This is a genomic window from Rhodobium orientis (assembly GCF_003258835.1).
Lineage (GTDB): Bacteria > Pseudomonadota > Alphaproteobacteria > Rhizobiales > Rhodobiaceae > Rhodobium > Rhodobium orientis.
This window is the reverse complement of record NZ_NPEV01000016.1, coordinates 1-57,671: the sequence shown is the minus strand read 5'-3', so window position 1 is coordinate 57,671 and position 57,671 is coordinate 1. Positions and strand designations below refer to the sequence as shown.

The window sequence follows — 57,671 nt, the reverse complement described above, 5'->3', positions numbered from 1 at the left end:
TCCTCATCGCCATCACCATCGAGATGTCGCGTCGGGCGCTGGGCTGGGCGCTGCCGATCATTTCCTTCTGTGCCATCGGCTATGCCCTGTTCGGCCCCAGCATTCCGATCGACATCCTCAAGCATCCGGGCGTCGACTGGCGCCAGTTCGTCAACAACATCTATTTCCCGTCCGAGGGCATATTCGGACTGCCGGTCTGGGTCGTCTCGACGATCGTCATCCAGTTCGTCATCTTCGGCGTGATCGCCCAGCGCACGGGCCTCGGCGAGTTCTTCATCGACACCGCGCACGCCATCGCCGGCCGGCAGATCGGCGGCCCGGCCAAGGTCAGCGTGATCTCGTCGGCGCTGTTCGGCTCGATTTCCGGTTCGGCCATCGCCAACACGGTCTCGACCGGCTCGCTGACCATCCCGAACATGAAACGCCTCGGCTATCCGGGCATGTTCGCCGCGGCCGTCGAGGCCGCCGCCAGCGCCGGCGGGCAGATCACGCCGCCGCTGATGGGGGCGGCCGCCTTCATCATGGCCGAGTTCCTCGAGGTCCCCTACACGACCATCGTCATTGCGGCGATTGTACCCTCGCTGATGCACTACACGGGCGTCTATGCACAGGTGCATTTCACGGCGCTCCGGCTTGGCCTTGCGCCCGATGCGACGAGCCGGCTCTCGGACGTCGTTGGGGTCTGGCGCCGCGGCTGGCGGCATGTGTTCCCGCTGGCGGCCCTCTTGATCATCCTGTTCTCCGGCTACACGCCCTACATGTCGGCCTTCGTCGGTATCTCCGTTGCGGCGCTGTTCGGGTTCACCTCCTGGCGGCGGCCCGTGACGCTCCTGCTCAATGCCGGGTTCATTGCCTTCGTCGTCGCAAAGGGTCTCGACGGCTCTTTCGGGCTGCCGGTGACCCTGTTCCTCGTCGCGGCATCGATCATCGCCGCCTGGCGCAGCGACGATCCGCAGCCGATCGGCCAACTGGCGGATGCGCTCGCGGTCGGTGCGAAATATTCGGTCGTCGTCGGCGTTGCAGCGGCGGTGGTGGGGATCACCGTCGGCGTCATCAACACCACCGGCGTCGGCTTCCGCGTCGGCTTCATGGTGACCAACGGCGCGGCGCAAATGGCGGATTCCCTGCACGTGCTGCTGCCGCTGGCGGTCCCCGACATACAGATGTTCCTGTCGCTCGTCCTGATCGCCATCGTCTGCATCATGATGGGGGCGGGGCTGCCGACGACCGCCCTCTACATCCTGCTGGCGACCGTTGCTCAGCCGACGCTTTCCCAGCTCGGCGTGCCGCCGATCGCCTCGCACATGTTCGTCTTCTACTACGGCATCATCGCCGAGCTGACTCCGCCCGTCTGCACCACGGCGTTCGCGGCTGCCGCCATCGCGCAATCGCCACCGTTCCGGACCGGCGTCGAGGCCTTCAAGCTCGGCATCGGCAAGATCGTCGTGCCGATGGTCTTTTGCTACGCCCCGTCGCTGCTGCTGGTCACCGACGGCTTCACCTGGCGGAGCCTCATCCAGGACGGCAGCACATGTGCGATCGGCGTCATCGTCATGTCGGCGGGCCTGTCGCGCTACCTGTTCGGGACGCTGAAGACCTGGCAGGCCGCGATCGTCTTCCTGACCGGCCTTACGATCACCGCTCCCGGAACCACTTCCGACGTCGTTGGCCTGGCGCTGTTCATCCCGATCGCCGGCTATTTCTACATCCAGAAAAACAGAAGGGTAAATTCGACGTGCGTGTCGTGAACATGAAAGTCTATTGCATCACCAAGGGTGAGCTTCATCCGGTCCTCGTCGAACTCGTGACCGACGAGGGGATCAGCGGCTGGGGCGAGGCTGCGGTCGCTTACGGCATCGGCGCCAAGGGCGCTGCCGGCATGCTGGCCGACTTCGCGCCCAAGGTCATCGGCGCCGATCCGTCGTTTCCGCGCAACGTCTACCACGAGATCTACGATCACTCGTTCTGGACCAAGGGCGGCGGGGCGATCGTCTTTGCCGCCCTCAGCGCCATCGACCAGGCGCTCTGGGACATCAAGGCGAAGGCGCTCGGCGTTCCCGTCTGGGAGCTGTTCGGCGGTGCCTTTCACGACAACATTCCGGTCTACGCCAATGGCTGGAACTACCGCCATGACGACGTGCTGGAATGGGCGCGCGCGGCCGAACGTCCCTTGAAAGAGGGATACAAGATCCTGAAGACCTATCCGCTGGCCAACCGTCAGCCGAGCGGGACGCTGCGCCATGTCACGCGGCGCGCGCTCTCCGCGGAGGCGTTCGACGTCGCCATCCAGCGCGTCCGCACGCTGAAGAAGGTCGTCGGCGACGACGCGGAGATCCTGCTGGACCTCAGCGGCGGCATGAACAACGACCAGTTGATCCGGTTCATGTCGGTGTGCGAGGAGATCGGCGTTTCCTGGGTCGAGGAACCGCTCGATCCGTACAATTTCGGCGGCCTGAAGGACCTGAAGGGGCGCTGGAGCGTGCCGATCGCGGCGGGCGAGCGCATCTACACCCGCAGCGGGTTCCGGAACCTTTTGGAGACCGGTGGCGTCGACATCGTCATGCCGGATGTCGGCAATTGCGGCGGCATCTTCGAACTGGTGCAGATCGCGGCGATGGCCGAGGCCTACAATGCCCGCGTCTCGCCGCACAACTGCGCCTCGTCCCTGTGCACGGCGGTCTCCATGCAGGCCTGGCTGGCGACGGCGGCGCCGATGCCTCTGGAGACCTATCCCTACTTCCCGGAGGTCAACGAGTACGTCCAGGTGCTGAAAAACCCGCCGGAGGAGCGAATCCGCAACGGCGTGCTCGAGGTCCCGCGCGAGCCCGGCCTCGGCGTGGAAGTCGATACGGATCGCATCAAGCCCTTCCTGGCGTACGATCTCGCCGCCTGATGCGAACCGGCTCGGGGCCGTTCGCGGTTCCCGAGCCCTCGATGCCGGCAGGAGCACCGCCTGCCGCATGACGGGGAGGCCGTGCGCGGCCTCCCGTTTTCTCTGCTGCTACCGAATGCGTCGGCGCGACGCCGCCTGCCCGACGGGGTGGGCCGCCGAAACGGTCGGCCGCGACATATTGGCAGGTCGCGCCGGACTGTCCCTCACACCCTCGGCAACCGGAAGAACATGTCGCTCGGCCAGGCGCCGGCGACTGCGTCCGTCAATGCGCGCCGTATTTCCGCGCAGAACGGGCCGCCGGGCCGATTCCGGTCGGTGCGGGCGCCGCTGCGCGCCCGGTTTCCTGTACGCGCCGCCCCTTCCTGAGGCGAAAAAGTTTTGCTGTTGACGCGATAAATGCACGCCTCTACTGTCGACGTAATCGTTTACGTCACTAATGACGAACATATTCACGGACCCTCCGCTCAGCATGCGGAAACCCACGGGAGGGGGTATCATGGACCGTTCAGTACGCTGGGGTGTGCTCGGATTTGCGGGCATCGCAAAGATGGCCCTGATACCGGCCATTCAATCTGCAAAAAACGCATCGCTCGTCGCGGTGGCCTCGCGCCGCCCTACCGAGGTGAAGCCGGAAAGCATGGGTCTTCCGGGCATCCGCGTGCTCGACTACGACGCGCTGATCAACGATCCCGATATTGATGCGGTCTACATTCCGCTGCCGAACAGCCTGCATGCCGAATGGGCGGGCAAGGCGCTCGACGCCGGCAAGGCGGTGCTCTGCGAAAAGCCGCTGGCGATGAATGCCGACGAGGCCATCCAGCTCCTGGAACAGTCCAAGAAGGTGGGGCGGCCGATGATGGAAGGGTTCATGTACCGCTTCCATCCCCAGCATGCCCGGGTCAAGCAACTCATTGCCGAGGACGCCATCGGCGATATCCAGGAAGTCCGCGCGCATCTCTGCGTCGACATGATGAGCCCGCCGGATGCCTCCAACGTCCGCTTCATTCCGGAGCTCGGCGGCGGCGCCCTTCTCGACATGGGCTGCTACGTCGTCAGCGTCTGCCGGATGGTGTTCGGCGAGGAGCCGTTGACGGCGACCGTGCGCTGGCATGTGGATCCGCGCTTCGGTGTCGACACCAACCTGGCCGCGATCCTGGAGTTCGCGGAGGGCCGCAAGGGCATCGTCAGTTGCTCGTTCTCCGGCAATTCCCAGGGCTCCTACACGGTGGTCGGCAACAAGGGCTCGATCGAGGTGCCGCGCGGCATCATTCCGGGTCTGGACACCCGGGTGTCGGAGACCCTCGTCATCCTGTGCGACGGCGACGGCGGGCGCCAGGAGGAGACCATTGCCGCGGTCGACCAGTATAGCCTGATGGTGCAGGCCTTCTCCGAGGCGATCCTCGAGGGCAAGCCGGCTCCGCTGCCGCTGGAGGACTCCGTCGCCAATATGCGCGTCCTCGACGCCATGGCCCGGTCGGCCCACTCCGGAACGAGTGCGGACGTCTCCTGAAGCCAGCATCCTGACATCCCTTGAATCACGTAAACAGGCGCGGCTTCGGTTGTCAGGTGATTGAAACGATTACGTAGCGCCTTTTCGGCCGCTACGAGAGGATAACGGACACCGGTCGACATGTCTGATCCGGCAACACGTTTCCCCCTCTTGTTCAGTCCGTTCCGCTTAGGGGCGGTCGAGATACGAAATCGTTTCGTGTTCCAGCCGCATTTCACAGCGCTTGGAACCCTGGAGGGCATGCCGTCGCCGGCCCTCACCGCGTATCACCGCGAGCGGGCCCGTGGGGGAGTAGGACTGATCGTCATGGAAAGCCAGGCGATCCACCCCACGGGCAAGATGTCGGACCGGTTCCTCAATGCCTGGGACCCCGCCGTCATCCCCGGCCTCAGCGACATCGCAGAGGCCGTGCACGCGCACGGTGCCAAGCTGTTCAGCCAGCTCACCCATGGCGGCCACACCTCCTTGATGCGCCCGCCCCATATCATGTGGGCGCCGACGCAGATGCCGGAGCCTTCGAGCCACTTCAACACCAAGGCGGTGGACGAGGACGATATCGCCGCGGTCATCGCCGGCTTCGCGGCGGCGGCGCGCAACGTCATGGCGGCCGGCCACGACGGTATCGAGATCAAGATCGCCCATGACGGCCTCCTTCGCTCCTTCGCCTCGCCCTATTTCAACCGCCGGACGGACCGCTGGGGCGGCAGCTTTGCGAACCGGATGCGGCTTTCGATCGAGGTCATGGAAGCGATCAAGGCCGCGACCGGCCCGTCGGTGCCCCTCGGTGTGCGCATCTGCCTCGATGAGTTCACGCCGTTCGGCTACGATCTGGACTACGGCCTGAAGATGGTTGCCGCGCTCGAGGCGACGGGGCTCGTCGACTATTTCAACGCCGACGCCGGCTCGTTTTCCAGCTACTGGATGGAAATCCCGCCGGCGGCGGTCGCCTCGGAGGAATTCGATCGGCTCAACGTCGCCCTGAAGCAGGCGACGGAGCTGCCGGTGGTCGCCTTCGGGCGGATCACGCCGCCCTCGCGCGGCGAAGCGATGATCCGCGACGGCCATGCCGACATGATCGGGCTGGCGCGGCAACTGGTGGCCGATCCGGAGACCGTGGAAAAGCTGAGGACCGGACGCGGCCATCTCATCCGCATCTGCATTGCCTGCAACGACGCCTGCATCCATCAGGTCGGCCAGGAAAAGGGCATTCGCTGCATCCAGAACCCGAGCGCCGGGCGCGAGGCAACGCTGAACGACCGCGACCTTGTGCCGGCCGAGCAAAAGCACCGCATTGCCGTCGTCGGCGGCGGCCTGACCGGCATGAAGGTGGCTGAGATCGCGGCGCGGCGCGGGCACCAGGTGATGCTTCTGGAACGCGACGGCACGCTCGGCGGCCTCATCCGCCTCGCCATGAAGCAGCCGGAGCACGAGGATATCGGCGAGGTGACGAGCCATCTGGAAGCCGTTCTCGGCGACCTCGGCGTCGATGTGCGGCGGCGCGTCGAGGCGACGCCGGAGGCGCTTGCCGAACTCGGCTGCGACACCATCGTGGTCGCCACCGGCTCGGCCTCCAACCTTCCCGGACGCAACGGCGTGCCGTTCGCCGCGGAAGTGGAGGGACGGCAGGTCCTGCCGGACACGCCGGGCCTTGATCTCGACCATGTCGTCTCCGTCGACAGGGTGCTCGCCGGCGACGTGATGCCCTCCGGCCATGTGGTGGTGATCGACGGCAACGGACACTGGGAGGCCGCCGGCACTGCCGAGTTCCTCGCCGACAACGGCTGCCGGGTCACCGTGGTGGCGTCCTATGAGGTCGTCGGGTCCGAACTGGAAGACGGGACGCGCACGCTGTTCTTCCGGCGGGCGGCCATCAAGGGGCTTTCCCTCGTCACCTCGACGGTCGTCACCGCCATCGAGCCCGGCCGGGTCCGCACCGCGCAGGTGTTTTCCTCCGAGGACGCGATCGGCTGGGGCCAGTATCTCCTCATTCCCGGCAACGAGGGCGCCATCGAAGAGGTCGACTGGGTGGTTCCGGTGATCGGCCGCAGGTCGCGCGACGATCTCTACGTCGCGCTGAAGAAACATCAGGAGTTCAAGTCCGTCCGCATAGAAAGAGTCGGCGACTGCGTCGCGCCACGGCTGATCCAGAGCAACATCCTGGAAGCCTACCAACTGGCCGAAACGCTCTAGGGCGCCGCATGGGAGGAAAAGAACAATGAAACTGTCGTTCAATACCTGGGTCTACTCCAGCTTTCCGGTCTGGGTGCCGTCCTATCCGCTCGACGAGACGATCCGGCGGCTCGCCAGGATCGGCTATGACGGCATCGAAATCGGCGCCGCCGCGCCGCACGCCTATCCGGATTACATCGACGCCGACCGGCGCCAGGAGATCAAGGCGGTGCTCGATGCCAACGGGATTGCCTGTTCCAGCATGCTGCCGGCGCCCGGCGGCGGGCCCGGCTTCAACGTTTCCTCGCCGCTTGAAGCGGAACGCGCGAACGCCATCGACCAGTATGTGAAGGTGGCACGGCTGTGCGCCGACCTTGGCGGCAAGACCCTTCTTTACGTCGCCGGCTGGCAGGTGTTCGGCACGACCACCGACCAGGCCTGGGAATGGAGCCGTGAGGCGCTGAGGACGATCGCGGCCAAGGCCGCGGACATGGGCGTGACGGTGGCCATCGAGCCGACCTCCATGGACAGCAATCTGGTGGAGTCCTGCGACGACGCGATCCGGATGATGCGCGAGGTCGGAGCGCCGAACGTCAAGCTGATGTTCGACACCATCCACGTGCTCTATCGCAGCGAGGTGCCGACCGACTACGCCTACAGGATGGGCGCAGACCTGCACCACATCCACCTGTCGGACACCAACCGGAACGCGCCGAGCGCATCCGGCAAGGTCGACTACGAGGCGCTGGTCGCTGCGCTGAAGGAAATCGACTTCAAGGGCTACGTCACAATGGAGATCGGCTTCAACAGGCGGGACGTCGATCCCGACTATGTGGCGCGCAGCGCCTACGAGTATCTGAAGCCCCTCGTGGGGTGACGATGAAAAAGGGGGCGAAGAAGGACCCGAACCCTTCGGGTCCACAATAAATCCCGTCGCAACAAAAACCAGGCGGGGAACAACATTCAAAGGAGGTGCCAAGATGAAAAAGTATCTAGCAGTTACAGCAGGCATTCTGTTTGCTTCGGCGATGGCGATGCAGAGCCCTGTCGCCAAGGAACTCTCCGTTCCGGAATATTCCACCGAAGACCTGAAGAGCACGGGTCCGAACGGCGAGCCGGCGGCGTCCGCGAACTCGCTGGAGCTGACCGCCGAGGACCGGCAGAAGCTGAAGGACGGCAAGTTCAAGGTCGCCTTCGCCTTCCACATGCTCTCCAACGAAATGACCACGACCGAACTGGCCGCGATCAAGGATACCTTCAATGAACTGGGGGTCGAGCTGGTCGGCGTCACCGACGCGCAGATGAAGGTCGAGACCCAGGTCAGCAACATCGAAAGCCTGATGGCCCTGCAGCCCGATCTGCTGCTGAGCACGCCGATCGATCCGATCTCCACCGCCGCGAGCTACCGCGCCGCCGCCGCGCAGGGCGCCAAGCTCGTCTTCGTTGAAAACATCGCCCACGGCATGGTCGCCGGCAAGGACTATGTGAGCTGCATCGCCGCCGACAACTACGGCAACGGCGCTGCCGCCGCCGACATCATGGCCGAGGCCATCGGCGGTGAAGGCGAGGTCGGTGTCGTCTTCTTCGACGCCAATTTCTGGGTGACCGACCAGCGGGCCGACGGCTTCAAGGACCGGATCGCCGAGAAATATCCGAACATCAAGGTGGTCGCCGAGGGCGGCTTCACCGACCAGAACAGGGTCACGGAAGTGGTCGACGGCATCCTGGTCAATCATCCGCAGATCGACGGGATCTTTGCGGTCTGGGACATCCCGGCCGAAGGCACCATCGCGGCGGCAAAGTCGGCCGGACGCGGCGATCTCATCGTCACCACGATCGACCTCGGCGCCAATGCGGCCCGGATCATCGCCGAAGACGGGATGATCAAGGGCCTCGGCGCCCAGCGTCCCTACGACCAGGGCGTCGCCATCGCCACGACGGCGGCCTATGCGCTGATCGACAAGAAGGCGCCGGAGTTCGTCGCCGTGCCGCCGCTGCCGGTGGTCCGGGCGAACCTGTTGAAGGCCTGGGAAGAGGCGTATCACGAGCCGGCGCCGGACAATATCGCCGAGCTGATGAAATAACCTCCGGCACAAGCGAACGGCATACCGGGTGCGCGGGCCTTCTTACCGCCCGCGCACCCGGACCGGACAGCCAACATATTTCAGGCGGTGGTATCGGTGACACATCAAACGCTAGAGCTTGAGGGCATGAGCAAGTCGTTCGGCGGCGTGAAGGCGCTGGACGATGTGGATTTCGACCTCGTCGAAGGCGAGGTGCATGCCCTGGTCGGCGGTAACGGCGCCGGAAAATCGACTCTCATGAAGATCCTGACCGGCGTCTACCAGGCCGATGCCGGGGTCATCAAGGTTGCCGACAAGGTGGGGGCGATCCGCAATCCGACCGATGCCATGAAGAACGGCATCCGGATGGTCTACCAGGAGCTCAGCCTCATTCCCTACCTGACGGTGGCGGAAAATATCTTCCTCAATTACGAGCCGATGCGCCGGGGAACGATCGACAAGGCGCAGATCGTCTCCAAGACGAAGGCGCTGCTGGACGAGTTGGGCATCGACCTGACGCCGGACCAGAAGATCGTCGACCTCAGCGTCGGATACTGCCAGCTCGTGGAGATCGCCAAGGCGCTGTCGGCGCAGGCCTCGATCCTGGTGTTCGACGAGCCGACGGCCTCGCTCACCTCGAGCGAAGTGGACAAGCTCTTCGAACTCATTCGCCTGCTCAAATCGCGGGGCGTGTCGATCGTCTACATCTCCCACCGCATGAAGGAGATATTCGACATCTCCGACCGGATCACCGTCCTGAAGGACGGCCGGAAAGTCATGACGGCGAAGACGGAAGACCTCGATATCGGCGCCGTCATCGACGCCATGATCGGCAAGGCGGCGGAACGCAATTTCGAATGGACGCCGCGCGACGTGCCGGTCGGCGACGAGGTCAGGCTGGAGGTCGAAAATCTTTCAGGCAAGATCCTCTCCGACGTCAGCTTCTCGCTGAATGCGGGCGAAGTGCTCGGCATTGCCGGCCTGATCGGCAGCGGGCGCACCGAACTCCTGGAAATTCTCTTCGGCCTCAGGAAGGCGTCGGGCGGGCGCCTCAGGATCAAGGGCAAGGACGTCCAGATCGCCAGCATCAAGGATGCGATCGGGGAGAACATTGCCCTCGTGCCCGAAGACCGGCGCCGCAAGGGCCTCGCCCTCATTCACAGCGTCAAGGACAACATCCTGATCGCCAGCCTCAACAAGGTGACCAAGAACGGGCTCCTTCAGAACAAGAAGGCGGTCGAGATCGTCGAGCAAAGTGTTTCTGAGCATTCCATCAAGACCGGATCCATCGATACGATCGTGGGAATGCTGTCCGGCGGCAATCAGCAGAAGGTCCTGTTGTCGAAATGGCTGAATACCCATCCCGACATCCTGCTCTTGAATGAGCCGACCGCCGGCGTCGACATCGCCTCGAAGGCGGAAATCATCAACTTCGTCAGAAAACTGTCGCTGGGCGGCACGAGCGCAATTCTCGTCTCCTCGGAGATCGCGGAACTCCTTGCCGTCTGCGACAGAATACTTGTGCTGAATGACGGCAGGGTGGTCCGAAGTCTGAAAAGAGACGCCATTCAGTCCGAGGAGGAAATCCAGCATGCCATACAAGGGTAATCACATGGAACGGCTGATCCGGGGCGCGTCCAAGATCAATATTCAGGAGAATATCGTCTATTTTGCCTTTGTCATCGTCGTCATATTCTTCATCTTCACGTTGGGTGACCGGTTCCTGTCGGTCGTCAACATCCTGAATATCGCCCGCCAGACGGCGATCATCTCGATCATGGCGGTGGCGATGACATTCGTTATTGCCAGCGGGCAGATCGACCTGTCGGTCGGCTCCATCGCGGCGCTCAGTTCGCTCGTGGTCGCGCTCTGCCTCAGGGAAACCGACAGTCTCGTTCTTTCGGTCCTCGTCGGCCTTTTTGTCGGCACCCTGATCGGCGCCACCAACGGCCTGCTCGCGACCAAGGTCGGCGTTCCGGCCTTCCTTGTCACACTCGGCATGATGGGCATCGCCAAGGGACTGGCGATGTGGATCACCAACACGATGGCCGTCCCGATCATGGACAAGGACTACAACGTCATCTTCGGTCTGGGGACGGTCGCCGGCATTCCGATCCTGTTGATCTGGACGGCGGTGGTGCTGATCGCCGGCGTGTTCGTCATGCACCAGACGCCGTTCGGCAAGAAGATCCTGGCGGTCGGCGGCAACGAGACCGGCGCGCGCTACAGCGGCATCAACGTGGAACGGGTGAAGATGCTGGCGATGTGCCTGACGGGCGCGGCCGCAGCCTTTGCCGGCATTCTCTATGCAGGCCGCATGCAGGCCGGGCGCTTCACCTTCGGCGAGGGCGACGAGTTGACGGTCATCGCCGCGGTCGTGCTCGGCGGCACCAATCTTTACGGCGGCACGGCGCGAGTCGTCGGCGCGGTCGTCGGCTCGCTGCTGATCGGGGTGATCAACAACGGGCTGATCATCCTGGGGCTGAGCGTCAGCCAGCAGATCATCGTCCGCGGCATGATCGTCATTCTGGCGGCCGCGCTCGGACTGAGCGCGCGCAAGCGCTGATTTCAATGGGGTTGCGCGGGCGCGTCGCGGCTCTGCGGCGCGCCTTCAGCGCAGCGAATTCTAAGGGAGCTGATGATGGCCGATGTTGGATATATGACGAATGCTTGGGGCCTGTGCGCGGGATATCACGTCGGCGTGCCGTCGATTAAGGACCTCTTCTACATCTCGACGGGGTCCGACGAGGACGCGATGCGCGACATTTCCGGCGCCGGGTTCAAATGCATCGAGATGTTCGACGGCAACCTGTCCAAATACCGCGACGATCCGGACAATTTCCGCGACATGCTGGCGAAATACGACCTCAAGCTGATCGGCGTCTATACGGCCGCGAACTTCATCTTCGACGAAATCATCGAAGAAGAGTTCTACAAGATGACCCTGGCGGTCGAGTTCGCCAAGATGTTCGGGGCGCCGTACATCAATGTCGGCGGCGGGGCGCTGAGGCATGACGGCATCCGGGACAGCGATTTCGACCGGCTGGCGCGCGGCCTCGACCGGTTCGACGCCCTGGCGCGGTCCAACGGGCTGGTAGCCAGCTTCCATCACCATCTGGATTCGCTGATCCAGACCGAGGAAGAGATCGCGCGGATCATGAAGCTGACCGGCATCAATCTGTGCATCGACACGGCGCATATAATTGCCGCGGGCGGCGATCCGGTGCGCGTCGCCAAGACCTATCTGGACCGCCTGACCTATGTCCACGTCAAGGACTACGACGACGACTTCCAGATCCTCGGCAAGGGCAACGTCGATTTCGACGGCTTCTTCGATGTGCTGGCGCCGCGCCTCGACCAGCTCCAGGTGACGGTCGAGGCGAACGACCTTCCCGGCGATCTGCTCGGATTGGCCAAGCATAATCTTACCTATGTCGAGCAGCAGTTCGCCCGGGTCGGCTGAGGGCGGTGACGCGACGGGCAGGCGGTACGGCGAATGCCTCGATCGCCTGCCTGTTGAGAAGTCGCCTTTTTGGCCCCGGCGATATGCCTTTTTGAGCTTCCCGGCCTATGTTGGGTGTTTCGACGGGCGTTCTGCCCCCTAATCCCCGTGCCGCGGACGGGCCGCCGGCACGGCAAGGTGGCCACGCGCCGTCGGCATGATAAGGAAAGACCGGCGGCGGGAGCGTCGGCCCGGATTTTCCGCAACACCGAGGATACGAAACGAACATGACGGCATGGCAACACCGCCACGGATCGGGATCGCAAGCCGCGCCCCGCATGGGCTCGGCAACGGTGCAGTTCGTTTCGGACCTCCTGCGCGCAGGTATTGAACAGCATCGTTTGCCGGTGCGTTACGGTTTCCGGCCGGAAGCTTTTTGAGAAGGTCCGCTTGTAGATGGCTACGATCCGCGATGTTGCGAAGGCCGCCGGCGTGTCGGTTGCGACGGTGTCGCACGTTATCAACGGATCGCGGTTCGTGGCCGACGACACGCGCAAGCGCGTCCTGAACGCCATCCGCGACCTCAACTACCGGCGCGACGGCATCGCCCGCAGCCTGCGCCGCAACAAGACCGGCACCATCGGGGTGATGATCTCCGACATCACCAACCCCTACTTCTCCGATCTGGTGCGCGGCATTGAGGATACGATCTACGCAAGGAACGACGGCCACTACTTCATCCTCTGCAACACCGACGAGGACCCGGAGAAGGAGCGTCTCTATCTCGACGTGCTGCAGGAAAAGCGGGTTGAGGGCATGATCGTGGCGCCGGCCGGCGGCAATGAGCAGGCGTTCCGCGACACCATCGATTTCGGCGTGCCGATCGTCTTTGTCGACCGGGTGCTGGAGGGGGTGGAGGTCGACTCGGTCCGGGTCAACAATCGGGAGGCGGCCCACGCCATCGTCTCGCATGTGATCTCCCACGGCCGGCGACGCGTCGCGCTCGCCCATGCCAAGCTCGATGCCGACAGCATCGTCGACCGCGTGGAGGGCTACAAGGATGCGCTCCGGGAAGCGGGGATGACGTTCGATCCGGCCCATGTGCGCACCAGCCGGTCCAGCGTCGAGGACGCGCACCGGGAGGGGCTGTCGCTGCTGACGGCCTCGCCGCGGCCCGATGCGGTCTTCTGCACCAACAACTTCATGACCCTCGGGATCATGCAGGCGATTGCGGATCTGGGACTGAACTGCCCGGACGACGTCGCCGTCGTGGGCTTCGACGACTTTCCCTGGACGACCGCCTTTCATCCGCACCTCACGGTCGTCTCACAGCCGAGCTACGAGATCGGCTGCGCGGCGGTGCGCCTGCTCTTCAACCGGATTGCCGGCGACCGCGCCAGCCCTCCGGTCCGCATGGTCATGGACGCAGACCTGATCATCCGCGAGAGCTGCGGCGCACCGGGAGAGACGGGCGGCCAAGCGGCCTCCGAGACCGCCTGTCTTTAAGAGAAACTGCCCGGTCACGCCGGTCAGCGCGCATAGGTGACCTTGCCCCCGCAGAGCGTCATGGCGACGGCGAGGCCGTCGACCTCGTCGGCCGGCGTCTTGTTGATATCGCCGGTCAGAACGACGATGTCGGCCAGCATTCCCGGGCACAGCATGCCCTTTTCGTTTTCGGCGAATTCCACCCAGGCGCCGTCGCGGGTAAACGCCGCCAGCGTATCGTCGAGGCTCTGGCGTTCGTCCGGCGCGCCGTCGAAGGCGGGCTTGCGGGTCAGTGCGGTCTTGATGCCCATCAGCGGGTCGAGCGGGGCCACCGGCCAGTCGCTGGCAAAACAGAGCCGGGCGCCGGCCTCACGCAGTTGCTGCCAGGCAAAGGCTAGGGCCATGCGCTTCCTGCCGATCAGCGAGGCGGACGGCTCGAACGGGAAATAGGCGCCCGGCGCGTGGGTCGGCTGCATGGAGGCGACGACGCCGAGCTCCTGGAACCGCGGCAGGTCGGCGGGATCGAGCGTTTCGATGTGCTCGATGCGGTGGCGGCTGTCGCGGGCGCCGTTTGCCTTGCGGGCGGCCGCATAGCCGTCGAGGGTGCGGCGCACTGCGGCATCGCCGATGGCGTGGACGGCGATCTGCAGGCCGAGCCGGTCGGCTTCGACGCAGAACGCCTGGAACTCTTCCTCCTCGAACAGCGGTGCGCCTCGAACGCCGGGCTTGTCGCCATAGTCGTCCAGCATAAAAGCCGTGGTCGCCTCGATGACGCCGTCCATGAACATCTTGACGAAGCCGCATTTGAGGTGGGCGCTGGCGTAGCGCTGCCGGTCGGCGACGGCCTTCTGGAAGTCGGACAGCGGATGGCCCGGCAGCATCCTGAGCGGCATATAGGCGCGGCACGGCATTTTGCCGTCGCCGTCGATCTCGCCGAGGATGTCGAGCTGATGCGGGTCGGCGTCCATGTTGTGGAACGAGGTGATGCCGAGCGAGGCGCAATAGGCAAGGCCGGCCTCGATGGTTTCCCGGTCGCGGGCGCGCTCTTCGGCCGTCGGGTCTTTCGGCAGGGCGCGGCCGCTGGCTAGCCCGTTGCCGTCGCGTCCGCCGTTGGCCGTCATCGCCAGGACCGGGCTGAAGGCCTCGAATTCGCGCAACTCGCCGCCGGCAAGGCCGTCGTTGCCCATCACCACTTCGCAGCCGGCCGGCGCCTCGGCGCCCTCAAGCAGGCCGGCGGCCTCAAGCGCGGCGGTGTTCGCCCACATGGTGTGGTGGTCGCCGGCATAGAGCGCGAGCGGGCGGTCGGGCAGGATCTGGTCGAGCAATTGGCGGGTCATCGCGACGCCGTCGCCGAGCGTGGCGTAATGGGCCTGTTCGGCAAGGATCAGGCCGTCGCCGGGCTCGGTGGCGGCGCGCTCGCGCACGGCCTTGGCGACCGCCTCGGGGTCCGGCAATCCGGCAAGCGACAGCCGGTCGAGCTGGGCGCCTCCTGGGAAGATATGCATGTGGCTTTCAATGAAGCCGGGCAGCACCGTCGCCCCGCCCGCATTGACGGTTCGGGTCCCTTCACCGCGGCAGGCGGCGACGTCTTCGCGGGCGCCGACGGCGAGGATCCTGTCGCCGGAAATGGCTAGGGATTGGGCACCGGGGCGGGCCGGGTCCATTGTCCGCACCGTTGCATTTTCAATAATAATATCCGCTTTCTGCACTGCGTTATCCCGCTCAAAAAAGATGCAAGCCTGCCTTGCATACAGGCTTGTGAAGCAGGATTCCATTGAATAGAGTTTTCGCCAATTGGCGTTCCCGGACCGGTTCGACGGGCTTCCGGCAGCGCCGCGTTGTGAGGGCGTATACAAAGTGACCGGCGATACGCGGGGGAACAACGTTGCGATCGATGTCCTCGGCGTAACGAAGGTATTTGGTGCAGCGGACAGCGGCTTTCGGGCCCTCGACAAGGTCTCGGCCAGCATCCGCCAGAACGAGTTTTTCACCCTTCTCGGCCCGTCGGGTTGCGGCAAGACGACCTTGCTGCGGTTGATCGCCGGGTTCGAGTTTCCGACCGAGGGGCGGATCCTGCTCGACGGTGAGGACATCGCCGCGCTGCCGCCGTTCCGCCGGCCGGTCAACACGGTGTTCCAGAGCTACGCCCTGTTTCCGCATCTGACGGTCGCCAAGAACATCAGCTTCGGGCTGGAGATGCTCGGCTGGCCGGCCACGAAGATCGCGTCGACGGTCGAGCGCATGCTGGCGCTGGTGAAGATGGAGCCGATGGCGGACCGGCTGACCGACCAGATATCCGGCGGCCAGCAGCAGCGCGTGGCGCTCGCCCGCGCCCTTGCGCCGAACCCCCGGGTGCTGCTGCTCGACGAGCCGCTGTCGGCGCTCGACTTCAAGCTGCGCAAGGAAATGCAGATCGAGCTGAAACGTCTGCAGGGCGAGACCGGCATCACCTTCGTGTTCGTCACCCACGACCAGGAAGAGGCGCTGACCATGTCCGACCGCATCGCCGTGATGTCGGCGGGGCGCATCCTGCAGGTCGGCAGCCCGCGCGAGATCTACGACCGTCCGACCGAGCGTTTCGTCGCCGATTTCATCGGCGAGACCAATTTCCTGGAAGGCGAGGCGAAGGTCGCGGGCGACCGGCTTCTCGAAGTCCGGCTCGACGCCGGCGCCACCGTCAAGGCCACGGCGCCCGATGCCGCCCTCCATGCGGGCCGCACGACCGTTGCCGTGCGGCCGGAACATGCCGACCTGGTGCCCGGCGACGGGCCGGCCGACCTGACCGGCGTCCTCAAGAACATCGTCTATTTCGGCACCGACACGCATTTCCACATGACGCTCGACAACGGCGTTCCGTTCATCGTCCGCCAGCAGAACACGCCGGGCGAGGGATCGGGCTTTTCAATCGGCGAACAGGTCGGCGTAAGGCTCCACGCCGATGCGGCCCAGGCCCTGAAGGACTGACCGATGCAGCCGCATGAGGTGGAACAGGCAGCGATCCGCCGGGGAACGATGCGGCGCTGGCTGCTGTCGGCACCGGCGCTCGTCATCATCTTCCTGGCCTCGTTCGGGCCGCTCTTCGTCATGCTCGCCTTTTCCGTCCTGGAAAAGGGTGACTATGGCGGCGTCAAGCCGTGGACCTTCTCCTTCGACGGCTGGGCCAACGTCTTCTTCCAGCACGATATCTTCACCGGCGAACTCGGCTTCGCCGACGCCCATCTGTCGATCTTCTGGCGCTCGGTCCGGCTGTCCATCATCACCACTGCGCTGACGCTCGTGCTCGGCTTTCCGACGGCCTATTTCATCGCCACGCGGCCGCGCAAGACCCGGGAGATCTGGGTCTTCCTGGTGACGATCCCGTTCTGGACCAACCTTCTCATCCGCACCTTCGCCATGCAGGAGGTGATCCGCAACGAAGGTGTCATCAACACCGTCGCGATGCGGCTCGGCATGATCTCCGAGCCGATCCAGATCATGTACACGGACTGGGCGGTGCTGTTCGGCATGACCTATGTCTATCTGCCGCTGATGGTGCTGCCGCTCTATGCCAGCATGGAAAAGCTCGACTTCCGGCTCGTGGAGGCGGCCTACGACCTCTATGCGAACCGGTTCAAGGTGCTGAGACGCATCATCCTGCCGCTGACCAAGCCCGGCATCATCGCCGGGTCGATCCTGGTCTTCATTCCCTCGCTCGGTGCCTATGTGACGCCCAGGGTGCTCGGCGGCGGCAAGAACATGATGCTCGGCAACCTGATCGGCCTGCAGTTCGGCAAGGGCAACAACTGGCCGCTCGGCGCGGCGATCTCGATCACGCTGATGGTCGTGGTGATGGTCGCGCTGCTGGTCTATGTGCGCGCCACCGCGCGGGCGGGAGGCGACGACCGTGGCAGGTAAGCGGCATTTCGACGTCCGGCGGCAGCCGGGGTTCGCCTTCGTGGCGATGTTCAGCTTCTTTGCGCTCTACCTGCCGATGGCGCTGCTCGTCGTCTATGCCTTCAATGCGGGCGACTCGCTGGCCCTGTGGGAGGGGTTCTCGTTCCGTTGGTTCGTGTCGGCCTGGCAGAACGATACCGTCCAGGACGCGACGCTGCGCTCGGTCATCATCGCCGTGTGCGCCGCGGTCCTCGCCACCAGCGCGGCCACCATGGCGGCGCTGGCGACGACGCGAACGCGGCCCTATCGCGGCCAGACCTTCACCTATGCGCTGATCAACCAGCCGCTGATGATCCCGGAGATCGTCACGGCTGTCGCCCTGCTGATCGTCTTTTCGCGGATCAAGGTGTGGACCGACTATTCGGGCCTCGGTTACCTGATCGCCGCCCACACCGCGTTCTGCGTGCCGTTTGCCTATCTGCCGATCCGGGCGCGGCTGGAGAGCATGGATCTGTCGCTGGAAGTGGCGGCGGCGGACCTTTACGCGACGCCCTGGAAGGCGTTCCGCTATATCACCCTGCCGCTCCTGCGCCCCGGCATCATCGCCGGCTTCATGCTCGCCTTCGTCATCTCGCTCGACGACGTCGTCATTACCGAATTCGTCAAGTCCGGCGGCCAGGACACCCTGCCGACCTATATGCTGGGTCAGCTCCGGCGCGTGGTGACGCCGGAAATCAACGCCATCGCCACCGTCTTCCTTGCTTTCTCGGTGGTCATCGTGACAGCCTTTTTCCTGATGACCCGAAAGAAGACCTGAGGCCATTCTCTGCCTCGATCCGGCAAAAAGAAGCCAGACAACAAGAACCGACACAACAAGAACACACATAACAAGAAGACAGGCAAAATGAGGAGAACCGCAATGAATTCCCTGAAAACGGCACTTGCCGCCGCCGGCGCGCTGCTCGTCGCGAGCGCAGCCCATGCGGAGGGCGAACTCAACATCTTCAACTGGGGCGACTACACCAACCCCGAACTGATCAAGAAATTCGAGGCTGCCTACGACGTCAAGGTGACCGTCACCGACTACGATTCCAATTCCACGGCGCTCGCCAAGGTGCGGGCCGGCGGACATGGCTTCGATATCGTCGTGCCCTCGGCCAACTACGTGCCGATCTGGATCAAGGAAGGCCTCTTGCTGGAAGCCCGGCCCGACCAGATGGAAAACTTCAAGAATGTTGACGAGCGCTGGGTCGGCGTCGCCTGGGATCCGGGCCGTCACTACACGGTGCCGTGGCAGTGGGGCCTGACCGGCATCGGCGTCAACACCTCGGTCTACAAGGGCGACATCAACACCTCGGCGATCTTCCTCGATCCGCCGGAGGAGCTGGCCGGCAAGATCAACGTGGCGCCGGAACGCAACGACGTCATGTATGCGGCAATCAAATATCTCGGCGGTGAGTGGTGCACCGACGACAAGGTGCTTCTGAAGAAGGTCTACGACAAGCTGGTCGCGGCCAAGACCAAGTGGCTGGCGATGGACTACAGCGTGACCGAGAAGCTGCCGTCCGGCGACTATTCGGCCGTCTATTACTGGAACGGCGCCATCATGCGCTCGCGGCTGAAGAACCCGGACATCGCCTTCGGCTATCCGAAGGAAGGCTTCCCCTTCTTCATGGACTCCGTCGCCATCCTGAAGGACGCCAAGAACCCGGAAAACGCCAAGCTGTTCATGAACTTCATCATGGACCCGGAGAACGCGGCGCTGATCTCGGACTTCGCCAAATATTCCAATGGCATCAAGGGCTCCGGGGAGTTCATGGACGAGGCGCTGAAGACCGCGCCGGAGCTGAACGTTCCGGCCGAGTTTGAGGCGGCCGGCGCCTTCATCGAGCCGTGCAGCCCCGAGGTCATGGAGCTCTACACCCGCATCTGGACCGATATCTCCAAGTAATGTGCGAACGGCGGGGCCGGTCGCGGCCCCGCTGAAGCCTATGGACGACCTTCCCGATCTGGACGCCATCGACCTCGCGGCGGCGATTGCCCGTCGCGAGGTCTCCTGCGTCGACGTCATGACCGCCTTTCTGGATCGCATCGCGGAGGTCAATCCGCCGCTGACCGCGATCGTCTCGCTGCGCGAGCGCGACGTGTTGCTGGCCGAGGCGCGGGACGCGGATGCACATTCCTCCGATCTGCCCCTTCGCGGCGTGCCGTTCGCGATCAAGGATCTGGTCGAGACCGCCGGCATCCGGACCACCCACGGATCGCCGCTGTTCGCCGACCACGTGCCCGCGGTCGACGACCTCCTCGCCGCCCGTATCCGGGCTGCCGGGGCGATCGTTATCGGCAAGACCAACACGCCGGAATTCGGCATCGGCTCGCAGAGCTACAATCCGGTGCACGGCACCACCCGTAATCCTTACGAGGTGACGAAAACGGCGGGAGGGTCGAGCGGCGGGGCGGCCGCCGCGCTTGCCGCCCGGCTGGTGCCGCTCGCCGACGGCTCCGACATGATGGGCTCGCTGCGCAATCCGGCCGCGTTCTGCAACGTCTTCGGGTTCCGCCCGAGCTACGGCCGCGTGCCGCCGACGCCGGAAGGGGACACCTTCCTCCACCAACTCGCCACCGATGGGCCGATGGCCCGCAGCGTGCGCGACCTGGCGCTGCTCTTGGATGTCATCGCGGGTCCGGACGAGCGGTTTCCCCATTCGATCCCGGTCGAGGAGCTGTTTTCCGAAAGGCTGGACGTGCCGGTGGCCGGAAAGCGTATCGGCTGGATCGGCGACTGGAACGGCTATTGTCCGACGGAGCCCGGCATCCTGCCGCTGTGCGAACGGGCGCTTGCGACCTTCGCGGAACTCGGCTGTGCTGTTGAACCGGTCGTCCCGGATTTTGATCCGGCGGCGCTGTGGCGCTCCTGGACGGTGCTTCGAAGCTGGGCGATCGCGTCCGGCCTGCGCGTCCATTTCGACGATCCGTCCAGCCGCGATCTCCTGAAGCCCGAGGCGCTTTGGGAGATCGAGGCCGGCCTTGCGCTGAGCGCAGCGGACGTACACGCGGCAAGCGTCATCCGGTCCGAATGGTTCGCCTCTCTTGCCGGTCTGTTCGAGCATTTCGACACCCTTGCCCTTCCGAGCGCCCACGTGTTCCCCTTCGATGCCGAAACCCATTGGCCGAAATCGGTCGCCGGCCATGAGATGGACACCTATCACCGCTGGATGGAGGTGGTCGTGCCGGTCTCGCTCGCCGGCGTTCCCGCGCTTGCCCTTCCTGCCGGCTTCGGCAAGACCGGCCTGCCGACGGGCTTCCAGCTCTTCGGTCGGCGCGGCAATGACCTCGGTATCTTGCAGCTCGGCCATGCCTATGATGCGGAAACGCGCTGGCCGAAACGGCGGCCGGAGAAATGACAGAACACGGAAAAACGCAATGACAATGGCAGAAGCGGTATTCAGATTTGAGCGCCGCGACATCGACCTCGGCAACTGGCGGACCGCCCCCTATTCGGCCTGGTCGTTCCAGAACGTCAGCGAAATGGTGCCCTCGGCGATCATCAAGGGCACAGGTAAGGCGGAGAGCCCACCCAATCATCTCGGTGACCTTGCCGCGCTTGTCTGGAAAGACGCGGAAGGCGCCCTCGTCTCGGTGCCGGATGTCCTTGAGAGCACATACACCGACGCGTTCGTTGTCATGCACAAGGGACGCATCGTCGGCGAATGGTACGGGCCGACCTGCGATCCGCAAAAGCCGCACCTCATTTTCTCGGTCTCCAAATCGGTCACCGGCCTGATGGCCGGCATCCTGGAGGCGCGCGGCGCGGTGTCGATGGACGATCCCATCATCCGCTACGTTCCGGAAATCGCCGGCTCCGCCTATGCCGATGCGAGCGTCCGGAATCTCTTCGACATGCAGATCAGCATGGATTTTTCGGAGGACTATCTCGACAAGACCGGCGGCTACGACCGCTATCGCCGGGCGACGGCCTGGAACCCGGAAAAGTCGGGTGAGGGACCGAGCGATCTGCTGACCTTCCTGGCGACCATCGGCAAGGGGCCGGCCGAGCACGGCACCCTCCACGCCTATCGCTCGCCGAACACCGACCTGGCCGGCTTCGTCCTGGAGCGGGCGGCGGGGCAGCGGTTCCACGAGATGGTCGAGACCCTTTTGTGGCAGCCGATGGGCACCCATGGCGATGCGGCGATCACCGTCGACCGGCTCGGCGTTGGTCGCGCCGCCGGCGGCATGTCGGTCACGGCCCGCGATCTTGCTCGCCTCGGAGACCTGGTCCGGGTCGGGGGCAGGGGGATCGTTCCCAAGAGCTGGATCGATGACATCCGGACTGCCGGCGACAAGGCGATCTGGGCAGCGGGCGACCAGGCCAAGCTCTTCGCGGGCGGGGCCTACCGGAGCTACTGGTATTGCCCTTCGGAGCACGAACTTGCCGCCATCGGCATTCACGGCCAGTGGATATGGATCGACTTTTCGCGCGACGTCGTTATCGCCAAGCAGTCCTGCCAGCCGCTGCCGGAGGATGCAGAGACGGACGATCTGCTGATCGCCACTTTCCGGGCTGTTGCGCAGGCGTTTTAGGCGTCGTCGCCGGACAGGGCCTCGGCCATTGCCTTGATGATGATGACGGTGGAGGCGGCGCCGGGGTCCATGTGGCCGAGCGAGCGGCCGCCGACCCGGGCGGCCCGGCCCTTGGCAGCGACCATGGAGCGGGTGGCTTCCGCGCCGTGCTCGGCCGCCGCGACCACTTGCTTCCAGAACGTTTTCCTGTCGGCGCCGTTGGCGAGCGCGAGCGCCGCCGCCTCGGAGGCCGGCAGCCAGGCGTCCAGCATCGTCTTGTCGCCGCGCTGGGCCTTGCCGCGCTCGCGAATGCCGGCCGGGATCGCGGTCAGCATGGCGGTTGCCGCCGACTGGTCGAGTTTTTCGACCCCGTCGAGGCTCTGCGCGGCACGGCGCAGGCCCGTCGCATAAAGCGGGCCGGTCGAGGCGCCGACGGCATTGAGGAAGGCGGTCGCCGCCGCGTTCATCACGGCAGAGGCGCTCGAAAGGTCGGAGCGCGCGCTCTGCAGCGCGGCGGTCACGGCGTGGAAGCCGAGGACCATGGTGATCCCGTGATCGGCGTCACCGATGGCACCGTCCAGTTCGGAAAGCTCGTCCACGGCGTCGTCGATCGCCGTGGAAATCTTGCCGAACATCGCAATCAGATGCTCAACGACACTGGTGGTCATCATTCTCTCCCATCGTGCCGGATTTCCGACCCGGCTTCGATAGCGTGCTGGTTACGTTACCCGCGATGCGATTGTTGCTCCGGTTGCCATGCCACGGGACGACGGCCGATGCTTGTTGGACATGGGTGCGCTCCCTCACAAGACCTTGAAGGCGGCCGTGTCGCACGGCCGGCTGAGCAGCCGCGACAGCTCGTTGTCGAGGTGCATGATCGTGATCGACGCCCCGACCATGTCGAGCGAGGTGCAATAGGGGCCGATCCAGTTGGCTTCGACGACGATCCCGCGCGCCGACAGTCTCTGCTCCACCCTTCGGTAGAGGATGTAGAGTTCCATCATCGGCGTCGCGCCGAAGGAATTGACGAGGACGGCAACCCGTTCGTTCGGCCTGGCGTCCATCTCCTTGAAGATGGCGTCGATGGCGGTGTCGACGATGGCATCGGCCGCCTTCAGGCTTTCCCGGGCAACGCCCGGCTCGCCGTGGATGCCGATGCCGACCTCCATGTCGTCGGGGCCGAGTTCGAATGTCGGCCGGCGGATCTGCGGAAGCGAACAGGGCTCCAGCCCGACGCCGATGGTGTAGGTGCGGGCGTTGGCCTTGCGCGTCACCGCCTCGCAGGCTTCCAGCGGCAGGCCGAGGTCGCAGGCCGCGCCCGCGACCTTGAAGATCAGGACGTTGCCGGCGACGCCGCGGCGGCCGTCCCGGTCCTCGATCGGCGAGGAGGCGATGTCGTCCGTGGTCAGCACGGTGCGCACCTTGATGCCGCGCTCCTCGACCTGTTCGGCGGCCATCTCGAAATTCATGACGTCGCCGCTGTAGTTGCCATAGGCGAACAGCACGCCGGCGTCACCGGAGGCCGCCTGGGCGCACGCCGCGATCGGATCGGGCGGCGGCGAGGAAAAGATGTTGCCGATGGCGACGGCATCGGCAAGGCCGCGACCGACATAGCCGAGGAAGCAGGGTTCGTGGCCGGAGCCGCCGCCGATGACCAGCCCGACCTTGCCGGGGCGCGGCCCGTGGCGCGCGACGAGGGCCCGGTTGGAGCCGGCGACCGGCTTCAGATAGCGGCGGTTGGCGTTGATGGCGCCTTCCAGCATCTCGTCGACCGCATCGTCGGGCCGGTTGAGGAATTTCTTGATCTGGGTGCGCACGATCACCGGCGTGCGCGCCGGGGTCTTTGCCTGCGGGCGGGCGGGGGCGACGCCCTCGGCATTGAGGATGCCGCGCCCGGTGGCGGCATCGGTGATCAGGATGTTGGCATAGCCGCCGCGCAGCATGGCCAACAGGGCCGGCACCTTGTCGAAGCCGCCGGCGACCGCGATGCGGGTCTTGATGCCGGTCAGCACGTCGAGCGGGATGCCGATGGTGCGGGCATGGAGCGGGCCGTCCACCGGGGCGCCGTTCTGGTCGATGAAGCGCCCGGCGAGGACGCCGGCAGCGCCGCGGGCGAGGTAATGCTGCAGCGAGACCTGCTCGAAGAAGCCGCTGGCGTGGATGGTGGAATTCGGCCTCAAGGAGGAGATGCCGAAGATGATGCGATTGACCTTGGCGAGCGCGGCGAGTTCGTCGGCGATCAGCGGCTCGCCCATCATGGCGCGGGCGAGCTCCGGCGAGCCGACGATGGCGGGGGCGCTGATCTTGATGGACTTGGCCGAGAGCGCCTCGGCAAAGGCCGTGGTGCACAGGTCCGGCGTGTAGGCAAAGGTCGCCTGGGTCGAGCCGGTCGCCTGGACCACCGTCATGTCCTGCAGCGGCGGGCTCTTCAGGTGCTCGGCCACGGCCATGATGGTGCGGCCCCAGACGACGCCGAGCGTATCGCCGGACTTGAGCAGGCTCTGCAGGGCGAGCGCGCCGGCGCGGCCGAGCCGGTCGATCAGGGGGTGGGTTTCCTCGCTCGGCACCACGAGGCAGCTTTCCAGGCCGAAATGCCGCCTGATCTCGTCGGCGACGGTCAGCGAGGCGAGGCGTGCCGGCTCCAGCGAGATGTTGACGATGCCGCGGTCGCGGGCTTCCGACAGATAGGCGTTCACGGTCGCCCGCGAGACGCCCATGGCCTCGGCGATCTGGCTCTGGGTCAGGCGATCCTGGTAGTAGAGCCAGCAGGCCCAGACGTAGGGATCGTCCCCGAACCGCAAGGGAGGGCTTTGTGGGGTGTCTCCCATCGGGCGTCCTACGCTCGCTTTGCGCAGCGGTGACGATACACGAGTCGACATATCACCGGTATCTCGCTTCAGGGTCCGTTGTGTTTCGACCACCCGGCAGATGATAGCAGCGCGGCTCAGCCTTTGACATCATAGTTCAACGACTTTTCGACATGTGTCGAGGTTTTTCTTGTAGAAGTTGTATATCGCGGGCGGTGCCGCAGCCTGCCAACACGGTTCTAGACCTCCACCACGCGCAGGTGCACGCCCGCCTGTCGCAAGGCCTCCGCGTCGTCCGGCGCGATGCCGCTGTCGGTGATGACCTGGTCGAATTCGGTGAGGCCGGCGAGCTTGATCAGCGCCGTCTTGCCGAATTTGGAGCTGTCGATCATCAGGACCGTCTTGTCGGCGGCGTTCATCAGCGCGCGCTTGGTTTTGACGATCTCCTCCTGCTGGTGATAGGCGGTGGCGCCGAGGACGGTCGATGTGGACATGAAAAGGATGTCGGCGCGCAGGGAGCCGATGGCCTGCTCGCAGAAATAGCCGAAAAACGCGTTGAAGCGGGCGTTGTAGTGGCCGCCGAGGCAGATCGTCTCGATGCCGTGGGCGTCCTTCAGCCGTTCGATTGCGGACAGGCCGCTCGAGATCACCGTCAACGGTTTGCGGGCGACGATGTGGGACGCCATGTGCAGCACGGTGGTGGAATCGTCGAGGATGACGGCCTGGCCCGGCTCCACGAGCTGGACGGCGGCGCGCGCCAGCGCGTCCTTTTCCGCGTCCGCAAGCAGCGAGCGGTAGAGGAAGGTGCTGTCTTCAAGGTTCGAGGAGTGGACCGTGACGCCGCCATGGACGCGGCGGACGATGCCTTGATCCTCAAGGATTTTCAGATCCCGGTGGACGGTCATCCGGCTGACGCCGAAATGGCTGGCGAGTTCGTCGACCTGGGCCGAGCCGGCCGGCAGCAGATAATCCAGCAGCGCCTTGCGCCGCTCGCCGGGGCCGGCGGGCAGCTTCACGCTTTCGGTCGCGTCGCTGTCATCCTGCATCGCGTCGGGTCCATCGGCCGAAAGGCACGGCACGGATTGCACGCTCAGACGCTAACACACGCGACGGTAAATGCGACATGCGCGCTTGCGCCCCATCGCGTGCGGCACTGGCGTCCCGGTCGGATCCGACGGGTCCAGCCCGGTAATGCGTAGAGTTTCCGCCGCTCTGCAGGCGCGATTGGGCCCTAGGACGCCTTTTCGTATTTGACGTCGATGCCGTCGATGGCCTCGACGTTCTTGGCGGACGGCCCGTTGGGGTCGAAGCTTTCGGCAAGTCCAAGATAGGTATCGGCGATCACCTTGGCGTGCTCGACGCCGATGACTCGGGCGCCCATGGTGATGATCTGGGCGTTGTTCGACAGGGCCGCGCGCTGGGCGGAATAGGTGTCGTGGGTCAGCGCGGCGCGGATGCCCGGCACCTTGTTGGCGCTGATGCACACGCCGATGCCGGTGCCGCAGATGAGGATCGCCCGGTCGTAGGTTCCGTCCATGACCGCCGATGCGACGCGGTCGGCCATATTGGCGTAGAACGGATCGGGGCCGTTCTCGGTGTGTGAGACCTCGAAAACCTCCAGGTTCGACTTATTCGCCTTGAGGTATTCGGCGAGAATGTGCGCCAGGCCTTCGCCCGCGCTGTCGCCTGCAACTGCCACCTTCACGGGATGTCCTTTCCTTGCAGATCGAGCCGGATGTTCGGGCGGCGCCGTCCTGCGTGCCGCGCGGCGATCTCCGGCCGCCGTGAGCCGTCAACAGAACATAGATGTAACATCAGGCGCGCGAAAACAACATCAGGATGTGAATTTCCTCACATTCATTGATATTTCGGCCTTCAAATAGCTGAAAGCGGGGGATTCGGCCGCGTTTGCCAGTTGGCGTAGGCGCTGCGGCGTTTTGACCGTGAAAACGCGCTGTTGACAAATGTCAGCAATGAGACGAACATTGTCAATGTCAGCGAACAACAAGAACGGGCTGACGAGACGAATCCGCAGGGCCGACAGGCCAGGGCGGATGGGAGGAAGTCGAATGGGACCCCTTTTCAAAGCCGAGCGGCCGACCGCGGCCCGCGGCGGCGGGATCGTCTCCCGCCCGTCGGCGATGGTTCCGTCCGATGGCGGGCGCCGGCGCGGGCCGCGTCGCCGCGCGGATGGCTCCCGGGGCGGTGCCGGCCGGCTTCATCTCCACAACAACCGACTGATCGACTGATCCGAGGAAATGGGAAGGCGCAATGCAGCGTTTCGTCAACGATCCGGATGAGGTTGTCGAGGATACCCTCAAGGGCTTCGTCAAGGCCCATGCCGATATCGTCCGCCTCTCTGAGGAAAATTCGCGCGTCATCGTCGCAAAGGATGCGCCGGTCGACGGCAAGGTCGGGGTGATCACCGGCGGCGGTTCCGGGCACGAGCCGGCCTTCCTGGGATATACCGGGCAGAACCTCCTGGACGCGGTCGCCGTCGGCGAACTGTTCTCCTCGCCGACCGCCAAGAGCTTCCTCGACGCCGCCAAGGCGTGCAATTCCGGCAAGGGTGTCGTCTGCCTCTACGGCAACTACGCCGGCGACAACATGAACGTCAAAATGGCGATCAAGCTGGCCGCCAAGGAAGGCATCGAGATCGCCACCGTCGTTGCCAATGACGACGTCTGCTCGGCCGCTCCCGACGAGCGCGAGAAGCGCCGCGGCGTTGCCGGCGAAATCTTCATGTGGAAGTGCGGTGGGGCCAAGGCCGCCGAAGGGGCGAGCCTGGAAGAGGTTCGCGAGACCGCGCAGAAGGCGATCGACAGTTGCCGCTCCGTCGGCGTCGGCCTGGCGCCGTGCACGCTGCCGGCGGTCGGACATCCGAATTTCTCCATCGAGCCCGACACCATGGAAGTCGGCATCGGCCACCACGGCGAGCCGGGCGTGCGCGTCGAGCCGCTGAAGACCGCGGCCGAGGTCGGCAAGGAGATGGCCAATATCGTGCTCGACGACCACGGCCTTGAGGAGGGCGCGGAAGTTGCCGTGCTGATCTCCGGCCTCGGCGCGACGCCGCTCGACGAGCTCTACATCCTCAATGACGCCATCTCAGAGGAAATCGCGGCGCGCGGCATCACCATCCACAAGACCTATGTCGGCAACTACTTCACCTCGCTCGACATGGTCGGCGCGACGCTGACGGTGATGGCGCTGGACGATGAAATGAAGCGCCTGCTGGACGTCGACGTCAGATGTCCGGCGCGGCTGCTGTGAGCGCGGAGGAGGCAGGCATGCAGACATTCGCGAACGCTTCCGCCGGCGACATCGTCCTCGATATGGCCGACGAGATCGTCAAGAACCGCGGCTATCTCAGCGACATCGACGGCAAGATCGGCGACGGCGACCATGGCGTGAACATGGCCAAGGGCTTCACCATGGCGGCCGAGCGCATTCGCGGCAACGACATGTCGCTCGCCGCGGCCCTGGACACGCTCGGCACCGTGCTGTTGACGGAAATCGGCGGCTCCATGGGCCCGCTCTACGGTGTCTTGTTCATGCAATGCGCGGAAACCATCGAGGGCAAGGACGAGATCGACGCGAAGCTGTTCGCCGCCATGCTGGCGAGCGGGCTCGACGGCATCCAGTCCATCGGCTCGGCCCAGGTCGGCGACAAGACGCTGCTCGATGCGCTGGTTCCGGCGCTCGCCGCCTTCAACGGCGCGCTCGCCGACGGCAAGTCCTTTAGCGAAGCGCTCGACGCTCTGGTCGTCGCCGCGGAAAAGGGCCGCGACAGTACCAAGGAAATGACCGCCCGGGTCGGGCGCGCAAGCCGCCTCGGCGAGCGCTCCATCGGCGTCCTCGATGCCGGGGCGACCTCCTGCGCGCTGATCCTCAAGGTGCTGGCGACCGACGCCAAAGAAAAGCTCGCAGCGGCGGGGAGCTGAACCGGTGATGCCGACACGCGACCACGCCGACGGGCAGGACAAGCGAGGGACGAGATGGATCGCCAACTGAACTTTCTTGTCGCGCTGAACGCGTTGGTGCTGGTCGCGGCCGTGGCGATTGCCGGCCAGAACTTCATCAACATCTACAATCTGCAGTCGATGGCGACGCAGATCCCGGAGCTGGGCCTCCTCGCCATCGGCGTCACGCTGGCGATGATCTCCGGCAATGGCGGCATCGACCTGTCGGGCATCGCGGTGGCGAACCTTGCCGGCATCGTCTCCGCGCTTCTCGTGCCGATGATGGTCTCGCCGGACGAACTGCCGATGGCCTATGCCTTCGTCTTTGCCGGCGTCTGCCTCGTCGTCGGGCTCGCCTGCGGCCTCGTCAACGGCCTTCTCATCTCGCGCGCCGGGCTGACGCCGATCATCGCCACGCTCGGCACCTCGCTCGCCTTCACCGGCGTCAGCGTCGTGCTGACCAACGGCTCCGGCGTGCGCCTCGGCTATATCGAGCCGCTCGACAACTTCATCCATACGCCGATCCTCGGCGTGCCGATCTGCTTTGCCGTGTTCCTGGGTATCGCCATCGCGATCGGTGCGTCCCTGCGCTTCGCCCCCTTCGGCATGCGCCTCTACATGCTCGGCAGCAATGCCAAGGCGGCGCGCTTTGCCGGCTTCAACCAGAAGCGCCTGCTGATGACGGCCTATACGCTGTCGAGCGTTCTGGCATCGGTCGCCGGCTTCATCATCGCCGCCCGGATTTCCAGCGTGAAGTGGGACTACGGCACCTCCTACGTGCTGATCGCGATCCTGATCGCCGTCATGGCCGGCGTCCGGCCGACCGGCGGCTACGGCAAGATCACCTGCGTGGTGCTGTCGGCATCGGCCCTGCAGATGCTCTCCAGCATGTTCAACTTTCTCAACATCTCGAACTTCTTCCGGGATTTCGCCTGGGGGCTGCTGCTGCTGATTTTCCTGGCGGTTTCGAGATTCGACTTTCGAACCCTGCTTTCGCCGCAGACCAAACCCGGCGGATAGCAAGGCTCAGCGCACTCGCCCTCTTGTGCACACCAATGAAGAAAGAGGGTTCATAGGAGAGGAAGGAAAAACAGATGACCTTATGGAAAAAACTCGCTCTTAGCGCTGTCGCGCTCGGCGCCATGGTCGGCACAAGCAGCCTTGCTGCGGCCGATGACGTGCAGATCACCACCGTCGTCAAGCTCGCCGGTGAGACCTGGTTCACCCGCATGGACGAGGGCGTCGTCCAGTACGGCGAAGAGACCGACGGCGTGACCACCAACGAGATCGGCCCGGGCAAGGCGGACGCCGCCCAGCAGGTCCGCCTCATCGAAGACCTGATCGCCAAGAACGTCGATGCCATCGCCGTCGTGCCGTTCGACCCGCCGATGCTGGAAGGTGTGCTGAAGCGCGCTATGGATCGCGGCATCAAGGTGATGACGCACGAGGCCGACAACCTGAAGAACACCCAGGTCGATATGGAGGCGTTCGACAACGCCGCCTTCGGCGCGCACTTCAACGATCAGCTCGCCGACTGCATGGGCAAGAAGGGCACCTGGACGAGCTTCGTCGGCTCGCTCGGCAGCCTGACCCACGTCCAGTGGGCCGACGCCTCGGCGGCCAATGCTGCGGAAAAATACCCCGACATGAAGCTCGTCTCGCCGAAGAACGAGTCCTTCAACGACGCCAACACCGCCTACAACAAGACCAAGGAACTCCTGAAGAAGTACCCGGACCTGAAGGGTATCCAGGGCGGTTCCGCGGTGGATCCGATCGGCATCGGCCGCGCGCTTGAGGAAGCCGGCCTCGTCGGCAAGATCTGCGTCTACGGCATCGGCATGCCGAACGACACCAGCCGCTACCTGAAGAGCGGTGCGGTCACCGGCATCAGCCTGTGGGATCCGAAGGACGCCGGTTTCGTCATGAACAAGATCGCCAAGATGCTTATCGACGGCGAAGAGTTCACCGACGGCATGGACCTCGGCGTTCCCGGCTACACCAACATGAAGCTGAAGAAGGGTCCGGGCAAGGGCATCATCGTGACCGGCCAGGCCTGGATCGACGTCAACAAGGACAACCTCGACAAGTACGACTTCTGATCCTCCCGAAGTCGCCTTGCCAAACTCCTGCGGGGCAATCGCCCCGCAGGCCCTTCGGGCCGGGAGCTGTCGCCGGACAACAGCCGGCGGTTCGCCACCCGAACCGAACCTCAAGAAAGCCGGATTTCCCGGGTGCCTGGAATGGATAGCAGCGCAATTTCTCCACTCATGCCCGAGGGCAGCGCATCGACGGCCGGCGCCACGCCGTTTCTGGAGCTTTCCGGCATCCACAAGCGCTTTGCCGGTGTCCATGCCCTGCGCGGTGTCAGCACCACGATCGAGGCCGGCCAGATCTATCACCTGATGGGTGAGAACGGCAGCGGCAAGAGCACGCTGATCAAGATCATCTCCGGGGCGCAGCCGGCCGACGAGGGCAGCATCCTCATCGACGGCAGGGAGGTCACCTCGCTGACGCCGCTCGGCGCGCTGTCGGCGGGCATCGAGACCGTTTACCAGGACCTGTCGCTGCTGCCGAACCTCACCGTCACCGAAAACATTTCGCTCTCCCAGCAACTGGTCGAGGCCAAGGGCCGGCTGTCGTCGCAGATCGACCGCAGCCGCCTCGACGCCACCGCCGTCAAGGCTCTGGAGGCGGTCAACCTGCCGACCGACCCGGGGTTCCGCTCGCTGCTGGTGGAAGAGCTTCCCATCGCCACCCGCCAGCTCGTCGCGATCGCGCGGGCCATCGCCGTCAAGGCCAAGCTCGTCATCATGGACGAGCCGACCTCGGCCCTGACCAAGCGCGAGGTGGACAACCTCATCGACGTCGTCGGCCAGTTGCGCGAAAGCGGTGTCGCCGTCCTGTTCGTTACCCATAAGCTCGACGAGTCCAAGTCGATCGGCGGCCACTTCATCATCCTGCGCGACGGCGAACTGGTGAAGGAAGGCGACATTCAGGATCACGAGAAGGACGAACTCAGCTTCTGGATGACCGGCAGGCATCTCGATGCCTCGCGCTATCGCCGCGCCGATATCGGCGCGCCCGGTCTGCTTGAGGTCAAGGATCTGCGGCGCCGACGGGATTTCGCCGATGTCAGCTTTTCGCTCGCCAAGGGCGAGATCCTCGGCATCGCCGGCCTGCTCGACTCCGGCCGCAACGAGCTTGCCCGCGCGCTTGCCGGGGTAACACCCGCAGACGGCGGCGAGATCCGGGTCGACGGCAAGGCCGTCGCGCTGCGGCAGCCGGTCGATGCCATCGACGCCGGCATCGGCTATGTGCCGGAGGACCGCCTGTCGGAAGGGCTGTTCCTGGAAAAACCGATCAGCGCCAACATCGTCGTCCAGATCCTCGACCGCATCAGGAACCGCCTCGGCATGATCAATGTCGGCGAAAGCCGCAAGCTGTCCGAGGCGATTGCCGAGCAGTTGCACATCGTCGCCGCCGACCTGAAGAACCCTGTGCAGTCGCTGTCCGGCGGCAACCAGCAGCGGGTGCTGATCGGGCGCGGCCTTGCGACCCAGCCCAAGCTGTTCGTCCTGCACGGCCCGACCGTCGGCGTCGATGTCGGCTCCAAGGACACCATCTTCCGCATCATCCAGAAGCTCGCGGGCGAGGGCATGGGTGTCATCATCGTCAGCGACGACCTTCCGGAACTCCTGCAGAACTGCGACCGCATCATGGTGATGCGCAAGGGCAGGATTGCCGAGACGTTCGATGCCGAAGAGGTCGACGAGGACATGCTCTATCACGCGCTCGCCAGCGCAGAGCCGTCGGAAGCCGGAGTGGCGGAGGCAGGATCATGAGCGATTTCGTCTGGACCAACTCCACCTCCGAGGATCAGGCATCCATGAAGCGGATCGGCCGCTGGCTGATCCGCAACCCGCCGGTCTTCACCCTCATCCTGATCGTACTCGTCAGCGTCACCATCGGCGCCATCGCGCCGGAGTTCTGGCAGGTCTCCAACATTTTCGACATGGCCCGCGCCTCGGTGGTCACCGGTCTCTTCGGCCTCGGCTTCCTGGTCATCCTGGCCGCCGGCGGCATCGACCTGTCGTTCACCGCGATCGCCGCCCTGATGATGTACTGGATCACCACGGCGGTCGCGGCGTCTGCGCCGTGGATGCCAATGCCGGTCATCCTCGTTATCGCGGCGCTCGGCGGTACGATCATCGGTATCGGCAACGGCCTTCTCGTCCATTATCTCCGGGCGCCGGCGCTGATCGTCACCATCGGTACGAGTTACGTCATCCGCGGCTTCCTGCTGACCTTCATCGGCACGGAGCTGTTCGTAAACATCCCGCTGCCGATCGAGGAGTTCGGCAAATTCGAGCTGTGGCGGGTGCAGACCGACACCGGATCGATCGCCATCCTGCCGGCCTATGTGCTGATGCTGGTGGCCGCCGCCGTCGTTACCTGGTGGATCCTCAACCGGACCCTGATGGGCCGGGCGATCTTTGCCATCGGCGGCAATACGTCGATCGCCGAGCGGCTCGGCTATGACGCGCGCAAGGTGCAGGTCTTCGTCTTTGCCTTTTCCGGCTTCCTTGCCGGTATCGCCGGCATGCTGCACGTCTCCGCCAACCGGATCGCCAATCCGTTCGATCTCGTCGGCACCGAACTCACGGTGATCGCCGCCGTCGTCCTCGGCGGGGCGCGCATCACCGGCGGTGGCGGCAGCGTCCTCGGCACCATCCTCGGCGTCGTCCTGATCACGCTGGTCAACAATGTGCTGATCCTCGCCGGCATTCCGAGCACCTGGCAGACCTTCGTCGTCGGCTGCTTCATCGTCTTGGCCGGTGCCGTATTCGGAACGCGCAAATCGGCCTGAGACCGGAGACAATCGGGTATTTGAGACCACCGATAATCAAGAAAAAAACCGGGAAGACGGAACGTTAAGGGTCGCGGAGCAGCGAACGCCTGCGACCGATTTGGAGGAAAAATTATGGCTTTCGATGTCAGCGTTGTCGGGCTTTATATTCTCGACGTTCTGGGCCGCCCGGTCGACGGCATTCCGCCCGGCGGCGAACTGCGCTTCATCGACGAGATCCGCCTGACCGTTGCCGGCACCGCCGGCGGCACGGCGGTCGACTGCGCCAAGCTCGGCCTGAAGACGCGGGCGGTCGGCGCGGTCGGCGAGGACGAGAAGGCCGATTTCGTCCTCCACACGCTCCAGACATTCGGCGTCGATGTCGGCGCGATGCGGCGGCTTGCCGGCATCCCGACGTCGGCCACCATCCTCAACGTGCGCCCGAACGGCGACCGGCCGGCGCTGCATCGGCGTGGCGCGTCCGACGCCTTCACCCTCGGCGAGGCGGATTACGGCGATGTGCTCGATGCCAAGTTCGTTCATGTCGGTGGCATGCCGCTGCTGGCTGCCTTCGACGGCGCGCCGACCTCGGCCTTCCTGAAGGCGGCCAAGGAGGCCGGCTGCACCACCACCTTCGACCTTCTGTCGGCAACGCCGGAGACCGTCGACGTGCTGCGGCCGTCGCTGCCTTACGTCGACTATTTCGTGCCGAGCATCGAGGACGCTTCGGCGATGAGCGGGTGCAGCGATCCGGAGGACGCCGCCATGTTCTTCCGCGATCTCGGCGCCGCGAACTGCCTCATCACCTGCGGCGGCGAGGGCTGCGTGGCGATGACCGCCGACACGGTGATCCGGCTGCCGGCCTTCGATGTGGACGTCAAGGACACCACCGGCTGCGGCGATGCCTTCACCGCGGGCCTCATCGCGGGTCTTTCCCACGACTGGGACATCGAGAAATCCGTCCGCTTTGCCTCCGCCTGCGGCGCGCTGGTGGCGACCGGCCTCGGCTCGGACGCCGGTATCGTCAGTTTCGAGGAGACCGAAGCGTTCATGAATTCCGCGCGCGAACGTGAGCTCGTCGCCTGAGGCGGCATCCGCGCGCGAAACACTCTACAGATCCGGCCCTGGTCTCACGGCCTTGAGGCCGGGCGCTCGCGCAAAACGGCGCGCTCCAGCATGTATTTTTCCGCCTCGACCATGTGCTCGCGCATGATCTGCCGGGCGCGGGGGCCGTCGCCCGCCTTGATCGCCCGTAACAGGAGCACCTGGTAGTTGAGGCCGGTCTCGCGCAGCTCCGGATGGGGCTCGCGGTAGATCTCGCGGCAGACGGTCATGTCGCGCAGCAGGCTGAGCAGGAAGACGGCGATGAAGCCGAGCAGCCGGTTCGGGCTGTTGCGGGCGAGCTCGGCATGGAAGTCGAGCTCCGCCATGCGCTGGCGGTACTCCTCCTCGCCGGACAAGGGCTCGGCCTCGTAGAGCCGGATCGTTGCCTCCAGGGCCGCGAAGGCCTCAGGCGACAGGGCGCCGCCGGCGGCGGAGGCGGCGAGTTCCGGCTCCAGCAGCTTGCGGATCGCATAGATGTCGGCGATCGAGGGCGGGGAAAACAGGAACAGATTGTCGAGCATCCGCAGCGCGTTTTCCGGCACGATGGCGGCGATGAAGGCGCCGCCGCCGGGGCCCGTCTTGGTCGCGATCAGGCCTTCGAATTCCAGCACCTTCAGCGCCTCGCGCAAGGTGCCGCGGGAGACCTTCAGCGCCTCGGTGTCGAGCCAGTCGGCCGGGATGCGGTCGCCGGGGGAAAGGCCGGACTGCATGATGCGGTCGCGGATCGCCTCGGCAACGATGTCGGGTCGTTTGCGCTTCCTGGCGCCCTGCGGCGGCACCACGGGCGCAGGTCTGTCGCTCGCATCGCTCATTGCTGCCTATCGTGCCTCGTGGGGATGGAAACAGGCCGCCCGGTGATCCGTCTCGCCGGACATTGCCTCAAGCGGCGGGATCTTGGTCATGCAGATGTCGGTGCCGCGCGGACAGCGGGCATGAAAGGCGCAGCCGGGGGGCGGATTGTAGGGGTCGGGAAGCTCGGTGTTGGCGTCTTCGGAGATCAGCGCGCGGCGGCCGGGCGCCGGCGCCGACTGCAGCAGCAGATGTGTGTAGGGATGGCGGGGTGTGCTGAGTACGGTGCGGCCCGGCCCGATCTCCACGAGCCGGCCGAAATACATCACCGCGACCCGGTCGCTGACGCTTTCAACGACCGATAAATCGTGGCTGATGAAGATGTAGGTGAGGCCGAAGCGGTCCTTCAGACCGTCGAGGATGTTGAGCACCTGCGCCTGCACCGAGACGTCGAGGGCGGAGACCGGCTCGTCGAGGATGATGAGCTTGGGGTCGGCGGCGAGCGCGCGGGCAATGCCGATGCGCTGGGCCTGGCCGCCGGAGAATTCGTGCGGATAGCGGTCGAGGAATTCCGGGGCGAGATTGACGGCGTCCATCAGCTCGCCGAGGCGTTTTTCGCGCGCGGCCCGGTCGAGGCCGAGAAGGTGGATCAGCGGGGCTTCGAGGATCGTGCGGATCGTCTTTCGCGGGTTTAGCGAGGCGACCGGGTCCTGGAAGACATACTGCACCTCGCGCGACAGGCGCCTCAGGTCGCGGCCGGCCTCGGCGACGAGGTCGCGGCCGTCGAAGACGATGCGCCCGCCGGTCGGCGCATCGAGGCCGACGATCATGCGCGCGAGCGTGGACTTGCCGCAGCCGGATTCGCCGACGACGCCGAGGGTTTCTCCCTTCCTGACGCTGAAGCTGACGTCCTGAACGGCGTGGACGGCCGGCTTTTTGCTCCCGAACAGCGTGCGTCCGCCGCCGAAGACGCGCCCGGCGTTGTCGATCTGAAGGAGCGCGGCATCATCCATTGGCGGCCTCCGCGCTCAAGGGGTGGAGGCAGCGCACGGTGCGGTTTTCGCCGAGTTCGGTGAGTGGGATCGGCGCTTCGCTGCAATCGTCCTTTGCCCGCGGGCAGCGCGGCGCGAAGGCGCAGCCGTCCGGCAGATTGTTGACGACCGGTGGGCGGCCCTCGATGGCGTCCAACCGGCGCTCCGGCTGGCCGAGGACGGGCACGCAGTCGATCAGCTTGGCGGTGTAGGGATGGGCAGGGGCCTTGAGGACGTCTTCGGTGGTTCCGGTCTCCACGAACTTGCCGGCATACATCACCGCGACGCGGTCGCAGATCGCCGAGACGACGCCGAAATCGTGGGTGATGAAGAGAACGCCGGTGTTCTTCTCGCGGCGCAAGGCGTCCAACAGCGCCAGCACCTGCGCCTGCACGGTCACGTCGAGGGCCGTAGTTGGCTCGTCGGCGATGATGACCTTGGTGTCGTTGGCGAGCGCCATGGCGATGCAGATGCGCTGGCGCATGCCGCCGGAGAGCTCGTGCGGATAGGACTTCAGGCGCTCGGCCGGGTTCGGGATGCGCACCAGCTTCAAGAGGTCCGCGGCCTTCGCGCGCGCTTGCGCCTTCGTCAGCGGCCGGTGGGCCTGGATGGCTTCGATGAGCTGGGCGCCGACGGTGAAGAGCGGATGCAGGGTCGAGAGCGGGTCCTGGAAGACATGTGAGACGGCCGAGCCGCGAAGCTGGCGGATGCGCTCGTCCGTTGCCGTGAAAAGATTCTCGCCGTCGAGCAGCGCGATGCCGCCGGCGATGCGGCCGGGCGGCGTCGGCACCAGCCCCATGATCGACATCGCCGAGACGGACTTTCCGGAGCCGGATTCACCGACGATGCCGAGGCATTCGCCGCGCCCGACATGCAGGTCGACGCCGCCGACGGCCTTGAACACCTCGCCGCCGAAGCGGAACTCCGTCTTCAGGTCGCGCACGTCGAGGATGGCGTCGCGCCGAGGGGCGACGTCGTCCGGCATGTTCCCCTTTGCCACCGCCGTGCGAGCCACCGGCCGGGTCAGGGCGCCGGATTTCAGGCGCGGGTCGAGGACGTCGCGCACCCCGTCGCCGAGGAGGTTGATGCTCATGACGAGGGCGAAGATCATCAGCCCCGGGATGATCGAGACGTGCGGCGCGGTGAAGAGGATCTTGCGGCCCTCGCCGAGCATGGAGCCTAGGTCGGCCTGGGGCGGTTGGGCGCCAAGGCCGAGGAAGGAGAGGCCCGCCGTCTCCAGGATCATCCAGCCGATGGTGGTCGACATGGTGATGATGATCACCGGCAGGACGTTGGGCAGTACCTCCAAGAAGAGGATCTGGGCGTTCGACTTGCCGGAGAGCCGGGCGGCGTCGACGAATTCCCGGCGCGAGAGGCCGAGCGCGATGCCGCGGATGTTGCGGGCAAAGAACGGGATGTTGACGACGGCGATCGCATAGAGCGCGTTGAGGAGGCCCGGTCCGAGCGCAGCGACGATGGCGAGCGCCAGGAGGATGTAGGGAAAGGCCATGACCATGTCGATGCCGCGCATCAAGAGCGTGTCGACACGTCCGCCCGCGTAGCCGGCGACAAGGCCGATCAGAGAGCCGAAGAAGGCGGCGATCAGGGTTGCCGAGATGCCGACGAGAAGGCTGACCCGCGTGCCCCAGATAAGGCGCGAGAGGATGTCGCGGCCGAGGGCATCGGTGCCGAGGAGATGGCCGTCGGCGAGGGGCCTCAGCAAGCGATCGACGGGCGCGGTGGCGTCCGGGTCGGGCAGGGAGAGGAGGGGGGCGGCGAGTGCGATCAGGACGATGAGGGCGAAGATCGCAAGGCCGGCCGTTGCCAGCGTGTTGTTGAGGAGAAGCCGGAGCGTGTCCGGCCGGGCGGCGGCTCTCCTTGCCGGGGCGCTCGCGTCGGTCATCAGCGCAGCCTCGGGTCGAGCAGGGTCTGGACGACGTCGGCGGCGAGGTTGAAGAGCACATAGGCGGCGGCAACGACCAGCACCCCGCCCTGGACGAGCAAGAGATCACGGGTGGAGATCGCCTTGACCAGCATGGAGCCGATGCCCGGCCACTGGAACACGGTCTCGATATAGACCGCGCCGCCCAGCACGAAGCCGGCCTGGATGCCGATCACCGGAATGACGGTGACGAGGGCCGCCTTGAAGGCGTGTCGGTAGATGACGGCGTTCTCCGTGACGCCCTTGGCGCGGGCGGTGCGGATGAAGTCCTGGCGCAGCACTTCCAGCATCGCCGTGCGGGTCAGCCGGGCGATGACGCCGGTGGCGACGACCGCCAGCGTCACGGCGGGAAGGGCGAGGTGGTAGAGGAGGTCGGGAAGGTCGCCGCCGCCATAGATCGCGAACATGCCCGAGGCCGGGAACCATCGAAGGTTCACCGCAAAGACGAGGATCAAGAGAAGGCCGAGCCAGAAGGACGGTACCGAAATGCCGATGAGCACGACGAAGGTGATGATCTTGTCGGTAAAGGAGAACTGGCGCACGGCGGAGACGACGCCCGCAATGAGGCCGAAGACGGAGCACAGCAGCAGCGAGGTGCCGGCAAGGACGAGGGTGGCGGAGAACCGCTCCATGACCTCGTCGATCACCGGCCGGTTGAGGGTGTAGGAACGGCCGAAATCGCCCTGGAGCATGTTGCCGAGCCAGATGACATATTGCTCGACGAGGGTCTTGTCCAAGCCGAGCTGGCGGTTGAGGCGTGCCACGTTCTCCGGCGTCGCGTAGGAGCCGAGGATGGCGGTCGCCGGGTCGCCGGGGATCATCGCCATGATCAGGAAGACGATGACCGTCAGCCCGAAAAGCACCGGGATCGCCGCCAGAAGCCGTTTCGCGATATAGGCCGACACGGGTGCTGCTCCCCCGGGCTGCAAGGACGGCCGCCGACCGAAAAGCCGGCGGCGTCGTATGCTACTGCGGCTTGGCGACCTTTTGCAGCATCAGGAAGAAGGAGGGCTGCAGCTTGAAGTCCTCGACGCTCGCCTTCGTCACGGCGTTCTGCTTCCAGTTGGCGACGAACACCCAGGGGGCGTCCTCGCGGACGATCTCCTGCATCTCCTTATAGAGGCCCGCGCGCTCGTCCTGGTCGGTGGCGCGGCGCGCCTTTTCCAGGAGTTCGTCGACCTTGGGGTTGGAGTAGTAGCCGGAGTTGAAGCCGCCCTTGTCGGGCCAGGCCCCGGTGCGTAGCGCCAGGAACGGCAGGGTGTCCGGATCGTTGGTCATCCAGGCCATTTCGGCAAGGTCGGCCTTTCCTTCCAGGCCCGGATTGACCTTGCCGAGGAAGGTGTTCCACTCGTAGGTCTCGATCTTGACGTCCATGCCGACGGCTTCCAGATCGGCCTGGATCGCGGTGCCCATGGCGACCGGATCGAGCATGCCGGAGCCGCCTTCCGTGACGTAGAAGGTGACCTCGCCGCCGTCATAGCCGGCCTCCTGGAGCATGGCCTTGGCCTTTTCCGGATCGTAGGGATAGGGCGAAAGCCCGTCATTGTAGGCCCAGGCGAAGGCCGGCGGCGTCGGCCCCGCAGCGACCTCGGCGGTGCCCTGCAGGATGTTGTCGACCAACGCTTTCTTGTTGATGGCGTAGTTGGCGGCCTGGCGAATCTCCTTCTTGGCGAATGGGCCTTCCTTGGCATTCAGGATCAGGAACCAGAGATGCGGGCCCGCCTGCTCGTGGACGACGAACGCATCGTCGGAGCGGAACTGCTGCAGGCTGTCCGGCGGGACTTCCACCATGATGTCGAGCCCGCCGGAGAGCATTTCCGCGATGCGCGTGTTGGCGTCGGTGATCGGCCGGTAGATGACGGCTTCCAGCGACGGCGCGCCGTCCCAGTAGTCCTCGTTGCGGGAGACGACGACCTTGGCGTTGGCGTCCCACTCGGCGAATTTGTAGGCGCCGGTGCCGGTCGGATGGCGGCCGAAATCCTTGCCGTACTGCTTCACCGCCTCGGGCGAGACGATGAGCCCGGTCGGATAGGCGAGGTTGGAGAGGAATGGGGCATAGGGCTCCTTCAGCTTGAATTCCACCGTCAGCTCGTCGTCGGCCGTGACCGTGTCGACCGCGGAAAAGAAGAAGGCGAGGGGGAACGGGCCGGTGTCGTGGAACGGGTGGTCCTCGTCGAGCATGCGCTCGAAATTGAACTTCACCGCCTCGGCGTTGAACGGCGTGCCGTCATGGAAGGTGATGCCGTCGCGTAAGGAGAAGGTGTAGACCGTGCCGTCGTCGGAGATCGTCCAGCTCTCGGCCAGCGCCGACTCGACTTCGAGTGTGCCGTCCTTGTAGCGCACCAGACCGTCATAGACGTTCATCAGGATGCGGAAGTCGTTGACCGCCGTCACCGCATGGGGGTCGAGGGACTTCGGCTCGGCGATCTGGCCGACGATCAGAACGTTCGGGGGTGTCTGGGCGAGGGACGGCGAAGCAAATGCCAGCGCGGCAATGGTCATCGCGGTAGCCAGAAGGGTCTTCATGGCGATCTCCATCGTTTCGGACTGGCGTCAATTAATCCTGAAAATTAAAATATGCGCAACAATTTATTATGATAAATTTTTGTGCAATCCTGACGTTCTTCGATCCGTTGTCCCCGAAAGGACCTTTCGTCCCCGCCATGTCCTCCCAGCCACCTGTCATCGATATGAACCGCCTCCGCCGCCTCCTGGACGGCGTCAACGCCTTCGGCATCAACGAGACAACCGGCGGCCATAACCGCATCGGCTATTCGGACGCCGACATGGCGGCGCGGGACTGGTTAGCCGGCGAAATGAAAGCCGACGGTCTCGCCGTCAGCCGCGACGGCGTCGCCAATCTCTTCGGTCGCTTCGGCCCGGCGGAGGGACCGTGCGTCATGGCCGGCTCCCATCTCGACACGGTGCCGGAGGGCGGCGCCTTCGACGGCTCCCTCGGGGTGTGCGTGGCGCTGGAATGCGTGCGGGCAATGAAGGATGCCGGCGTCACACCGAAGACGGCGGTGACGGTTGTCGCGACCGCCGAGGAGGAGGGCCGGTTCGGCGGCATGCTGGGCTCGCAGGCGATCGCCGGAACGGTGACCCGCGACTGGATCGACACGGCGTCGGACGCCGACGGCATTCGTCTCGTCGATGCGATGGCGGCGCAGCGGCTCGATGCCCATAAGGCCCTCGATGCCGCGTGGCTGCCGGGCGCGATCGAGGCGTTCCTGGAACTCCATATTGAGCAGGGGCCGGTGCTGGAGCGCTCAAAAATCCCGCTCGGGATCGTCACCGCCATATCCGGCGTCTGCTTTTTGCAGGTCCGGTTTACGGGTGTCGCCAACCACTCCGGCACGACGCCGATGGAGATGCGCGCCGACGCCTTCGCCGGCCTTGCTTCTGTGGCCGCCGGCATCCCCGCGCTCATCGAGCGGTTCGGGACGGAGGAGAGCCGCGTCACCATCGGCAAGGTCGACGTTCAGCCGAACTTCGCCCACACCATCCCCGGTGTCGCGGAGTTCTCCGTCATCCTCCGCGATACGTCGGGAGAGGTGATGCGGGCCTTGCGCGATGCGGTCGTCGCTGACGTCGAAGCCGCCGCCACGGCGCACGGGCTGGTGCATGAGATTGTCGAAAAAAGCTGGCTCGCGCCGGTCGCGCTCGATGCCGGCCTGCAAGAGATGCTGATGGGCGAGGCGGACAAGCTTGGCCTCGACTTTCTCTCCATGCCGTCCGGCGCCGGCCACGACGCCCAGACGATGCAGTCGCTCGCACCCTCCGGGCTGATCTTCATTGCGAGCCGCGCCGGCATCAGCCATGCGCCGGCGGAATGGAGCGACGGGGCCGACATCGAAAAGGGCGCCCAGCTCATGCTGAACGCCCTCTTGCGCCTTGTCGGCTGATGCAAGCTGGAGGACTTGGAGCCGACCCGACGATTGTTTTCAGGCGCGGACCGTTTGTTCCTGGGTCCCGAGGCCCTTGATGCCGAGGCTCATGCGGTCGCCCTCCTTCAGGAAGGTCTGCGGCTTCATGCCGAGGCCGACGCCGGGGGGCGTGCCGGTGGTGATGACGTCGCCCGGCCTGAGGATCATGAACTGCGAGATGTAGTGGACGAGGAAGGCGCAGTTGAAGATCATGGTCGAGGTATTGCCCGTCTGCCGGCGGTTGCCGTTGACGTCGAGCCACATGTCGAGGTCCTGCAGGTCGTCGATCTCGTCGAGGGTGACGAGCCAGGGGCCGAGCGGGCCGAAGGTCGGGCAGCCCTTGCCCTTGGTCCAGGTGCCGCCGCGCTCGTTCTGAAACGCGCGTTCCGAGACGTCGTTGCAAAGGCATGCGCCGGCGACGTAGGACAGCGCCTCCTCCTCGCTCACATAGCTGCAGGTCTCGCCGATGACGAGCGCCAGTTCGACCTCCCAGTCGAGCTTGGTGGAGCCGCGCGGAATGACGACATCGTCATTCGGGCCGATGATGCAGGAGGGGGCCTTGTTGAAGAGGATCGGCTCGGCCGGGATCGCCGCGCCGGTCTCGGCCGCGTGGTCGGAATAGTTGAGGCCGACGGCGACGAAATTGCCGACATTGGCAACGCAGGGCCCGAGCCGCGTGCCCTCAGCCACGAGCGGCAGGCCGGCGACGTCGACGCCCTTGAGGCGTTCGAGCGCGTCGCGGCCGAGGGACGCGGCGCCGAGGTCGTCGAGCGTGGCGGAGAGATCGCGAACCCGGCCTTCAGTATCCAGAATGCCGGGCTTTTCTTGTCCCGGCTCACCATAGCGGATCAACCGCATGCTGATGTCCTTTCTAATTTCTTCGTCGTGTGTCTTGGGAGAGTCGTGGAGTGAAGCGTCCGGATGCGATGCGCGGGATCAGCCCGCGCTATCGAGCCCGTAAAGCTTCACCGCATTGTCGTGGAGGATCGCCCGGGCGCTTGCTTCCGGCAGCCCGGCGACGGCCGCCCTCGCGGCGTCGGCGAGCGAGGCGTAGTCGGTCCAGAGCTTTTCGATCGGAAAGTTGGAGCCCCAGACGCAGCGCTCCGCGCCGAAGATCTCCACCGTGTCGGCAAAGATCCGGGCGATGTGCTCGGGATCGTTCTGATGGACGAAGGTGCCGAGGCCGGAGAGCTTGGTGTGGACGTTGGGGTGTTCCGCGAGCCGCTTCATGCCCTCGCGCCAGTCCGCGCGGCCCTTGTCGGAGGTATCCTCCAGCATGCCGGCATGTTCCAGCACGAAGGTGATCTGCGGGAAGGCTCTGACGAGGTCCGCCGCGTCCGCCATCTGCGGGGCAAAGACCTGCAATTCGAACAGCCAGCCAAACTCCGGAAGGCGCGCCAGGTTGGCCCGGAAGGTCTCGGAGGCCATCTCGTTGGGGCCGCTGGCGAAGCGGTATTGCGGGTTCTCGTGCCAGTGGAGCTGCTGGCGCACGCCGCGCATCAAGGGCGCGCGTGCGTGCTGCTGCAGGGTCTCGAAGGCAGTGTCGGCAAAGAAATCGACGAAGCCGACGATGCCGTGCGGCCAGCCGGTCTCATCGGCGATGGACTGCACCCACTCGACCTCTTCGACCGCGCGTTCCCTGGCCCAGTTGGTCTGCACATAGACCGATTTGACGACGTTCGATCCTTCGATGTCGCCGAGATACTCCGCCATCGGGTAGTCGCGTTTGATGGGGTCGTATTCGCCGAAGATGCGCGGCACGGACGGGCCCTGGAGCCAGGGCTGGTCCGCCAGCCGCCAGACGTGGTGATGGGCATCGACAATGGGAAGGGTCACCGGTCAACCTCTAGATTAGAATGAGCGACAGGGTCGGGAACAGCATGACGATCACGAGCACGGCGAACAGCGCCAGCACGAAGGGCGTCGAACCGACGACGACCTCCTGCATGGTGGTGCCGGAAATGCCGGCGATCACGAACAGGTTGAGCCCGATCGGCGGAGTGATCGCCGCGATCTCGATGTTGAGCACGAGAACGATGGCGAAGTGGATCGGGTTGATGCCGAGGCTGACGACGCTCGGCAGGAGGAGCGGGGCGACGACCGTCAGCAGCGTGAAGCCGTCGAGGAAGCAGCCGAGAATGATCAGGACGATGCTGGTGATGGCGAGGAAGGCGAGCGGTGATAGGTCCAGCACCTCGATGGCATGGACGATCGACTGGGGAATGCCGGCGAGCGTTGCCAGGAAGCCGACGAAGAGGGCGCCGGACAGGATGAACAGTACGGACGAGGTGCCGCGGGCGCTTTCCACGAATATGCGCGGCAGGTCGGAGACCTTGATGCTGCGGTAGACCAGCATGCCGACGGCGAGGCCGTAGACGACCGATGCGGCGGCGGCTTCCGTGGGCGTGAAGACGCCGGAATAGATGCCGCCGAGGACGACCACCGGCATGACGAGGGCGGGGGCGGCCTTCACAAAGCTCTTGCGCACGCGCTGAAACGAGAAGGCCTCGGAGCTGATGCCGTAGCGCTTGCGGATGGCGATGGCGAAGCCGACGAGCGATATGACGCTGGCGGCGCAGATGCCGGGAACGACGCCGGCAATGAACAGGTCGCGGACCGACTGCTGGGCCATTTCGCCATAGATGACGAGGGTGACGCTCGGCGGGATCAAGAGGCCGAGGGTGCCGCCGGCGGCCATCAGGCCGGCCGTGTATTTGCGCGGGTAGCCGAGGGTCTCCATCACCGGGATCATGACCCGGCCGAGCGCCGCGGCGGAGGCCACCGACGATCCGGTCATGGCGCCGAAGACGGCGGCCGAGCCGCTGGCACCGACCGAGGCGCCGCCCGGAATGCCGCCGACGAGACTCTGCATGAAGTCGAACAGATACCGCGCGAATCCCGAGTGCAGCATGATGTTGCCGGCGAGGATGAAGAACGGGATGGCAAGCAGGATGAAGCTGTCGAGCCCGGAATAGATCGACTGGGCGATCTGGGTGAACGAGGTCACGCCAAACAGGACGACGGTGATCAGGCCGGTCAGCCACAGCGCGAAGGCGACGGGCATGCCGATGGCCAGAAAGCCGAGGACGAGAATGATGAGGGTTGCGGCCACCGGGATCAGACCTCGACGCTTGGCGCGGGCTCGCTCGGGCCGATGCCGGCAATGCGCAGAACGAGACGGATGCTGATCATCCCGAAGGCGATGGGGACGATAAGCTGCGAGACCCAGACCGGGAAGGGCAGGTTGGAATGGGCGAACGAAATGCCGAAACCGATGGATTCGATGACGTATTCGATGCCGAGCCAGGTCGCGGCCAGGGAAAAGACGAGGCAGAGGACGTCGACGATCTTGACCAGCACCTTCTGGGTCTTCTCGCCGAGGGCGGAGACGATGAGCTCGACCTTGATGTTGCCGCCGTCGCGGGTGACGCCGATGACGCCGATATAGACCATGGTCACCAGCAGGACGCGCGAGAGTTCGTCGGTCCACAGGTTGGAGTGGCCGAACAGCCCGCGCAGGACCATTTCGTAGGTGATGACGAAGAGCACGGCGGCAAGGAGGACGCCGGCAAGGGCGTCCTCCAGGCGTGCCAGGATGCGCTCGAAGCGATGCAGCATCATTCCTCGCGGTAGGTCAGCACGCGGTCAATCAGGTCCTCGCCGATCTGACTCTTGAACTGGTCCCAGACCGGCTGGGTGGCCGCGATCCATTTCTCGATGTCTTCCGGCGTCTGGACGTGGACGTTGACGCCGGCGGCGCGCATGTCCTCGATGGCCTTTTCGGAATTGGCGGCGGCGATCGGCCGGTATTTGACGGCGACGTCGGTCGCTGCCTGCTGGATGATCTCACGCAGCTCCGGGTCGAGGCCGTTCCACCATTTCGCGTTCACCGTCCACGGGTAGTAGGCGATGTAATAGGGCGCGTAGGTGACGTTCTTGATGGTCTCGTTCCACTTGTAGATCATGTAGTTGTCGGTCGGAACGTTGAGACCGTCGATGAGGCCCTGCTGGATCGCCGGCGAGACCTCGGCGAAGTTGAGCGAGACCGGCGTGGCGCCGAGAAGCTCCAGCATGGCGAGGTTGACCTTGCCGAGGCCGCGGAACTTCAGGCCCTTGAAGTCGGTCGGCTCGACGATCGCGGTATCGCGGGCGCCGGGGACCAGGTAGTCGAAGGGCAGCACCGTGATCAGCTTGGCGCCCTTTTCCTCGACCTCGCCATAGGCGACCTGGAAGAAACCGTCGTCCACCGCGCGGTAGAACGCTTCCTTGGTCGGGAACACGTAAGGCAGCTCGAACACGGCCGTCTTCGGCGACAGGGCGCTCCAGTAGGCCTGGATCAGCGTCGTCATTTCCGCGTCGCCGCGCAGGACCGCCTGCACCAGGTCGAGGCCCTTGTAGAGGCTGCCGTTGGGGAACAGCTTGACCTCGATGCGGCCGTTGGAGCGTTCCTCGACGAGCTGCTTGAACTCGGCGTTCGCCTTGCCGGGGGTGATTTCCAGCGAGTACTCCACGGGGAAGCGAATTGTCACTTCCGCGGCGTGTGCCGTAAAACTGATCGCGGATGCGGCAACCAGCGCGAGCACGCCAATAATGGGTTTGAACACGGCTTCTTTCTCCCTTCTTCGAAAACTCTTCTATTGCCTTGGACGCACCGTCCGGCGCCGTGGGAATTCCTGTGCCTGGGTCAGCCTTCCCGCGACGGCCGTCGTCTGGCCGCTGCCGGATGGGGCAAATCGGGGCTGCCGGAGACATTTCCCTTTTCAATCCCGACGCCAGGCACTATTGAAAAGGAGCATGATTTTCAAAGAAGGTCAAGATTTTCGAAAATCGGTGACGAGAGCATGACAGGCAGTCGAAGCGAAACGGCATGGCGGATCCTGCAGTCCGCCATCATCAACGGCGAGTTCCCGCCCGGGGCGCAGCTCCGGTTCCAGGAGCTGCAGGAGTTCTGCGGCATGAGCGTTTCGCCGGTGCGCGAGGCGCTGACGCGGCTGGTGGCGGCCGGGCTCGTCGAGGTGGAACACAATCGCGGCTACCGGGTGACCAAGCTTGTCGTCTCGGAACTCGACGACCTCGTTCGCACGCGCAGCCGGGTGGAGGGCTGGGCGCTGGAAGAATCCATCCGGCTCGGCGACGAGCACTGGGAGGCGGCGCTGATCTCCAGCCTGCATCTCCTGGAGCACCTGCCGCGCCGGCGCGAGAATGGCGCCAATCTGCACGACGAGCACTGGGAGGCCCGGCACTCGGAGTTCCACGACACGCTGGTGTCGGCCTGCGGCTCGCCGATCCTTTTGGAGTTCTGCCGCACTCTCTACAGCCGCGCGGATCGCTATCGGCGGTTTTCGCTGTCGATGGAGACGGGCTCGCGGGATGTGGCGGCCGAACACCGGGCGATCCTCGACGCCGCCCTTGCGCGCGATGCCGACAAGGCGAAGGGGCTGCTCGCCGCCCATTACGAGGCGACGGCGTCCTTCATTCGCGATCACTTGTCGGAGGAATAGCCGGCCGGGCTCCCGTCGCCGCTCAGGACGGGGCGGTTTCCAACAGGCCCTCGGCGGCAAGGTGCTCGCGGACGAGTTTTTTGGTGATCTTGCCGTAGCCGGTCTTCGGCATTTCGTCGAGGAAGACGTAGCGGGCCGGCAGCTTGTAGCGGGCGAGCTTGGCGGAAAGGAAATCGGCGAGGTCCTCCGCCGAAGGCGCGGCACCCGATACGGGCACGCAGACCGCCAACCCGCACTCGCCCCATTGCGGGTCGGGCACGCCGAGCACCGCGACCTCGCTCAAGGCCGGATGGGAGAGCAGGATCTCCTCGATCTCGCGCGGATAGACGTTCGATCCCCCGGAAATGTACATGTCGGAGGCGCGGCCGGTGATGTAGAGGAAGCGCTCGCGGTCGAGATGGCCGAGGTCGCCGGTGCGGAACCAGCCATTGCGGAAGGCCGCGGCGTTGGCGTGGTCGTCGCGGAAATAGCCGGCGCAGACGGCCGGGCCGGTCACGCAGATCTCGCCGGTCTCGTTCGACCCGAGCGGTCGGCCGAAATCGTCCTGGATGCTGACCTCGATACCGGTGCGCTCGATGCCGCAGGTGCCGATGCGGGCCTCCGGCACGTCCTCCTCGTAATGCTCACCCGGCGGCAGCACGGTGATCGCGCCGGTGACCTCGCCTAGCCCGAAATACTGCACCAGCACCTTGCCGAGCTTCTTCAGGGCGAATTTCTGGTCCTCCCGGTACATCGGCGCGCCGGCATAGATGACGTAGCGCAGGCTGGAATGGTCGAAGGCGTCGACGGCGGGGGACTCGGTGAGCATCTTGACGATGGTTGGGACGGTGAAGAGGTTGGTGATCCGGTAGCGCTCGATCAGGTCCCAGGCTTTCGCCGGGTCGAACTTTCCCTTCGGCGTCAGGATGCTGGTGACGCCGGCGACGATCTGCGTGAGCTGGTGCATGCCGGCGCCGTGCGACAGCGGCGCGACGACGAGGCTGGCGTCGGTCTCCGGCGCGGTCCCGGGCATCAGGTCGGCGAGGTGGTTGAGGGCGGTGAAGGTGAGCTGGCCGTGGGTCAGCACCACGGCCTTGGGGCGGCCCGTGGAGCCGGAGGTGAAGAACAGCCAGCAGGGATCGTCGCGGTCGACCTCGGCATTGGCGACGTCGGTGCCGAGGTGCCGGGCGACGGCGGCCTCATAGTCGTCGCCGAAATCGCCGGGCCCGACGCGCAGCACCTTCTGAAGCCGTGGCGTCCCTTCGAGGCAGGCGGCGGCGTGGTCGGGGAATCCGGCCTCGCAGACCATCAACGAGACGTCGGCCTTTTCAGCCAGGAACGCGACCTCGTCGGCGCTCTGGCGGAAATTGGCCGGCACCCAGACGGTGCCGAGCCGCCAGCAGGCGAGCATGGTCTCGGTGATCTGGTTGCTATTGGGGGAATGCAGCAGCACCCGGTCGCCGAACCCGATGCCGTAGTCGTCGCGCATCGCCGCGGCGAGCGCGGAGACCCGGGCGTCGAGGCCGGCCCAGGTGAGGACCGTGTCGCCCCAGACGATGGCCGGCCGGTCGCCGAGCCGGGCGGCGTTCCGCGTCAGGAAATGGGCGAGGTTGGAGACCTTCGTCGAAGGCGGACGGTTGCTGTCGGGATCAGCGTTCATGTCACCCGTTCCAGGCTGCGGAAATCGTCGGCGACGGGACCGCCGCCGATCCTCCATACACCGGCACTCCGCCCACCGTCGAGCCGCATGTCGCCCGAGCGCTCCCGCGCGCCGCCTCAGACCATCAGTCCGGCGCTGACGAAGCCGCCGTCGACGCTGAGGATCTGTCCGGTGACGTAGGAGGAGGTGCGCGGATCGGCGAGGAAGAGTACCGCCTCGGCGACTTCCTCCGGCGTTCCGTAGCGCCGCATCGGAATGGTGCGGTGCCATTCCTCGCGCGTCGACTCGCTATGATGGTCGCGCGACATCGCCGTCTCGATCGGCCCAGGCGCCACCGCGTTGACGCGGATGCCGGCCGCGGCCAGTTCCACCGCCATGATCTTGGTCAGCGTGATCAGCGCGCCCTTGGAGGCGCCGTAGGCCGAGCGGCCGAAATTGCCCTTGATGCCGGAGACCGAGACGATATTGACGATGCCGCCGCCGCCGGCCTCGGTCATCAGCGGCGTCAGCGCCTTGCAAAGCTGGAAGGCGCCGATGACGTTGACCTCGTAGATGCGCCGCATCATCTCCGACGTGGTGTCGGTGATCGGCATGGCGGCGCCGATGCCGGCGCTGTTGACGAGCGCTGCGACCGGCGGCGCGCTATCGCGGCACTCCGCGGCGAGGGTCTCGACCGCCGCCTCGTCGGTGATGTCGGCGGCGTGGAGGCTGACCGACGCGTCGCCGAGCCGTTCCTTCATGCGCTCAAGCGCGGCGGCATCGCGGTCGACGGCGGCGATGTGCCAGCCCCTGGCGGCGTGAAGCTCGGCGGTCGCCAGTCCGATGCCGGAGCCGGCGCCCGTGATGACGATGGTTTTTTCCGGCATCGCTAGTCGTCTCCGTTCGCAGCCGTCAGAGCCAGCACCTGATCGAGTGGATCATCGCATCGGTCGAGATGCCGTAGCGATGCTGCAGGACCTCGAGCGAGCCGGCCTTGAGGAAGGCGTCCGGCAGGGCGATCTGGCGCATGGCCGGCGTCACCCCGGAGCGGAACAGCAGGCCCGCCACCGCATCGCCGAGGCCGCCGATGCAGGAGTGGTTCTCTGCCGTCACCACCAGGCGGCCCGTGCGGCTCGCCTCGCGGATGATGGTCGCCTCGTCGAGCGGCTTCAGCGTCGGCACATGGAGCACCGCCACGTCGACGCCGTCGGCGGCCAGCCTCTTGGCGGCGTCGAGGGCGCGCATGGTCATGAAGCCGGTGCCGATGATGAGGACGTCGCGGCCGCCGCGCAGGAGCTTGGCCTTGCCGAGTTCGAACTGGTAGTCGTACTCGTCGAGAATGAGGGGCACGGCGCCGCGCAGGATGCGCGTGTAGACCGGTCCGTCATGCTTGGCCAGCGCCGGCACCAGTTGCTCGATCTCGTGGGCATCGCACGGGTCGATAACGGTGAGATTCGGCATGGCGCGGAAGATCGCCAGGTCGTCCGTCGACTGGTGGCTCGGGCCGTAGCCGGTGGTCAGGCCCGGCAGGCCGCCGACGATCTTGACGTTGGCGTTCTGCTCGGCGACCGCCTGCGAGATGAAGTCGTAGCAGCGCCGCGCGGCGAAGGTGGCGTAGGTGGTGGCGAAGGGAATGAAGCCTTCCTTGGCCAGCCCGCCGGCCGCCGTCATCATAAGCTGCTCCGACATGCCCATCTGGTAGAAGCGGTCGGGATAGGCCGCCGCGAAGATGTGGATGTCGGTGTATTTGGCAAGGTCCGCGCTCATGCCGACGATCTCCGGCATGGTCCGCGCAAGGCTGACCAGGGTCTCGCCGAAGGGCGCCTGCTTGGTGCGGTGCCCCTCATCGACGGACGAGGCGATGATGGCGGGTGCGTTCTTGGCCGGTGCGGCCGTTTCGGTCCGGGGCGTGGTCATCGGGTCCTCGTCGTCTTCCATGCGTCAAGCGCTTCGTAGGCGTCGTCCCATTCTTCCTGGGTCAGGCGGACGAAGTGGCTTTTTTCGCGGTTTTCCAGAAAGTGCACGCCGTTGCCGAGCTGGGTGTCGCAGATGATGATGCGGGGCTTCGGCTCGTCATATTCGCGGGCGGCGTCGAACGCCTTGACGAGGGCGTCGAGGTCGTTGCCGTCGACGCGCTGGGCGAAGAAGCCGAAGGCCTCGAACTTCTCGATCAGCGGCTCGGTGCGCATCACTTCGCGCGACGGCCCGTCGGCCTGGATGGCGTTGAAGTCGACGACGGCGATGATGTTGTCGAGCTTGTAGTGGGCGGCGGAGATCGCCGCTTCCCAGGTCGGGCCCTCGGCCAGTTCGCCGTCGCCCATCAGGGTGTAGACGAAGGAATCGGACTTCTTGCGCTTCAGGCCGAGGCCCATGCCGACGGCCATCGGCAGGCCGAGGCCGATCGAGCCGCCGGACATTTCCGCGCCCGGCGTATAGTGGGTCATGCCCGACATCGGCAGCCGGCTGTCGTCGAGGCCGTAGGTGACGAGCTCTTCCTCCGGCAGGTAGCCGGCCGCGGTCAGGATGGAATAGTGGGCGATGCCGTAGTGGCCGACCGAGAGCAGGAAGCGGTCGCGCCCTTCCCAGTCCGGCTCCTCAGGGCGCACATTCATGGCGTGGAAATACATCACCGTGAGGACGTCGGCGACGCCGAGGGCCTGGGCGATGTAGCCCTGCTTGTGCACCTCCGCCATGCGGATGGCATTTTTTCGAACGCGGTAGGAATGTTCCGCGAGCTGGCTGTTGTCGCCAAGAGCTGGTGCGTCCATCGGATGCGGTCCTTTCGGTTCTAGCGTGCGGCGCCCGAGGCCCGCCGCGACCGCCGGAGCTGGCGGCCGGCGGGGTCGGTCGAAAACGGTAGTCCTCACAGGAGGAAGGTCGAAATCCAGGGCAGGAAGGCGATGATCAGGCAGCCGACGAGCAGCGCGCCGAGGAACGGCCAGATCGCCTTGATCGCCTCGTCGGGCCGGCCGTCGCCGATGCGGCAGGCCAGGTAGAAGCCGATGCCGACCGGCGGCGTCATCAGGCCGATGTTCATCGCCGTGATCATGACCATCGCGTAGTGGACGTCGTTGATGCCGAGCTGGCGCGAGATCGGGAACACCAGCGGCGAGACGAGCACAATCGCCGGCAGGCCCTCAAGGACGCAGCCGAGGACGATGAACATGACGATCGACAGCGCCATGAAGGAGATCCAGCCGCCGGGCAGGTCCGACATCATGCGGGCGAACTGGTGGGCGACGCCGGCCTGGGTGATCGCCCAGGCCATCGCCAGCGCGGTGCCGAGGATGAGCAGGATGGCGCCGGTCAGGGCGCTGGTCTCCACGAGAATATCGTAGAGCTTCCTGCCGCTGAGGCCGCCATAGAGCGTTGCACCGACGATCAGCGCGTAGAGCACGGCGACCGTGGAGACCTCGGTCGCCGTAGCTATGCCGTCGGTGACAGCAAAGCGGATCATGAACGGCAGGATGAGGATCGGGATCGCCACCACCAGGGTCTGCTTGACGACCGAGCGCGGGGCCTTGGAAATGCCGGACATGTCGTCGGTGCGCGCGAGGAAGCGGGCGAGGATGGCGAGCACCATCAAGAGCACCAGGGCGATGACGATGCCGGTCGTGAACAGGGCGGCAATCGAAATGCCGGCGACCGAGCCCATGACGATGAGGATGATGCTGGGCGGCACCGTATCGGCCATCGCCGCGCCGGTTGCCAAGAGCGCCACCATCTGCGGCGGCTTGTTACCACGGCGCTTCATTTCCGGGAAGAGGGCGGGGGCGACGGTCGCCATGTCGGAGACCTTGGAGCCGGAGATGCCCGAGACGACGAACAGCGAGCCGAGGAGGACATAGGACATGCCGCCACGGACATGGCCGAGGATCGCCGACAGGAAGGCGACGATGGCCTTGCCCATACCGGTGGCATCGAGGATGCAGCCGAGCAGCACGAAGATTGGAACCGCCATCAAGACGACGCCCGACATGCCCTCGTCGATGCGGCCGATCATGACGAAGACCGGGACGTGGGTGCCGAAGGCGAGGTAGCTCAGCGTTCCGATGCCGAAGCAGAAGGCGATCGGCACGCCGCCGGCCAGCGCCAGCGAGACGAAGGCGAGCAGGAACAGGAACAGCGACGACGAGCCGATGGAGATGAGGGTCGGCGAGGCGAGCCACAACACCCCGCCGATGGCGCCGATGAAGACGGCGGACACGACGAGGTGCCAGAGCTTGTAGGTCTGCAGCGCGTAGACGGCGACCAGCAGCAGCATCAGCCCCATGCCGAAGGGAATGGCGGCGGCGCGGATCGTGCCGGGGATCTGCAATGCCGGCGTGGTGATCGCCCATTCCGCCACGGCGTATTCGAAGGCCGAGGGGAAGAGGGCGATCAGGAAGGTGGCGACCACGACCAGCGCCAGGGCCTCGACGAAGGCCTGCAGCCTTGCCGGCAGCAGGTGCACGATGAGGGTGAGCCGGAGGTGCTCGTTGCGGTCGATGGCGATCGCCGCGCCGAGCATGGCCAGCCACAGGAAGCAGAGGGACGCGGCCTCTTCGACCCAGATCAGCGGCAGGTTCAGGAAGTAGCGGGTGACGACGCCGAGGAACAGCAACGCCACGATGCCGACCATGAGGATCGCAGCGACGAACTCGACCGGCCAAAGGTACCGGGAGCCCTTGCGGGCTTCCGGGTTTTCGCTGACTTGCGGCAACGTATCGTCGTCCGCAACCATTGTGGTGCTTTGCATGTTGAAGGACCGGTGTTGCTGCGCCCGGCGCGGTCACACGCGGGCGGTTACGCCAGCCGTGCCCGCTCGGAGCCCGGCGCTGCGAAAGACGTCAGTCAGCCGAGCTTGCCGGTGGTCTGTTCCAGCAGGGCCCAGGCTTCCTCGCCGTATTCCTTCTTCCACTGGTCGTAGAAGCCGGCGGAGCGAAGCTTTTCGCGGATCGGTCCCGTGTCGGGCGCGTTGAAGGTGAGGCCAAGCCCCTCCAGCTCCGCCCTGAGGCTGTGGTTGTTCTTCTCGGAGTCCGCCCGCTCTTCGACGGCCGCCTGGTTGATGTTGCGCGAGACGATCTCCTGCAGGTCCTCCGGCAGGGCGCCCCAGGCGCGGCTGTTGGCCAGGAACCAGAAACCGTCCCACATGTGGTTGGTCAGCGAGACGTATTTCTGCACCTCGTAGAGGCGGCCGATCTTGATCGTCGACAGCGGGTTTTCCTGGGCGTCGGCGACGTGGGTCTGCAGCGAGGTGTAGACCTCGTTCCAGTTGATGGAGACCGGGGCGCTGCCGAGGGCCTGGAACATCGACGTCCACAGCGGGCTCGGCGGGACGCGGATCTTGAGGCCGGCGAGGTCGTCGGGGCCGGTGATCGGCTTGGTCGACGTGGTGACCTGGCGGAAGCCGTTGTCGAAGATCTTCTCCATGGCGTGGAGGCCGGACTTCTCGATGCCGGCGCGCACATGGGCGCCAAGGTCGCCGTCCATGGTCTTCCAGACGGTTGCGTAATCCGGGAAGGCAAAGCCGATGCCGTTGATCGAGGCGATCGGGACCAGCGTCGACAGGATGAGGCCGGAGAGCGTGAAGAACTCGACGGCGCCGGAGCGGAGCTGGCTGAGCGTGTCGGTGTCGGAGCCGAGCTGGTTGTTCGGGAACACCATGATGTCGACCCGGCCGCCGGACTCCTCGCGGATCCGCTCGATCGCCTCATTGACGCGGACGTTGAGCGCGTGGTCGGTGGTCAGGTTGTTGGCGAATTTGTAATTGAACTCGGCGGCCCGGGCCTTGCCGGACAGGATAAAGGGTGCCGCAAGGGCGGCGGTGCCGCCAGCCAGAACAAAGCGTCGCCGATCGATCTTAAGAGCCATTCTTTCCTCCCAGGAAACGTCTATGCGGCCGCTTGCCGGCCGTCGCGGAGTTGCCGTTCGTTCTCAATAAAAGTCCATATTGTGGAACGACTATCTGATAGTATATCCGTTTGACATATATGTCTAGGTTTTTATGATGTTTACAACGATCAAGAAGTCCATATTATGGACATATAAGAATTTACTCAGGAATGGAAACGATGCCTGCCACAAAGGATGCAACCGGAAGCCAAAGCATTGAGAGGGCCACCAATCTTCTTGCCATCGTCGCCGAGCACCATCGCTCCGGCGCCTCGCTCGGAACCCTCGTTTCGGCCAGCGGGCTGACCCGTGCAACGGTCCGCCGGTTGCTGGTCGCCCTGATGCGGGCCGACCTGGTCGAGCAGGATGCGGACACGCGCCAGTATCGCCTCGGTGCCGGCTGCTACATTCTCGGCGTCATCGCCTCGGACCGGTTCGGCCTGCACCCGCTTGCCCATGCCAGCGTCATCCGCCTGGCGCGGGCATCGGAGGACACGGCCTTCTTCTCGCTCCGGCGTGGCGATCACACCACCTGCCTGATCCGCGAGGACGGCAAGCATCCGATCCGCTCGCACGTTCTGGATGTCGGCCAGTTCCATCCGCTCGGGGTCGCCGCGCACGGGATTGCCATCCTGGCGGCGCTGCCCGACGATGAGATGAATGCGGTGATCGAGGCCAACACGCCGGTCTATCGCGAGCGCTATCCGATGTTGACGGACGAGCTCTTGCGCCAGGTCATCGCCGAGACGCGGGAGCGCGGCTTCGCCCTCAATCCGGGGATCTTCCACCCCGGGTCCTGGGCCATCGGCGTTGCCGTGCGCAATGCCGACGGGGTCGCGGTGGGGGGGCTTTCCATCGGCTCCATCGAGCAGAGGCTGCAGGGGGCGCGGCAGCGCGAACTGGCCGATCTGCTTCTGGCGGAGGCAAAAACCATCGAGGCGAAACTGGTCCGGCAGGTCGGCAAGGTGCGCCGCGCGCCATCGGCCCGACTGGTCAAACAGGCATAGATATCGAAAGGACAGCAACCCATGTCACAGATCAACATGTCCGATGCCGGCCCTGCGGCGTCCTCCGGGGATCGCCGTCTCGTCCATCCGGGGCCGGTCGACCCGATGCGCATCGCAAGCTGCGAGGGCCATGCGCGGCGCGTCGAGGTGGCGTTCCGGCCGGGCCAGACGCTGCTTGAGGCGGTGACGGAGGCGCTCGGCGCGGCCGGGCTCGCCGCCGGCGGCCTGGAATTCGAAAACGTCGCCTTCTCGCCCATGGAATATGTCATGCCGACCTATTCCGAGACGCCGGAGCGGGTTGCCTATTACAGCAAGACCCACAAGCCGGAGGGCGTGGTGCGGATCGAGCGCGCCTATGCCACGGTCGGCGAGCGCGAGGGCGAGACGTTCCTGCACTGCCATGCGCTGTGGCGCGAGGACGACGGCACGGTTCGCGGCGGCCATCTCTGGCCGCACATGACGCGGATCGCGGAGCCGGGCTCCGGCGTCCTTTACGGCGTCAGCGGGGCGAGGATGGCCGCGACCTATGACCCGGAGACCAATTTCACGCTGTTCCAGCCCTCGGCCGGGGACGCGTCCGCCGGCGATGCCGGCCCGCGCGCAGTCATCGCCCGGGTGCGCCCGAACGAGGACATGATCGAGGCCATCGAGGCCCTGTGCGCCCGCCACGGCTTCAAGGACGCCATCGTGCGCAGCGGCATCGGCAGCATCGTCGGCCTCCGGTTCGAGGACGGCCTTGCCAATGACGAGCCGCCGACCGAACTCGCCGTCCTCAACGGCAAAGTCACGACCGGCCCCGACGGGCATCCGAAGGCGGATGTCGAGATCGCGCTGATCGATGCTAGCGGCGACGTCCATATCGGCAAGCCGGTCCGCGGCGACAACCCGATCCTGATTTCGCTGGAACTGGTGGTCGAGGAGACGGCGTCCTGAGGCGCCGACCGGCACGCGATCCCGTTCCCCCAATAAGAAAGCCAGGCCGATGACGACCTATACCGCAGCCCATTGGGGCGTCTATGAAGTGGACCCGTCCGCGGCGGAGGGTCCGACCATCCGGCCGGTCGCGGGCGATCCGGACCCGTCCTCCATCGGCCTGCACCAACTGGACCCGGGGCTCAACCGCACGAGGGTGCGGCGGCCGGCGGTGCGCAAGAGCTGGCTGGAACACGGCCCCGGCGCCCGGACCGATCTGCGCGGCCGCACACACCGATTGACAAGCCGGCAAGCGACCCTTAAAGCTCCTTCGCCGTTGGCCCAGGTGGCGGAATT

Annotated in this window: 49 protein-coding genes (1 of these 49 running past the window's edge); 28 read left to right on the top strand and 21 right to left on the bottom strand. The window is 65.4% G+C overall.

The genetic code is table 11. From position 1 onward, the window contains the following. The 10 genes from CH339_RS09695 to CH339_RS09650 form a co-directional block, all read left to right on the top strand. A protein-coding gene (locus CH339_RS09695) for a TRAP transporter permease (RefSeq protein ID WP_111434151.1) crosses the window boundary here: on the top strand, positions 1–1,748 show its 3' portion. It extends 409 nt beyond the left edge of the window; 1,748 of the gene's 2,157 nt are visible here — the last part of the coding sequence; its start codon lies beyond the left edge, outside the window; it ends in the stop codon at positions 1,746–1,748. Positions 1,749–1,750: 2 nt separating this feature from the next. After that, a complete protein-coding gene (locus tag CH339_RS09690; RefSeq protein ID WP_207189615.1) occupies positions 1,751–2,893 on the top strand; it encodes a mandelate racemase/muconate lactonizing enzyme family protein in 1,143 nt (380 codons plus the stop codon). A 496-nt stretch (positions 2,894–3,389) separates the two neighbouring features. Then, positions 3,390–4,403, top strand: coding sequence for a Gfo/Idh/MocA family protein (locus CH339_RS09685; protein WP_170138462.1), 1,014 nt, complete (start codon positions 3,390–3,392; stop codon positions 4,401–4,403). 120 nt (positions 4,404–4,523) lie between these two features. Then, positions 4,524–6,593, top strand: a complete 2,070-nt coding sequence (locus CH339_RS09680; RefSeq protein ID WP_111434148.1) for an oxidoreductase — start codon at positions 4,524–4,526, stop codon at positions 6,591–6,593. A 25-nt stretch (positions 6,594–6,618) separates the two neighbouring features. Continuing rightward, positions 6,619–7,449 (top strand): sugar phosphate isomerase/epimerase family protein, encoded by an 831-nt coding sequence (locus CH339_RS09675; RefSeq protein WP_111434147.1) that lies wholly within the window; start codon positions 6,619–6,621, stop codon positions 7,447–7,449. A gap of 103 nt (positions 7,450–7,552) precedes the next feature. Then, entirely contained in the window at positions 7,553–8,656 is a 1,104-nt protein-coding gene (locus CH339_RS09670) for a substrate-binding domain-containing protein (RefSeq protein WP_111434146.1), read from the top strand. 126 nt (positions 8,657–8,782) lie between these two features. Further along, positions 8,783–10,243, top strand: a complete 1,461-nt coding sequence (locus tag CH339_RS09665) for a sugar ABC transporter ATP-binding protein (RefSeq protein WP_111434145.1) — start codon at positions 8,783–8,785, stop codon at positions 10,241–10,243. Further along, positions 10,227–11,201, top strand: coding sequence for an ABC transporter permease (locus tag CH339_RS09660; protein ID WP_111434144.1), 975 nt, complete (start codon positions 10,227–10,229; stop codon positions 11,199–11,201). The genes CH339_RS09665 and CH339_RS09660 overlap by 17 nt, the downstream gene beginning before the upstream one ends. Before the next feature lie 135 nt (positions 11,202–11,336). Further along, on the top strand, positions 11,337–12,098 hold the full coding sequence (locus CH339_RS09655) for a sugar phosphate isomerase/epimerase family protein (RefSeq protein WP_170138461.1): 762 nt from the start codon (positions 11,337–11,339) through the stop codon (positions 12,096–12,098). 435 nt (positions 12,099–12,533) lie between these two features. Then, entirely contained in the window at positions 12,534–13,583 is a 1,050-nt protein-coding gene (locus CH339_RS09650; RefSeq protein WP_111434142.1) for a LacI family DNA-binding transcriptional regulator, read from the top strand. A 23-nt stretch (positions 13,584–13,606) separates the two neighbouring features. Here the strand turns inward: CH339_RS09650 and CH339_RS09645 are convergent, their stop codons facing one another. After that, positions 13,607–15,226 (bottom strand): amidohydrolase, encoded by a 1,620-nt coding sequence (locus CH339_RS09645; RefSeq protein ID WP_244669108.1) that lies wholly within the window; start codon positions 15,224–15,226, stop codon positions 13,607–13,609. A 193-nt stretch (positions 15,227–15,419) separates the two neighbouring features. On the opposite strand from CH339_RS09645, the gene CH339_RS09640 reads away from it, so the two are divergent. The 6 genes from CH339_RS09640 to CH339_RS09615 all read left to right on the top strand — a co-directional run bounded on the left by CH339_RS09640 (position 15,420) and on the right by CH339_RS09615 (position 22,019). Further along, on the top strand, positions 15,420–16,526 hold the full coding sequence (locus CH339_RS09640) for an ABC transporter ATP-binding protein (protein ID WP_111434140.1): 1,107 nt from the start codon (positions 15,420–15,422) through the stop codon (positions 16,524–16,526). 3 nt (positions 16,527–16,529) lie between these two features. Further along, positions 16,530–17,456 carry an ABC transporter permease gene (locus CH339_RS09635; RefSeq protein ID WP_111434139.1) on the top strand — a complete coding sequence of 309 codons (927 nt, stop codon included), beginning with the start codon at positions 16,530–16,532 and terminating at the stop codon, positions 17,454–17,456. 46 nt (positions 17,457–17,502) lie between these two features. Next, positions 17,503–18,252: an ABC transporter permease gene (locus tag CH339_RS09630; protein WP_244669123.1), complete on the top strand. Its 750-nt coding sequence runs from the start codon at positions 17,503–17,505 to the stop codon at positions 18,250–18,252. A gap of 102 nt (positions 18,253–18,354) precedes the next feature. Next, entirely contained in the window at positions 18,355–19,386 is a 1,032-nt protein-coding gene (locus CH339_RS09625) for an extracellular solute-binding protein (RefSeq protein WP_111434137.1), read from the top strand. A 40-nt stretch (positions 19,387–19,426) separates the two neighbouring features. Then, positions 19,427–20,839, top strand: a complete 1,413-nt coding sequence (locus CH339_RS09620; RefSeq protein WP_111434136.1) for an amidase — start codon at positions 19,427–19,429, stop codon at positions 20,837–20,839. A 19-nt stretch (positions 20,840–20,858) separates the two neighbouring features. Continuing rightward, positions 20,859–22,019, top strand: a complete 1,161-nt coding sequence (locus CH339_RS09615) for a serine hydrolase domain-containing protein (RefSeq protein ID WP_244669109.1) — start codon at positions 20,859–20,861, stop codon at positions 22,017–22,019. Here CH339_RS09615 and dhaL (CH339_RS09610) read toward each other — a convergent pair. The 4 genes from dhaL (CH339_RS09610) to derI form a co-directional block, all read right to left on the bottom strand. After that, positions 22,016–22,666 (bottom strand): dihydroxyacetone kinase subunit DhaL, encoded by a 651-nt coding sequence (gene dhaL, locus CH339_RS09610; protein WP_111434172.1) that lies wholly within the window; start codon positions 22,664–22,666, stop codon positions 22,016–22,018. The genes CH339_RS09615 and dhaL (CH339_RS09610) overlap by 4 nt on opposite strands. Before the next feature lie 135 nt (positions 22,667–22,801). Then, positions 22,802–24,877, bottom strand: coding sequence for a bifunctional sugar-binding transcriptional regulator/dihydroxyacetone kinase subunit DhaK (locus tag CH339_RS09605; RefSeq protein WP_111434134.1), 2,076 nt, complete (start codon positions 24,875–24,877; stop codon positions 22,802–22,804). Between the two features lie 167 nt (positions 24,878–25,044). Continuing rightward, positions 25,045–25,851, bottom strand: coding sequence for a DeoR/GlpR family DNA-binding transcription regulator (locus CH339_RS09600; RefSeq protein ID WP_111434133.1), 807 nt, complete (start codon positions 25,849–25,851; stop codon positions 25,045–25,047). A gap of 185 nt (positions 25,852–26,036) precedes the next feature. After that, complete coding sequence (gene derI, locus CH339_RS09595; RefSeq protein WP_111434132.1) at positions 26,037–26,510, bottom strand: D-erythrulose-4-phosphate isomerase; 474 nt, start codon at positions 26,508–26,510, stop codon at positions 26,037–26,039. 566 nt (positions 26,511–27,076) lie between these two features. Here derI and CH339_RS09585 point away from each other — a divergent pair. The 7 genes from CH339_RS09585 to CH339_RS09555 all read left to right on the top strand — a co-directional run bounded on the left by CH339_RS09585 (position 27,077) and on the right by CH339_RS09555 (position 34,696). Then, on the top strand, positions 27,077–28,075 hold the full coding sequence (locus CH339_RS09585; protein WP_111434130.1) for a dihydroxyacetone kinase subunit DhaK: 999 nt from the start codon (positions 27,077–27,079) through the stop codon (positions 28,073–28,075). A gap of 17 nt (positions 28,076–28,092) precedes the next feature. Further along, complete coding sequence (dhaL, locus tag CH339_RS09580; RefSeq protein WP_111434171.1) at positions 28,093–28,746, top strand: dihydroxyacetone kinase subunit DhaL; 654 nt, start codon at positions 28,093–28,095, stop codon at positions 28,744–28,746. Positions 28,747–28,800: 54 nt separating this feature from the next. Beyond that, positions 28,801–29,784 carry an ABC transporter permease gene (locus tag CH339_RS09575; RefSeq protein ID WP_111434129.1) on the top strand — a complete coding sequence of 328 codons (984 nt, stop codon included), beginning with the start codon at positions 28,801–28,803 and terminating at the stop codon, positions 29,782–29,784. Between the two features lie 74 nt (positions 29,785–29,858). Beyond that, on the top strand, positions 29,859–30,863 hold the full coding sequence (locus CH339_RS09570; protein WP_111434128.1) for a substrate-binding domain-containing protein: 1,005 nt from the start codon (positions 29,859–29,861) through the stop codon (positions 30,861–30,863). 141 nt (positions 30,864–31,004) lie between these two features. After that, positions 31,005–32,606 (top strand): sugar ABC transporter ATP-binding protein, encoded by a 1,602-nt coding sequence (locus tag CH339_RS09565; RefSeq protein WP_111434127.1) that lies wholly within the window; start codon positions 31,005–31,007, stop codon positions 32,604–32,606. Beyond that, a complete protein-coding gene (locus CH339_RS09560) occupies positions 32,603–33,631 on the top strand; it encodes an ABC transporter permease (protein WP_111434126.1) in 1,029 nt (342 codons plus the stop codon). The genes CH339_RS09565 and CH339_RS09560 overlap by 4 nt, the downstream gene beginning before the upstream one ends. A gap of 114 nt (positions 33,632–33,745) precedes the next feature. Next, complete coding sequence (locus CH339_RS09555) at positions 33,746–34,696, top strand: carbohydrate kinase family protein (RefSeq protein ID WP_111434125.1); 951 nt, start codon at positions 33,746–33,748, stop codon at positions 34,694–34,696. Between the two features lie 44 nt (positions 34,697–34,740). On the opposite strand, the gene CH339_RS09550 is transcribed toward CH339_RS09555, so the two are convergent. From CH339_RS09550 to CH339_RS09530, 5 genes are all read right to left on the bottom strand, one after another. Beyond that, positions 34,741–35,526, bottom strand: coding sequence for a FadR/GntR family transcriptional regulator (locus CH339_RS09550; RefSeq protein WP_111434124.1), 786 nt, complete (start codon positions 35,524–35,526; stop codon positions 34,741–34,743). A gap of 6 nt (positions 35,527–35,532) precedes the next feature. Next, a complete protein-coding gene (locus CH339_RS09545) occupies positions 35,533–36,516 on the bottom strand; it encodes an ABC transporter ATP-binding protein (RefSeq protein WP_111434123.1) in 984 nt (327 codons plus the stop codon). Beyond that, positions 36,509–38,437 (bottom strand): dipeptide/oligopeptide/nickel ABC transporter permease/ATP-binding protein, encoded by a 1,929-nt coding sequence (locus CH339_RS09540; protein WP_111434122.1) that lies wholly within the window; start codon positions 38,435–38,437, stop codon positions 36,509–36,511. Before CH339_RS09540 ends, CH339_RS09545 begins: the two co-directional genes overlap by 8 nt. Beyond that, on the bottom strand, positions 38,437–39,381 hold the full coding sequence (locus tag CH339_RS09535; protein ID WP_111434121.1) for an ABC transporter permease: 945 nt from the start codon (positions 39,379–39,381) through the stop codon (positions 38,437–38,439). Before CH339_RS09535 ends, CH339_RS09540 begins: the two co-directional genes overlap by 1 nt. A gap of 61 nt (positions 39,382–39,442) precedes the next feature. Next, complete coding sequence (locus CH339_RS09530) at positions 39,443–41,002, bottom strand: ABC transporter substrate-binding protein (protein ID WP_111434170.1); 1,560 nt, start codon at positions 41,000–41,002, stop codon at positions 39,443–39,445. Between the two features lie 164 nt (positions 41,003–41,166). Between CH339_RS09530 and CH339_RS09525 the strand changes: the two genes are divergently transcribed. After that, positions 41,167–42,381 (top strand): Zn-dependent hydrolase, encoded by a 1,215-nt coding sequence (locus CH339_RS09525; RefSeq protein WP_244669111.1) that lies wholly within the window; start codon positions 41,167–41,169, stop codon positions 42,379–42,381. A gap of 39 nt (positions 42,382–42,420) precedes the next feature. Here CH339_RS09525 and CH339_RS09520 read toward each other — a convergent pair whose 3' ends face one another. The 5 genes from CH339_RS09520 to CH339_RS09500 form a co-directional block, all read right to left on the bottom strand. Then, complete coding sequence (locus tag CH339_RS09520) at positions 42,421–43,260, bottom strand: fumarylacetoacetate hydrolase family protein (RefSeq protein WP_111434119.1); 840 nt, start codon at positions 43,258–43,260, stop codon at positions 42,421–42,423. Positions 43,261–43,338: 78 nt separating this feature from the next. Then, the gene (locus CH339_RS09515; protein ID WP_111434118.1) at positions 43,339–44,238 is read right to left on the bottom strand and encodes an amidohydrolase family protein; all 900 of its coding nucleotides are present in this window, start codon (positions 44,236–44,238) and stop codon (positions 43,339–43,341) included. Positions 44,239–44,248: 10 nt separating this feature from the next. Continuing rightward, positions 44,249–45,514, bottom strand: coding sequence for a TRAP transporter large permease (locus tag CH339_RS09510; RefSeq protein ID WP_111434117.1), 1,266 nt, complete (start codon positions 45,512–45,514; stop codon positions 44,249–44,251). Between the two features lie 5 nt (positions 45,515–45,519). Further along, on the bottom strand, positions 45,520–46,020 hold the full coding sequence (locus CH339_RS09505) for a TRAP transporter small permease (RefSeq protein WP_170138460.1): 501 nt from the start codon (positions 46,018–46,020) through the stop codon (positions 45,520–45,522). Further along, positions 46,020–47,006, bottom strand: coding sequence for a TRAP transporter substrate-binding protein (locus CH339_RS09500; RefSeq protein WP_111434115.1), 987 nt, complete (start codon positions 47,004–47,006; stop codon positions 46,020–46,022). The genes CH339_RS09505 and CH339_RS09500 overlap by 1 nt, the downstream gene beginning before the upstream one ends. 237 nt (positions 47,007–47,243) lie before the next feature. Between CH339_RS09500 and CH339_RS09495 the strand changes: the two genes are divergently transcribed. Then, positions 47,244–47,903, top strand: a complete 660-nt coding sequence (locus tag CH339_RS09495; RefSeq protein ID WP_111434114.1) for a GntR family transcriptional regulator — start codon at positions 47,244–47,246, stop codon at positions 47,901–47,903. Positions 47,904–47,925: 22 nt separating this feature from the next. Here CH339_RS09495 and CH339_RS09490 read toward each other — a convergent pair whose 3' ends face one another. The 6 genes from CH339_RS09490 to CH339_RS09465 all read right to left on the bottom strand — a co-directional run bounded on the left by CH339_RS09490 (position 47,926) and on the right by CH339_RS09465 (position 55,374). Beyond that, positions 47,926–49,542 (bottom strand): acyl-CoA synthetase, encoded by a 1,617-nt coding sequence (locus tag CH339_RS09490; RefSeq protein WP_111434113.1) that lies wholly within the window; start codon positions 49,540–49,542, stop codon positions 47,926–47,928. A gap of 116 nt (positions 49,543–49,658) precedes the next feature. Then, positions 49,659–50,408 carry an SDR family NAD(P)-dependent oxidoreductase gene (locus tag CH339_RS09485; RefSeq protein ID WP_111434112.1) on the bottom strand — a complete coding sequence of 250 codons (750 nt, stop codon included), beginning with the start codon at positions 50,406–50,408 and terminating at the stop codon, positions 49,659–49,661. A gap of 25 nt (positions 50,409–50,433) precedes the next feature. Next, entirely contained in the window at positions 50,434–51,438 is a 1,005-nt protein-coding gene (locus CH339_RS09480) for a transketolase family protein (RefSeq protein ID WP_111434169.1), read from the bottom strand. Then, positions 51,435–52,289 (bottom strand): transketolase, encoded by an 855-nt coding sequence (locus CH339_RS09475; protein WP_111434111.1) that lies wholly within the window; start codon positions 52,287–52,289, stop codon positions 51,435–51,437. The genes CH339_RS09480 and CH339_RS09475 overlap by 4 nt, the downstream gene beginning before the upstream one ends. A 95-nt stretch (positions 52,290–52,384) precedes the next feature. Continuing rightward, entirely contained in the window at positions 52,385–54,259 is a 1,875-nt protein-coding gene (locus CH339_RS09470) for a TRAP transporter large permease (protein WP_420825893.1), read from the bottom strand. A gap of 95 nt (positions 54,260–54,354) precedes the next feature. Continuing rightward, positions 54,355–55,374, bottom strand: coding sequence for a TRAP transporter substrate-binding protein (locus tag CH339_RS09465; protein WP_111434109.1), 1,020 nt, complete (start codon positions 55,372–55,374; stop codon positions 54,355–54,357). A 200-nt stretch (positions 55,375–55,574) separates the two neighbouring features. On the opposite strand from CH339_RS09465, the gene CH339_RS09460 reads away from it, so the two are divergent. From CH339_RS09460 to CH339_RS09450, 3 genes are all read left to right on the top strand, one after another. Then, entirely contained in the window at positions 55,575–56,402 is an 828-nt protein-coding gene (locus CH339_RS09460; protein ID WP_244669112.1) for an IclR family transcriptional regulator, read from the top strand. Positions 56,403–56,423: 21 nt separating this feature from the next. Continuing rightward, complete coding sequence (locus tag CH339_RS09455; RefSeq protein ID WP_201241003.1) at positions 56,424–57,335, top strand: PCC domain-containing protein; 912 nt, start codon at positions 56,424–56,426, stop codon at positions 57,333–57,335. A 49-nt stretch (positions 57,336–57,384) separates the two neighbouring features. Then, positions 57,385–57,671: hypothetical protein (locus CH339_RS09450; protein ID WP_210207374.1), on the top strand; the 287-nt coding region annotated here is incomplete at its 3' end.

What these genes read in the sequence shown, in the direction of transcription:
- CH339_RS09625 (WP_111434137.1), top strand. Translation starts at nt 18,355, where the DNA reads ATGAATTCCCTGAAAACGGCACTTGCCGCCGCCGGCGCGCTGCTCGTC.
- CH339_RS09575 (WP_111434129.1), top strand. Translation starts at nt 28,801, where the DNA reads ATGGATCGCCAACTGAACTTTCTTGTCGCGCTGAACGCGTTGGTGCTG.
- CH339_RS09495 (WP_111434114.1), top strand. Translation starts at nt 47,244, where the DNA reads ATGACAGGCAGTCGAAGCGAAACGGCATGGCGGATCCTGCAGTCCGCC.
- CH339_RS09680 (WP_111434148.1), top strand. Translation starts at nt 4,524, where the DNA reads ATGTCTGATCCGGCAACACGTTTCCCCCTCTTGTTCAGTCCGTTCCGC.
- CH339_RS09555 (WP_111434125.1), top strand. Translation starts at nt 33,746, where the DNA reads ATGGCTTTCGATGTCAGCGTTGTCGGGCTTTATATTCTCGACGTTCTG.
- CH339_RS09650 (WP_111434142.1), top strand. Translation starts at nt 12,534, where the DNA reads ATGGCTACGATCCGCGATGTTGCGAAGGCCGCCGGCGTGTCGGTTGCG.
- CH339_RS09675 (WP_111434147.1), top strand. Translation starts at nt 6,619, where the DNA reads ATGAAACTGTCGTTCAATACCTGGGTCTACTCCAGCTTTCCGGTCTGG.
- CH339_RS09525 (WP_244669111.1), top strand. Translation starts at nt 41,167, where the DNA reads ATGAACCGCCTCCGCCGCCTCCTGGACGGCGTCAACGCCTTCGGCATC.
- CH339_RS09685 (WP_170138462.1), top strand. Translation starts at nt 3,390, where the DNA reads ATGGACCGTTCAGTACGCTGGGGTGTGCTCGGATTTGCGGGCATCGCA.
- CH339_RS09565 (WP_111434127.1), top strand. Translation starts at nt 31,005, where the DNA reads ATGGATAGCAGCGCAATTTCTCCACTCATGCCCGAGGGCAGCGCATCG.
- CH339_RS09600 (WP_111434133.1), bottom strand. Translation starts at nt 25,851, where the DNA reads ATGCAGGATGACAGCGACGCGACCGAAAGCGTGAAGCTGCCCGCCGGC.
- CH339_RS09460 (WP_244669112.1), top strand. Translation starts at nt 55,575, where the DNA reads ATGCCTGCCACAAAGGATGCAACCGGAAGCCAAAGCATTGAGAGGGCC.
- CH339_RS09465 (WP_111434109.1), bottom strand. Translation starts at nt 55,374, where the DNA reads ATGGCTCTTAAGATCGATCGGCGACGCTTTGTTCTGGCTGGCGGCACC.
- dhaL (WP_111434171.1), top strand. Translation starts at nt 28,093, where the DNA reads ATGCAGACATTCGCGAACGCTTCCGCCGGCGACATCGTCCTCGATATG.
- CH339_RS09505 (WP_170138460.1), bottom strand. Translation starts at nt 46,020, where the DNA reads ATGCTGCATCGCTTCGAGCGCATCCTGGCACGCCTGGAGGACGCCCTT.
- CH339_RS09615 (WP_244669109.1), top strand. Translation starts at nt 20,859, where the DNA reads ATGACAATGGCAGAAGCGGTATTCAGATTTGAGCGCCGCGACATCGAC.
- CH339_RS09670 (WP_111434146.1), top strand. Translation starts at nt 7,553, where the DNA reads ATGAAAAAGTATCTAGCAGTTACAGCAGGCATTCTGTTTGCTTCGGCG.
- CH339_RS09690 (WP_207189615.1), top strand. Translation starts at nt 1,751, where the DNA reads ATGAAAGTCTATTGCATCACCAAGGGTGAGCTTCATCCGGTCCTCGTC.
- CH339_RS09490 (WP_111434113.1), bottom strand. Translation starts at nt 49,542, where the DNA reads ATGAACGCTGATCCCGACAGCAACCGTCCGCCTTCGACGAAGGTCTCC.
- CH339_RS09520 (WP_111434119.1), bottom strand. Translation starts at nt 43,260, where the DNA reads ATGCGGTTGATCCGCTATGGTGAGCCGGGACAAGAAAAGCCCGGCATT.
- CH339_RS09540 (WP_111434122.1), bottom strand. Translation starts at nt 38,437, where the DNA reads ATGACCGACGCGAGCGCCCCGGCAAGGAGAGCCGCCGCCCGGCCGGAC.
- CH339_RS09470 (WP_420825893.1), bottom strand. Translation starts at nt 54,259, where the DNA reads ATGCAAAGCACCACAATGGTTGCGGACGACGATACGTTGCCGCAAGTC.
- CH339_RS09475 (WP_111434111.1), bottom strand. Translation starts at nt 52,289, where the DNA reads ATGGACGCACCAGCTCTTGGCGACAACAGCCAGCTCGCGGAACATTCC.
- CH339_RS09645 (WP_244669108.1), bottom strand. Translation starts at nt 15,226, where the DNA reads ATGGACCCGGCCCGCCCCGGTGCCCAATCCCTAGCCATTTCCGGCGAC.
- CH339_RS09630 (WP_244669123.1), top strand. Translation starts at nt 17,503, where the DNA reads ATGTTCAGCTTCTTTGCGCTCTACCTGCCGATGGCGCTGCTCGTCGTC.
- CH339_RS09635 (WP_111434139.1), top strand. Translation starts at nt 16,530, where the DNA reads ATGCAGCCGCATGAGGTGGAACAGGCAGCGATCCGCCGGGGAACGATG.
- CH339_RS09665 (WP_111434145.1), top strand. Translation starts at nt 8,783, where the DNA reads ATGAGCAAGTCGTTCGGCGGCGTGAAGGCGCTGGACGATGTGGATTTC.
- CH339_RS09485 (WP_111434112.1), bottom strand. Translation starts at nt 50,408, where the DNA reads ATGCCGGAAAAAACCATCGTCATCACGGGCGCCGGCTCCGGCATCGGA.
- CH339_RS09530 (WP_111434170.1), bottom strand. Translation starts at nt 41,002, where the DNA reads ATGAAGACCCTTCTGGCTACCGCGATGACCATTGCCGCGCTGGCATTT.
- CH339_RS09570 (WP_111434128.1), top strand. Translation starts at nt 29,859, where the DNA reads ATGACCTTATGGAAAAAACTCGCTCTTAGCGCTGTCGCGCTCGGCGCC.
- CH339_RS09560 (WP_111434126.1), top strand. Translation starts at nt 32,603, where the DNA reads ATGAGCGATTTCGTCTGGACCAACTCCACCTCCGAGGATCAGGCATCC.
- CH339_RS09620 (WP_111434136.1), top strand. Translation starts at nt 19,427, where the DNA reads ATGGACGACCTTCCCGATCTGGACGCCATCGACCTCGCGGCGGCGATT.
- CH339_RS09660 (WP_111434144.1), top strand. Translation starts at nt 10,227, where the DNA reads ATGCCATACAAGGGTAATCACATGGAACGGCTGATCCGGGGCGCGTCC.
- CH339_RS09585 (WP_111434130.1), top strand. Translation starts at nt 27,077, where the DNA reads ATGCAGCGTTTCGTCAACGATCCGGATGAGGTTGTCGAGGATACCCTC.
- CH339_RS09545 (WP_111434123.1), bottom strand. Translation starts at nt 36,516, where the DNA reads ATGGATGATGCCGCGCTCCTTCAGATCGACAACGCCGGGCGCGTCTTC.
- CH339_RS09480 (WP_111434169.1), bottom strand. Translation starts at nt 51,438, where the DNA reads ATGACCACGCCCCGGACCGAAACGGCCGCACCGGCCAAGAACGCACCC.
- CH339_RS09605 (WP_111434134.1), bottom strand. Translation starts at nt 24,877, where the DNA reads ATGTCGACTCGTGTATCGTCACCGCTGCGCAAAGCGAGCGTAGGACGC.
- CH339_RS09550 (WP_111434124.1), bottom strand. Translation starts at nt 35,526, where the DNA reads ATGAGCGATGCGAGCGACAGACCTGCGCCCGTGGTGCCGCCGCAGGGC.
- CH339_RS09455 (WP_201241003.1), top strand. Translation starts at nt 56,424, where the DNA reads ATGTCACAGATCAACATGTCCGATGCCGGCCCTGCGGCGTCCTCCGGG.
- dhaL (WP_111434172.1), bottom strand. Translation starts at nt 22,666, where the DNA reads ATGACCACCAGTGTCGTTGAGCATCTGATTGCGATGTTCGGCAAGATT.